Annotated in this window: 56 protein-coding genes and 1 tRNA gene (2 of these 57 cut by a window edge); 32 read left to right on the forward strand and 25 right to left on the reverse strand. The window is 39.6% G+C overall.

The genetic code is table 11. The features are described 5' to 3' along the window. Window positions 1-677, forward strand: the end of a protein-coding gene (gene hcp, locus TOL2_RS09700) for a hydroxylamine reductase (protein WP_014957313.1). The gene continues 994 nt to the left of window position 1, outside the view; only the last 677 of its 1,671 coding nucleotides appear in the window; the start codon falls outside the window, past its left edge; it ends in the stop codon at window positions 675-677. A gap of 132 nt (window positions 678-809) precedes the next feature. Here the strand turns inward: hcp and TOL2_RS09705 are convergent, their stop codons facing one another. Further along, window positions 810-1,463, reverse strand: coding sequence for a class I SAM-dependent methyltransferase (locus TOL2_RS09705; protein WP_014957314.1), 654 nt, complete (start codon window positions 1,461-1,463; stop codon window positions 810-812). A gap of 265 nt (window positions 1,464-1,728) precedes the next feature. On the opposite strand from TOL2_RS09705, the gene eno reads away from it, so the two are divergent. From eno to TOL2_RS09720, 3 genes are all read left to right on the forward strand, one after another. Next, window positions 1,729-3,000: a phosphopyruvate hydratase gene (eno, locus tag TOL2_RS09710; RefSeq protein ID WP_014957315.1), complete on the forward strand. Its 1,272-nt coding sequence runs from the start codon at window positions 1,729-1,731 to the stop codon at window positions 2,998-3,000. Between the two features lie 30 nt (window positions 3,001-3,030). Beyond that, complete coding sequence (locus tag TOL2_RS09715) at window positions 3,031-3,861, forward strand: hypothetical protein (RefSeq protein ID WP_014957316.1); 831 nt, start codon at window positions 3,031-3,033, stop codon at window positions 3,859-3,861. A 129-nt stretch (window positions 3,862-3,990) separates the two neighbouring features. Next, window positions 3,991-5,652, forward strand: coding sequence for a CTP synthase (locus TOL2_RS09720; RefSeq protein WP_014957317.1), 1,662 nt, complete (start codon window positions 3,991-3,993; stop codon window positions 5,650-5,652). 192 nt (window positions 5,653-5,844) lie between these two features. On the opposite strand, the gene TOL2_RS24845 is transcribed toward TOL2_RS09720, so the two are convergent. Then, a complete protein-coding gene (locus tag TOL2_RS24845; RefSeq protein WP_158406093.1) occupies window positions 5,845-6,012 on the reverse strand; it encodes a hypothetical protein in 168 nt (55 codons plus the stop codon). Between the two features lie 161 nt (window positions 6,013-6,173). Between TOL2_RS24845 and TOL2_RS09730 the strand changes: the two genes are divergently transcribed. The 10 genes from TOL2_RS09730 (at window position 6,174) to TOL2_RS09775 (ending at window position 18,012) form a co-directional block, all read left to right on the forward strand. Further along, a complete protein-coding gene (locus TOL2_RS09730; RefSeq protein WP_014957318.1) occupies window positions 6,174-6,785 on the forward strand; it encodes an alpha/beta hydrolase in 612 nt (203 codons plus the stop codon). Window positions 6,786-7,065: 280 nt separating this feature from the next. Next, window positions 7,066-7,350 (forward strand): MoaD/ThiS family protein, encoded by a 285-nt coding sequence (locus TOL2_RS09735; RefSeq protein WP_014957319.1) that lies wholly within the window; start codon window positions 7,066-7,068, stop codon window positions 7,348-7,350. 921 nt (window positions 7,351-8,271) lie between these two features. Next, window positions 8,272-9,894, forward strand: coding sequence for an aromatic amino acid lyase (locus tag TOL2_RS09740; RefSeq protein ID WP_014957320.1), 1,623 nt, complete (start codon window positions 8,272-8,274; stop codon window positions 9,892-9,894). A gap of 220 nt (window positions 9,895-10,114) precedes the next feature. Next, window positions 10,115-11,452, forward strand: coding sequence for an aspartate aminotransferase family protein (locus TOL2_RS09745; RefSeq protein ID WP_014957321.1), 1,338 nt, complete (start codon window positions 10,115-10,117; stop codon window positions 11,450-11,452). A 38-nt stretch (window positions 11,453-11,490) separates the two neighbouring features. After that, window positions 11,491-11,973, forward strand: a complete 483-nt coding sequence (locus tag TOL2_RS09750; RefSeq protein WP_014957322.1) for an Lrp/AsnC family transcriptional regulator — start codon at window positions 11,491-11,493, stop codon at window positions 11,971-11,973. 37 nt (window positions 11,974-12,010) lie between these two features. Continuing rightward, window positions 12,011-12,946, forward strand: a complete 936-nt coding sequence (locus TOL2_RS09755; RefSeq protein WP_014957323.1) for a BKACE family enzyme — start codon at window positions 12,011-12,013, stop codon at window positions 12,944-12,946. Window positions 12,947-13,131: 185 nt separating this feature from the next. Beyond that, the gene (locus TOL2_RS09760; RefSeq protein WP_014957324.1) at window positions 13,132-14,712 is read left to right on the forward strand and encodes a class I adenylate-forming enzyme family protein; all 1,581 of its coding nucleotides are present in this window, start codon (window positions 13,132-13,134) and stop codon (window positions 14,710-14,712) included. Between the two features lie 189 nt (window positions 14,713-14,901). Further along, a complete protein-coding gene (locus TOL2_RS09765; protein WP_014957325.1) occupies window positions 14,902-15,978 on the forward strand; it encodes a TRAP transporter substrate-binding protein in 1,077 nt (358 codons plus the stop codon). 42 nt (window positions 15,979-16,020) lie between these two features. Continuing rightward, window positions 16,021-16,503: a TRAP transporter small permease gene (locus tag TOL2_RS09770; RefSeq protein ID WP_014957326.1), complete on the forward strand. Its 483-nt coding sequence runs from the start codon at window positions 16,021-16,023 to the stop codon at window positions 16,501-16,503. Window positions 16,504-16,719: 216 nt separating this feature from the next. Then, a complete protein-coding gene (locus TOL2_RS09775) occupies window positions 16,720-18,012 on the forward strand; it encodes a TRAP transporter large permease (protein WP_014957327.1) in 1,293 nt (430 codons plus the stop codon). A 189-nt stretch (window positions 18,013-18,201) separates the two neighbouring features. On the opposite strand, the gene TOL2_RS09780 is transcribed toward TOL2_RS09775, so the two are convergent. Next, the gene (locus TOL2_RS09780) at window positions 18,202-18,759 is read right to left on the reverse strand and encodes a response regulator (protein WP_014957328.1); all 558 of its coding nucleotides are present in this window, start codon (window positions 18,757-18,759) and stop codon (window positions 18,202-18,204) included. A 196-nt stretch (window positions 18,760-18,955) separates the two neighbouring features. Then, the gene (locus TOL2_RS09785; protein WP_014957329.1) at window positions 18,956-20,035 is read right to left on the reverse strand and encodes a DNA-methyltransferase; all 1,080 of its coding nucleotides are present in this window, start codon (window positions 20,033-20,035) and stop codon (window positions 18,956-18,958) included. Window positions 20,036-20,755: 720 nt separating this feature from the next. Here TOL2_RS09785 and TOL2_RS09790 point away from each other — a divergent pair. The 11 genes from TOL2_RS09790 (at window position 20,756) to TOL2_RS09840 (ending at window position 28,063) form a co-directional block, all read left to right on the forward strand. After that, window positions 20,756-21,286: a hypothetical protein gene (locus tag TOL2_RS09790; protein ID WP_014957330.1), complete on the forward strand. Its 531-nt coding sequence runs from the start codon at window positions 20,756-20,758 to the stop codon at window positions 21,284-21,286. A 134-nt stretch (window positions 21,287-21,420) separates the two neighbouring features. Next, complete coding sequence (locus TOL2_RS09795) at window positions 21,421-22,206, forward strand: carbon-nitrogen family hydrolase (RefSeq protein ID WP_014957331.1); 786 nt, start codon at window positions 21,421-21,423, stop codon at window positions 22,204-22,206. Next, window positions 22,193-22,681, forward strand: a complete 489-nt coding sequence (gene rfaE2, locus TOL2_RS09800) for a D-glycero-beta-D-manno-heptose 1-phosphate adenylyltransferase (RefSeq protein ID WP_148278091.1) — start codon at window positions 22,193-22,195, stop codon at window positions 22,679-22,681. Before TOL2_RS09795 ends, rfaE2 begins: the two co-directional genes overlap by 14 nt. Next, the gene (gene pgeF, locus TOL2_RS09805; protein ID WP_014957333.1) at window positions 22,671-23,396 is read left to right on the forward strand and encodes a peptidoglycan editing factor PgeF; all 726 of its coding nucleotides are present in this window, start codon (window positions 22,671-22,673) and stop codon (window positions 23,394-23,396) included. Before rfaE2 ends, pgeF begins: the two co-directional genes overlap by 11 nt. Before the next feature lie 134 nt (window positions 23,397-23,530). Then, window positions 23,531-24,580, forward strand: coding sequence for a selenide, water dikinase SelD (gene selD / locus TOL2_RS09810; protein WP_014957334.1), 1,050 nt, complete (start codon window positions 23,531-23,533; stop codon window positions 24,578-24,580). A gap of 96 nt (window positions 24,581-24,676) precedes the next feature. Continuing rightward, the gene (locus TOL2_RS09815) at window positions 24,677-24,895 is read left to right on the forward strand and encodes an AtpZ/AtpI family protein (RefSeq protein WP_014957335.1); all 219 of its coding nucleotides are present in this window, start codon (window positions 24,677-24,679) and stop codon (window positions 24,893-24,895) included. Beyond that, window positions 24,895-25,296 carry an ATP synthase subunit I gene (locus tag TOL2_RS09820; RefSeq protein WP_014957336.1) on the forward strand — a complete coding sequence of 134 codons (402 nt, stop codon included), beginning with the start codon at window positions 24,895-24,897 and terminating at the stop codon, window positions 25,294-25,296. The genes TOL2_RS09815 and TOL2_RS09820 overlap by 1 nt, the downstream gene beginning before the upstream one ends. A 1-nt stretch (window position 25,297) precedes the next feature. Further along, entirely contained in the window at window positions 25,298-25,987 is a 690-nt protein-coding gene (atpB, locus tag TOL2_RS09825) for a F0F1 ATP synthase subunit A (protein WP_014957337.1), read from the forward strand. A gap of 74 nt (window positions 25,988-26,061) precedes the next feature. Then, window positions 26,062-26,331 carry an ATP synthase F0 subunit C gene (gene atpE / locus TOL2_RS09830; RefSeq protein WP_014957338.1) on the forward strand — a complete coding sequence of 90 codons (270 nt, stop codon included), beginning with the start codon at window positions 26,062-26,064 and terminating at the stop codon, window positions 26,329-26,331. Between the two features lie 218 nt (window positions 26,332-26,549). Continuing rightward, a complete protein-coding gene (locus tag TOL2_RS09835; RefSeq protein ID WP_041279398.1) occupies window positions 26,550-26,963 on the forward strand; it encodes a hypothetical protein in 414 nt (137 codons plus the stop codon). A gap of 164 nt (window positions 26,964-27,127) precedes the next feature. Then, a complete protein-coding gene (locus tag TOL2_RS09840) occupies window positions 27,128-28,063 on the forward strand; it encodes an AAA family ATPase (protein ID WP_014957340.1) in 936 nt (311 codons plus the stop codon). A 175-nt stretch (window positions 28,064-28,238) separates the two neighbouring features. Here the strand turns inward: TOL2_RS09840 and TOL2_RS09845 are convergent, their stop codons facing one another. From TOL2_RS09845 to hutU, 10 genes are all read right to left on the reverse strand, one after another. Then, the gene (locus TOL2_RS09845; protein ID WP_014957341.1) at window positions 28,239-28,670 is read right to left on the reverse strand and encodes an ACT domain-containing protein; all 432 of its coding nucleotides are present in this window, start codon (window positions 28,668-28,670) and stop codon (window positions 28,239-28,241) included. Between the two features lie 22 nt (window positions 28,671-28,692). Next, the gene (locus TOL2_RS09850) at window positions 28,693-29,997 is read right to left on the reverse strand and encodes a phenylacetate--CoA ligase family protein (protein ID WP_014957342.1); all 1,305 of its coding nucleotides are present in this window, start codon (window positions 29,995-29,997) and stop codon (window positions 28,693-28,695) included. Window positions 29,998-30,026: 29 nt separating this feature from the next. Next, window positions 30,027-30,815 carry an enoyl-CoA hydratase-related protein gene (locus tag TOL2_RS09855; RefSeq protein ID WP_014957343.1) on the reverse strand — a complete coding sequence of 263 codons (789 nt, stop codon included), beginning with the start codon at window positions 30,813-30,815 and terminating at the stop codon, window positions 30,027-30,029. A gap of 22 nt (window positions 30,816-30,837) precedes the next feature. Beyond that, entirely contained in the window at window positions 30,838-32,598 is a 1,761-nt protein-coding gene (locus tag TOL2_RS09860) for an N-acetylmuramoyl-L-alanine amidase (RefSeq protein WP_014957344.1), read from the reverse strand. Window positions 32,599-32,601: 3 nt separating this feature from the next. After that, a complete protein-coding gene (gene mutS, locus TOL2_RS09865; RefSeq protein WP_014957345.1) occupies window positions 32,602-35,265 on the reverse strand; it encodes a DNA mismatch repair protein MutS in 2,664 nt (887 codons plus the stop codon). A gap of 22 nt (window positions 35,266-35,287) precedes the next feature. After that, on the reverse strand, window positions 35,288-35,704 hold the full coding sequence (locus tag TOL2_RS09870; protein WP_014957346.1) for a DUF1049 domain-containing protein: 417 nt from the start codon (window positions 35,702-35,704) through the stop codon (window positions 35,288-35,290). Between the two features lie 421 nt (window positions 35,705-36,125). Continuing rightward, window positions 36,126-36,692, reverse strand: coding sequence for a M23 family metallopeptidase (locus TOL2_RS09875; protein WP_014957347.1), 567 nt, complete (start codon window positions 36,690-36,692; stop codon window positions 36,126-36,128). After that, on the reverse strand, window positions 36,692-36,883 hold the full coding sequence (locus tag TOL2_RS09880) for a CooT family nickel-binding protein (protein WP_041279400.1): 192 nt from the start codon (window positions 36,881-36,883) through the stop codon (window positions 36,692-36,694). The genes TOL2_RS09875 and TOL2_RS09880 overlap by 1 nt, the downstream gene beginning before the upstream one ends. 326 nt (window positions 36,884-37,209) lie before the next feature. Next, window positions 37,210-38,448, reverse strand: coding sequence for an imidazolonepropionase (hutI, locus tag TOL2_RS09885; RefSeq protein WP_014957348.1), 1,239 nt, complete (start codon window positions 38,446-38,448; stop codon window positions 37,210-37,212). 131 nt (window positions 38,449-38,579) lie between these two features. After that, entirely contained in the window at window positions 38,580-40,283 is a 1,704-nt protein-coding gene (gene hutU / locus TOL2_RS09890; protein ID WP_014957349.1) for a urocanate hydratase, read from the reverse strand. A 226-nt stretch (window positions 40,284-40,509) separates the two neighbouring features. On the opposite strand from hutU, the gene hutH reads away from it, so the two are divergent. Then, window positions 40,510-42,042, forward strand: coding sequence for a histidine ammonia-lyase (gene hutH, locus TOL2_RS09895; RefSeq protein ID WP_014957350.1), 1,533 nt, complete (start codon window positions 40,510-40,512; stop codon window positions 42,040-42,042). Window positions 42,043-42,084: 42 nt separating this feature from the next. Here hutH and TOL2_RS09900 read toward each other — a convergent pair whose 3' ends face one another. The 6 genes from TOL2_RS09900 to TOL2_RS09925 form a co-directional block, all read right to left on the reverse strand. Continuing rightward, entirely contained in the window at window positions 42,085-42,813 is a 729-nt protein-coding gene (locus TOL2_RS09900; protein ID WP_014957351.1) for a UPF0280 family protein, read from the reverse strand. After that, window positions 42,806-43,975 carry a deoxyguanosinetriphosphate triphosphohydrolase family protein gene (locus tag TOL2_RS09905; RefSeq protein WP_014957352.1) on the reverse strand — a complete coding sequence of 390 codons (1,170 nt, stop codon included), beginning with the start codon at window positions 43,973-43,975 and terminating at the stop codon, window positions 42,806-42,808. Before TOL2_RS09905 ends, TOL2_RS09900 begins: the two co-directional genes overlap by 8 nt. Window positions 43,976-43,993: 18 nt before the next feature. After that, window positions 43,994-44,866, reverse strand: a complete 873-nt coding sequence (locus TOL2_RS09910; RefSeq protein ID WP_014957353.1) for an Mrp/NBP35 family ATP-binding protein — start codon at window positions 44,864-44,866, stop codon at window positions 43,994-43,996. A 62-nt stretch (window positions 44,867-44,928) separates the two neighbouring features. Beyond that, window positions 44,929-45,690: a hypothetical protein gene (locus TOL2_RS09915; protein WP_014957354.1), complete on the reverse strand. Its 762-nt coding sequence runs from the start codon at window positions 45,688-45,690 to the stop codon at window positions 44,929-44,931. Further along, entirely contained in the window at window positions 45,683-47,449 is a 1,767-nt protein-coding gene (locus tag TOL2_RS09920; RefSeq protein WP_014957355.1) for a tetratricopeptide repeat protein, read from the reverse strand. Before TOL2_RS09920 ends, TOL2_RS09915 begins: the two co-directional genes overlap by 8 nt. Before the next feature lie 61 nt (window positions 47,450-47,510). Then, on the reverse strand, window positions 47,511-48,470 hold the full coding sequence (locus tag TOL2_RS09925) for a sigma-70 family RNA polymerase sigma factor (RefSeq protein ID WP_014957356.1): 960 nt from the start codon (window positions 48,468-48,470) through the stop codon (window positions 47,511-47,513). Between the two features lie 144 nt (window positions 48,471-48,614). Here TOL2_RS09925 and TOL2_RS09930 point away from each other — a divergent pair. The 5 genes from TOL2_RS09930 (at window position 48,615) to TOL2_RS09955 (ending at window position 53,643) form a co-directional block, all read left to right on the forward strand. After that, window positions 48,615-48,691, forward strand: a tRNA-Arg gene (locus tag TOL2_RS09930). A 1,342-nt stretch (window positions 48,692-50,033) separates the two neighbouring features. Further along, window positions 50,034-51,365 (forward strand): ISNCY family transposase, encoded by a 1,332-nt coding sequence (locus TOL2_RS09940; RefSeq protein ID WP_014957357.1) that lies wholly within the window; start codon window positions 50,034-50,036, stop codon window positions 51,363-51,365. A gap of 139 nt (window positions 51,366-51,504) precedes the next feature. Further along, on the forward strand, window positions 51,505-52,329 hold the full coding sequence (locus tag TOL2_RS09945; protein WP_014957358.1) for a hypothetical protein: 825 nt from the start codon (window positions 51,505-51,507) through the stop codon (window positions 52,327-52,329). Between the two features lie 172 nt (window positions 52,330-52,501). After that, on the forward strand, window positions 52,502-53,101 hold the full coding sequence (locus TOL2_RS09950) for a hypothetical protein (protein ID WP_148278092.1): 600 nt from the start codon (window positions 52,502-52,504) through the stop codon (window positions 53,099-53,101). A gap of 230 nt (window positions 53,102-53,331) precedes the next feature. Next, window positions 53,332-53,643 carry a hypothetical protein gene (locus tag TOL2_RS09955; RefSeq protein ID WP_148278093.1) on the forward strand — a complete coding sequence of 104 codons (312 nt, stop codon included), beginning with the start codon at window positions 53,332-53,334 and terminating at the stop codon, window positions 53,641-53,643. Between the two features lie 276 nt (window positions 53,644-53,919). Here TOL2_RS09955 and tnpC read toward each other — a convergent pair whose 3' ends face one another. The 3 genes from tnpC to tnpA are packed head-to-tail and all read right to left on the reverse strand — an operon-like array spanning window position 53,920 to window position 56,161. Continuing rightward, a complete protein-coding gene (tnpC, locus tag TOL2_RS09960) occupies window positions 53,920-55,452 on the reverse strand; it encodes an IS66 family transposase (RefSeq protein ID WP_014956144.1) in 1,533 nt (510 codons plus the stop codon). A 44-nt stretch (window positions 55,453-55,496) separates the two neighbouring features. Then, on the reverse strand, window positions 55,497-55,844 hold the full coding sequence (gene tnpB, locus TOL2_RS09965; protein ID WP_014956143.1) for an IS66 family insertion sequence element accessory protein TnpB: 348 nt from the start codon (window positions 55,842-55,844) through the stop codon (window positions 55,497-55,499). Beyond that, entirely contained in the window at window positions 55,841-56,161 is a 321-nt protein-coding gene (gene tnpA, locus TOL2_RS09970) for an IS66 family insertion sequence element accessory protein TnpA (protein ID WP_014956142.1), read from the reverse strand. Before tnpA ends, tnpB begins: the two co-directional genes overlap by 4 nt. A gap of 54 nt (window positions 56,162-56,215) precedes the next feature. On the opposite strand from tnpA, the gene TOL2_RS24850 reads away from it, so the two are divergent. Further along, window positions 56,216-56,533 carry a hypothetical protein gene (locus tag TOL2_RS24850; RefSeq protein WP_158406094.1) on the forward strand — a complete coding sequence of 106 codons (318 nt, stop codon included), beginning with the start codon at window positions 56,216-56,218 and terminating at the stop codon, window positions 56,531-56,533. Between the two features lie 178 nt (window positions 56,534-56,711). On the opposite strand, the gene TOL2_RS09980 is transcribed toward TOL2_RS24850, so the two are convergent. Together TOL2_RS09980 and istB are read right to left on the reverse strand one after the other, a co-directional pair. Continuing rightward, window positions 56,712-56,945: a hypothetical protein gene (locus TOL2_RS09980; protein WP_041279361.1), complete on the reverse strand. Its 234-nt coding sequence runs from the start codon at window positions 56,943-56,945 to the stop codon at window positions 56,712-56,714. Beyond that, window positions 56,945-57,671, reverse strand: partial view of an IS21-like element helper ATPase IstB gene (gene istB, locus TOL2_RS09985; RefSeq protein WP_014956934.1) — the 3' portion only. It continues 23 nt past the right edge of the window; only the last 727 of its 750 coding nucleotides appear in the window; its start codon lies off the right edge, out of view — the gene reads right to left on this strand; the stop codon is at window positions 56,945-56,947. Before istB ends, TOL2_RS09980 begins: the two co-directional genes overlap by 1 nt.

Consider the following 57,671-nt stretch of genomic DNA (forward strand, 5'->3'; position numbering starts at 1 on the left):
CTGGTGCTGTCGGATTTGACGGGGCTCCACATATTCCAGACAGAGAAGAAGGGGGAAAAAAAGATTTTTCCGCCATCATCAAGATGGCTAAAACCTGCGATCCTCCCGAGGAGCTTGAAACAGGTCAGATTACGGGCGGTTTCGGTCATAACCAGGTTATGGCCCTTGCGGATAAAATTATTGAAGCGGTTAAATCGGGTGCCATCAAGCGCTTTATTGTCATGGGCGGTTGCGATGGCAGACATAAAACCAGGGAGTATTACACACAAGTTGCAAAAGCATTGCCAAAAGATGCCGTTATCCTGACTGCAGGTTGTGCAAAATATAAATATATAAAGCTTGATCTGGGGGATATCGGCGGTATTCCACGGGTGTTGGATGCAGGGCAGTGCAATGATTGCTACTCTCTTGCCGTGATTGCCATGGAGCTTCAGAAGGCTTTTGGCCTTGAGGATATAAGTGATCTTCCCATTTCATTCGATATTGCCTGGTATGAACAAAAGGCTGTACTGGTTCTTTTGGCATTGCTGTCGTTAGGTGTTAAGGGTATTCGTCTGGGGCCCACACTTCCGGGTTTTTTGTCTTCGGGAATTGCCAATGCTCTTGTTGAAAAATTTGATATTAAACCCATAACGACCCCGGAGGAAGATGTGGCAGCAATGATGGCAGGAAATTGATACTGGCTTGGTTTTAAAACATTTGATTAAGAATTAAATTATTCACTTCAAAGGCCTTTTTATTGTTATACAAGGCCTTTGATTTTGCTTAAGCTTCTTTCCTTGATCAAAAACAATATTAAAGTCAAATACCTATTTTTTATTAAGCAATATCACATCCTTTGAGATAAAGTTGAGGTCGGCATTGAAGCGTTGCGCTATGTACTCAAAGGTACTCCGGCTATAAAAGCAGATATGTGTCATGTCGCGAATATAATGCCATTGACTGAAAGCGGTTTTATTGATCACAAGCTTGGTCATAATCCCCAGCCATCCGCCTTTTTTTAACATCTTGAACAAGGTGGTAAATTCCGTATATGGATCATGCAGATGTTCCACTACTTCCGTGGCAGTAATGAAATCATACTTTTTATAAAACACCGAAGGATCATTGTGGTAAAATGGATCATAAAGATTCGTCTGAATGCCTTGCTCTTCTAAAATGACCGACAGGGTTGGACCCGGACCGCAACCAAAATCCAATCCTTGTTGTTTTGAATTTACCTTTTCCAATAGCGGGGTGCTTAATCGAGACAGAAATTGTCGATAGCCTTGATCATTTGCATCGTTTTTATGCAAATCATAATTTTTTTTTTCATTTTCGGCATTAATCCAATATTGCTTTGGAACAAAGACCAGCTTGCAATAAAAACAGCGCAGGTAGATTCTTTTTTTGTCTTTGAAAAATGAATTCAAATTTTTACTTCTGCATAAGGGACAATGGATCTCATTGGATTTGATTATCATTTTTTTTGATTATCATAAAACGACAGAAGGTTAAATAACTTTCACTGGTTATCAAAAAAAGGAGGCTTGATAAGAATTTCGGCCACCCGTATAGGGATAGTTTAATCAGGTGACTTGAGAAGTTTTAGCAGTTAAAAATCATGGTAAAGAATTTGAGAATAGCCCTTGAATGTCAGAAGGGATATTGCTATTAATGGGTGCGGAAAAAATCATGAAATTTTTAAAACTCATAATAAAAAAATAAATTTTAGGATAGGGGAGCAAAATGACGGAATTAATTGATGTCAGGGCAAGGGAGATCCTTGATTCCAGAGGGAATCCAACAGTTGAAGTGGATGTTGTTTTAGCCTGCGGTGCAACTGGCAGGGCAGCGGTTCCATCCGGTGCCTCAACCGGCACAAGGGAAGCTTTGGAACTTCGGGACAACTCTGAAAGCCGGTTTTTAGGCAAGGGTGTTTTAAACGCGGTTGCCAATGTCAATGAGGTTATTGCACCTGAAATTATTGGGTATGATGCCATGGATCAGGCTGGCCTTGACAGAACCATGATTGATATTGACGGTACTGAAAACAAGTCAAGACTTGGTGCCAATGCCATTTTGGGCGTATCCATGGCAGCGGCAAGGGCTGCAGCCCAAGCCTGTGAGATTCCTTTGTATCAGCATCTGGGCGGTATTAATGCCAGAGTGCTGCCAGTTCCCATGATGAATGTTATCAATGGAGGGGCTCATGCCCCGAATAATTTGGATATACAAGAATTCATGATTCTTCCTTTTGGAGCTGATTCCATTACCGAAGCAGTCCGGATGGGAGCAGAAACCTTTCACCATCTGGCAAAAATTTTAAAGGGTGAAGGCCTTTCAACTGCTGTCGGGGACGAGGGCGGGTTTGCTCCGAATCTTAAATCCAATGAAGAAGCATTGGAATATATTATCAATGCCATAGAAGCTGCCGGGTACAGGCCGGGTAAGGATATAGGAATTGCCCTTGATGCAGCAGCTTCGGAATTTTATCGGGATGGCAAATATATTTTCCAGTCGGAAGACCGTGAACTTTCAGCTGTGGAGTTGATTGATTATTATGAAAAATTAATTGAAAAATATCCATTATACTCCATAGAAGACGGGCTTGCAGAAGGGGATTGGGATTCATGGGGACTTATGACCGAAAGGCTTGGAAATTCCATACAGATCGTTGGAGATGATATTTTTGTGACAAATCCGGATATCTTTAAAAAAGGAATTGAAAAGGGAATCGGCAATTCAATCCTGATAAAGTTGAACCAGATCGGAACCCTTACGGAAACCCTGGATACCATTCAGATGGCAAAAGAATCCGGTTATACAACGGTTGTTTCCCATAGATCAGGAGAAACCGAAGATTCTTTTATCGCAGATCTTGCAGTTGGTATAAATTCCGGGCAGATAAAAACAGGGTCCATGTCCAGAAGTGACAGGGTGGCCAAATACAACCAGCTAATCAGGATTGAAGAACAACTGGGAGATAGTGCATTGTTTCCTGAAAATCTTTTTGTCTGATTTTAATATATATATTGTGACCCTCAGGTTATGAAAAAAAGATTTTTTGTAGGCTTTTTTGTGCTGTTTTTAATCCTGCTGTCAGGTGTGGGTGAAGCGTTTGTGCCCCAAACGCCTCACCTGCTGAATCTGGTTGTAAAAAAGATCAAACAGCCGGTCGGCATTGAAGTTTATCAGAACAAAAAGGTTTTAAATTACAAAGATACGCAAAAAGGTGTTCAGCAATTAAAAGAAAGGCTGATTTATCGATATCCCAACCGGTTCAGATCTGAAATTATTTCAGATGCCATGAAAAGTTTCAGTGTTGAATCTGATTTCGAATGTATCAAAGTGATGAATGGAGTTATCATTTCCAATGATAAACCGCTGCTTGATATGTATACGGATATTCTGCTTTACCGGAACCATGAAACTCTTTTAAAGCAGCTTGTTCTGGCAGGAATTGATATAGATAAAGTATCTTTTCAAAGATTTAATGATACCGTTTGCTATGTCATTGGCAGACCCTTGACAAAAGATAGCCCCTTTGCCGGGCTCTGGATAGAAAAAGAATCTTTTTTGCCCGTAAAATATGTGGTTGAAAAAAACGGCTGGATTGTTGAATTTTTTTATATTAATTGGCAGCAGGTTAGCAAAACCTGGTATCCAAAGCAGGTTTATATTTTTTTGGACAATCAATTGTTTACAACGATTGAGGTGAACAAGATTGATTTGAAATCAAACTTTTCTCTTTCTTTGTTTGATATTGATCATATTAAGCGTTTATATCCAAAAAATGAGCCTGATTCGTTGGATGAGAATTCCAGACAGGTTGACGATCTTGACAGGCGCATAGAGAACTTTAAAAAACTATATGAATAACTGCCATAGGCAGGTTTGGCCTTTTTTTACAACAATCTGGTCATTCGGGTTTGACCACAAAAAAGCATGAAAGTCTATGTTTGGTTTGCAAAGACTTTTATATGAAATATTTTAAACAAGCGAGGAATAATGGCTAAGAACACCAAGTATATTTTTGTTACCGGAGGCGTATTGTCATCTTTAGGCAAAGGACTCGCATCCGCTGCCATAGGAATGCTGCTTGAAAGCCGCGGCCTGACGGTTACCATTCAAAAACTTGATCCCTATATAAATGTTGATCCCGGAACGATGAATCCGTTCCAGCATGGTGAAGTATTTGTAACTGATGATGGAGCGGAAACAGATCTTGATTTGGGCCATTATGAGCGGTTTACCAATGCAAAATTGGGTAAGAATAATAATTTTACCACCGGCAAAATTTATGACCAGGTAATTACCAAGGAGCGCAAGGGGGAATATCTTGGCGGAACGGTGCAGGTCATCCCCCATATTACCGATGAGATCAAGCAGAGCATCTGTCTGGTATCTGATGATGCAGATGTTGTGATTGTTGAGATCGGCGGCACCATTGGGGATATTGAATCTTTGCCTTTTCTGGAGGCTATCCGGCAGTTTAAGGCGGATGCAGGAGCATCCAATGTTATTTATATTCATCTGACCCTTGTCCCTTATATTAAAACTGCTTGCGAAGTGAAAACAAAACCCACGCAGCACAGCGTTAAAGAACTTCGAAGTATTGGCATTCAGCCGGATATTCTTCTTTGCAGAACCGAAAGCTATCTGTCCCGGGAAATTAAAGCCAAGATCGCACTTTTTTGTAATGTGGATACTGATGCGGTTTTTACGGCAAAGGATGTGGACTGTATTTATGAAGTCCCGCTGGTCTATAATAAGGAAGGGCTTGGTGATACAATATTAAAGAAACTGAACATCTGGGCCAGGGCACCGCAGTTGGATGAATGGCGGGAAATGGTTGAAAGACTTAAAAATCCGAGATTTTCAGTTAATATCGCTATTGTTGGCAAATATGTTGATTTGACGGAAAGTTATAAAAGTCTCAACGAAGCACTTGCCCACGGCGGAATATCAAATGATGCCAGGGTTAATCTTCAATATGTCGATTCTACAACACTTACGGAAGCCAACGTTGTTCAAATTCTTTCCGCAAGCGACGGGGTTCTTGTACCGGGCGGATTTGGCACAAGAGGGATTGAAGGCAAGATTTTAGCGGCAAAATACGCAAGAGAGAATAAGGTGCCCTATTTTGGGATTTGTCTGGGGATGCACATGGCAGTTATTGAAATCGCAAGGAATCTGCTGAATCTTGAAGATGCCAATGGTGAAGAGTTTGATCCTTATACTCCTTATCCTGTGATTTACCTTATGAAAGAATGGTATGACGAGCATACAAAGCAGATTGAAAAACGTGATGAAAAGTCTGATAAAGGCGGCACAATGCGTCTTGGAGCATATCCTTGTAAACTGGTTCCAGAGACGTTTGCAATGGCAGCCTATAAACAAGAGGAAATTTCAGAGCGTCACCGTCATCGTTATGAGTTTAACAATGAATATAAAGACCGACTGATAGATGAGGCAGGGCTTGTCATAAGCGGCACTTCGCCTGATCATGAATTGGTTGAGATTGTTGAACTTAAAGATCATCCGTGGTATCTTGGGTGTCAGTTTCATCCGGAATTCAAATCAAAACCCGGAAATCCGCATCCATTATTCAGGGATTTTATCAAAGCATCATTGAAAAATGCCAAAAAGCAAGTCATGATTAAAAAATAAACAATGATCAACAAGTAAATTATGATAAGAAGAGCAATACTTCATTCCAGTTTTGTTTTTCTTATCATTGTGGCGAACTGATTGGGCATTAATCAGAATAAATTCAGTGCAGGTTTGTTTCTGATATTATAATTTTTTTTGTTTGATTTGAAGCGGCTTCATGATGTCGGGAAATCAGATTGAATATGGTATCTATAACAAAATTAATCCGGCAATCACGATCAGCAGTAAAATAATTACAACAGCAATTCCTATTAAAGCGGGTGGGATGGATGTTTTCGGAATGATGCCACATTTTGGACATTTTTCTGTCAAGCTATTCAATTTTTCGCCACAATTATGGCAGATCTTTATTTTCATGAGTTGCCCCTTCATTTATAAATCTCTAAAAATAATTGATATTCTCAATAATACCCTCTATAAATAATCAAAGCTTGTATCAAGCAAGGTATAATTTATAAAAAAAAAGGCTTGGTTACAAGCAAAGAGATATTATTTTTTATAAAAACAGGATTTTTCAAATGAAATCACACGTCACGATTCACTGTAAAAATATTCAACTCGAGAGCATTTTGCAAGAAAAAGATAATCAAAGGGCTGTCATTATCTGTCATCCTCATCCGCTTTATGGCGGGAATATGGATAATCCTGTGGTGATGACCATTGCTGAATCTTTTTTTGAAAAAGGATTTACAACTCTTAGATTTAACTTCAGGGGAACCTGTAACAGCACAGGTATGTTTGATGATGGAAACGGGGAGCAGGAGGATGTAAAGGCTGTCATGTCCTGGCTGAATGAACAGGGTTACAAAAAGATTTCTCTTGCAGGATATTCTTTTGGAGCAAGAATGAATGCCCTGGTGGTTTCAAAAGGATGTGAAATTGAAGACCATGTTATGGTATCGCCGCCTGTTGGATTTATGAGCTTTGATGATATTGAAAAAATGCCTTCTACCGGCTTGATTGTGACCGGTAGCAATGATGAAATCGCGCCTTCAGACTTGGTTCAAGATCATATCCATCGTTGGCGGATTGCCCCGAGTTATCAGATTATTGAAGATTGTGACCATTTTTATTCGGGCTGCCTGGGTAAGCTTAAAAGCGTTTTAACAGATTATTTGTCTGAAAAGTAACTGTTATTTGTGATGGTTTTGTTTTTGTATAACTGCCACGGGCATACCTGGTCTTTCGCCTTGGTTTGCCCACAACAAAGATTGAAAATCGCTGTTTGGATTTTTGAAAACTTTCATATAAAACATACATGGCATATTTGTCTGCCACAACAAAAAAAGAAACTTTTATTATTACAGTATGTTGGGCGAAGTTTTGTATGAATTAAGCGCTAAAGGGCTCTTTTTGTCAAAGTTCATTTAGGGCTTATTATGTTCTGTATTTTAAGAAAGGAGTATATTAATGAAGGTAAATTTTAGAATTGAAGGGATACCGGCTCTTTATAAACTGATGAAAAAACGGAAAAAGCTGGATTTTGTTTTTAATGGGAATACATTGCAGGATCTGGTCAATGGTTTGATAAGTAAGTTTGGCCCTAGCGTCAAAACAATTTTATTAGACAAAAAGGATGAAATAGATATTGAATACCGGGTAGCTGTCAACATGATCAAACATCTTCCCTATGGCGAGAGGATGGATGAGGTATTAAATGAAGGTGATGTCGTTCATATTATGACCGTTGGCTGAGGATAGGAACCAGCAGTCGGTCTGACTGCAAAAATATCCATGCCGTTTGGCGTATGTTTCGGGGTGTAGATGAAATACGTTGCCGGAAAACGTCAAGCGGTAAATACCAGGCGATTAAAAATTTGAGCGGTTTTAATTTGTTTGGAGTACTCTCGAATATCTGCCTGACAATTTGTTATTAAAAAATTTTATAAGTCGTATCGGTATTTAAATCCCAGAAAGGGATGAATACCGGTTCGATACCAGCCATTTTCTATTTGTAATCAATGAATTCACAATCAATTTAAGCCTTTGTAAACAGATAATATAATAAAATTTTTTTTTGATTCCATGACGGTTTTTTTTTGTTGATTTTTTAGGGCCATTTGTCATGGATTGAACGATTTTTTATGACAGGTCGTTAAGCTGTGCAATTCTGCAGAGCAAAAAAAATTCAAACCAGTGAAAAATTAATCCCAATATATAAATCATTAACTATATATTGGATTGGTTGTTGTTTGTCTCAATAACATTGAAATTATTAAGATAAATAGATGGTTGTATGAAAAAATGGATAACGAGGACAGTTGTGGTAGTGATATGAAAATGATGGATTTGGAATGTTTGGAGTTTGTCAAGAAAGTGGTCTGATTTGTTTGGGTTAACAGCAGCAATATTAAAATTAAAATAAGGTAAACATCACAAAAAGGCTTACAAAATAAGTTAAAATTAGGATATATGCTTTCGATAGTTACAAGAAAATAAGAAATTTCCTTATAAAATTAAAATTAATGCTTGACAAAGATTTGTGGATTTGATTAATTGAAACAAAACGGAACATACAAATTGGTTTAGAGTCTGTTTTTTAAAATTTTAAGTTGAAGTGGTCATTTTTTTACAGAGTGTTATAAGTTATTAAACTAATATACAGAGGAGAACACCATGCCAATCAAAGAAAATACTTTAATTCTTGACGGTTACACATTAACACTTGAAGAACTTATGAAAGCCGGGACTGATCTGTCTATCAAAGTTGAGATTGATGATAAAAACTGGCCCAAGATTCGTGATTGCAGGGATTTGGTTGATAAATGGGCCAATGAAGAACGGTGTATCTATGGCGTAAATACAAGTTGTGGCGGTCTGGTTGACCATCTTCTGCCAAAAGAAAGAGATAACGATTTTCAGAAAAACCTTGTCAGGAGTGTCACCACACAGGTTGGCGAGCCCTTTGAGGATACGCTTGTCAGAAAGTTCATGATCGCCAGGGCAAACTCTCTTTGTCGCGGTTTCTCCGGTATTAAGGAAAAAAATCTGAGAATCTATCTGGATATGATTAACAATCACGTTTTCCCGGTTATCCCCAGAAAAGGATCTCTTGGAACCAGTGGTGATCTTGGTCCATTGGGTTGTATTGCAAGTGTTGCTTTTGGTGAATGGAAAGCAAAATATAATGGAAAAGTAATGCCGGGTAAGGAAGCAATGGAAGCGGCAGGTGTAGAGCTTATGTTCTTGAATGCCAAAGAAGGATTGTCTCTTATTAATGGTACTTCCGGGATGGTCGGTCTTGCCTGTACCGTTATTACTGAAGCCAAGAATACATTGAAAAACTCTGACATTATAGCCGCATTTGCCATTGAGACTCTAATGGGAAGAATCAATCCTTTTGATGTAAGAGTTCATGCACAAAAATATCATCCGGGTCAATATGCAACTGCCATGAATCTGACCAAGCTTTTGACCGGCAGTGATTTGGCCATTGATGAACAGGAACTCTCTTTGACACTTCAGGCTGTACTCAAAAAACATGAAGGCATTGCTGTTGCGGATATCCCTGTTGAAGATGCCTACTCTATTCGTTGTACTCCTCAGTTTGTAGGTCCTACAAAAGAAGCTGTAGCCCATGCTGAGGAAGTCCTTTTAAGAGAGCTGAATTCCAGTAATGACAATCCTTTGATATTTACGGAATGGGATACTTTTATTCATAACGGACATTTTCATGGTCAGCCCATTTCATTTGCAATGGATTGCCTGGGAATCGCCATGATAAATTTGGGTGTTGTCAGTGACCGGAGAATTGACCGGTTTATGGATGAACATCACAGTACAGGTCTGCCTCCCTTCTTGTGTAAAGGAGATACCGGGGTTCGCATGGGGCTTATGGGCGGTCAGTTTATGACAACCTCTCTTGTGGCGGAAAACAGAACTCTTGCCATTCCGGCTTCCATTCAGTCTATCACATCGACGGCAGACTTTCAGGATATCGTCAGCTTTGGCCTGATTGCCGGAAGAAAAGCCAGGAAGATTGTTGAGAATACCAACCATATACTCTCCTTTGAGTTGATGTGCGCTGCCCAGGCTGCGGATTTAAGAGGTATTGAAAAATTGAGTCCTGCCGGTAAAATAATGCATGCAGCAGTTCGTGAAACCCTTCCGTACCTGGATCATGATAAAGTTTATATTGATCATATGGAAGAACTCAAAGCCCGGATTGAATCAGGTGAGTTTGTAGAAAGAGTTGAAAAAGAAATTGGCGAACTATTGATTGTTCACGAAAAAGAATAATAAAAGAACCCCCATGCCTTGATGGTAAAATAAAATATAAAAGTGGCGAGTGGGGAGAACTAAATACTGACTACTCAACATTCGTTACTTTTATATAATTGCCACGGGCAGGCCTTGGAAATTTATACTAAGATTGATCTCCTTGGTTTGCCTACAACAAAACATGAAAATCGCTGTTTGGGTTTGAAGACTTCAATATAAAAATAACAAGGACAATGCTATGATTGAAGAGCAAATTGAAAAGAAAATTGAAGATGCATATAAGGAAAAATTTCCGGTTTCCAAGGAGCGTCATGAGCAACTTATCAATTATATTCCCGGTGGTGCGACCAGAAGCTTAAGTTATTTTAAACCTTATCCCATTCATATTGATTATGGACAGGGAGCGTATGTCTATACTCATGAAGGGCATAAATTACTTGATGTCACCAATGCTTATGGAGCTATTGTCCATGGGCATGGTGATCCGGATGTTGTTCGGGCTGTTCGGGACGGTATTGCAAAGGGTTCTCAGTACTCTACCCCTACGGATGGGCAGTATAAGCTGGCAAAGCTCTTATGTGAAAGGGTGCCTGGTTTTGATAAGGTAAGGTTTTTGAATTCAGGAACAGAAGCCACTTTGTTTGTTATGAGAACGGCAAGAGCTTATACCGGGAAAGACAAGATTCTGAAAATGATCGGCGGATTTCATGGAACCCATGACAGTGTGGCTGCATCAACAAAAAAGAATGTTATCACTGCCGGTATTCCAGAAGGAATGACCGAGGCTATTTTAGAAGTACCTTTTAATGACTTTGATGCCCTTGAAAAAACGGTTAAGGAAAATGCTTCTGAGCTGGCTGCCGTAATAATGGAACCTTTCCTTGGCGCCGGTGGCGTAGTCCTGCCAAAGCCCGGTTATCTTGAACATGTAAGAAAAGTTACTTCGGATAATAACGTCCTGTTGATTTTTGATGAGATTTTTTCTTACAGGGTAAATACAGGCGGTTGCCAGAAACTTTTTGGCGTGATTCCGGATCTGACAACGGTTGGAAAAGTTGTGGGAGGCGGGCTTCCCATTGGTGTGTTTGGTGGTAAAGAAGAGATAATGAATATCTTTTGCCATGAAAACACGGAAAAGCCATTGTATCATTCAGGAACATTTAACGGGTATGAAACAGTTATGCAGGCCGGATATGCGGCTTTGTCCAAATATGATGAAGCTGCAGTGGCCTATGTAAATAAACTGGGGGATCAATTTAAAAATGGTCTTTTGGAAAGCTTTAAAGCCAACAGATTAAATATTCAGGCTAACCAGATTGGGTCTTTGCTCAATATTCATTTTGTCAATGAACCCATAACAAATGCTGATCAGGTTTTGAAATCAGAAGAACAGCTCCATCGGCTGATGCATTTGTCTTTATTGAATAAAGGGATTTTTACAATTCCAAGGGGATTGTTTATTTTGTCCACTGCAATTACAGAAGAAGAAATCGATCTTCTGGTCAATAAAATAGATGAAACTCTGAAAGAATTGTTGCCTTTGATTGAAGAAAAATATAACCATTTACTTTTATAATGAATTTAATTTAAAAGGATTTCCAAAAAGAGGAATAAATGGTTCTGGATAAAATTGACAAACAGATTTTGAATACACTCCAGGAAAATGGAAAAACAACAAATTCTAAATTGTCTAAGATTGTCGGTATTTCTGCCCCTGCAACCCTTGAAAGGGTAAAGCGACTGGAGCTTGCAGGGGTAATCTCTCATTTTACAGCCATACTTGATCCTGAAAAAATCGGATTTTCAATCATGGCTATTGTGAATATCGGCTTAAGCTTGAGTAGCCTTTCTTCTGTGGCTGTTATAAAAGAAGAATTCACTGCTCTGGATGAAGTGATTGAGTGCTACCAGATTGCCGGTGCAAATGATTTTATCTTAAAGGTGATTGCAAAGGATATTAAATCCTATGGTGAATTTATGAATATGAAGCTCACACAGATAGAAGGGATTCAAGTTGTTAAATCTTCTTTTGTGATTGATAATGTCAAAGATAAGAAGTTGCTCGTGCTTGATCTGGATGAGGAATACGAAGTGTAAAAAAAATAATTTTTTTCAACGGGAGAATTAAAAAAAAATGAAGAATAAAATAATCATTAGTGCTGCTATTACAGGATCTATTCACGTTCCAACCATGAGTGATTACCTTCCAATAACTCCTGACGAGATTGTGGAGGATGCGGTAAAGGCCCATGAGGCCGGTGCTGCCATTGCTCATCTTCATGTACGAAATCCTGAAAACGGGTTTCCATCGTCTGATCCTGAACTTTTTAAGGAAGTCTTGTCAAAAATAAAAGCAAGATGTGATATGGTACTTCAGATCACAACCGGTGGTGGTATGAACCAGACTACACCGGAAAAATTGATTCCTGTCAAAGAATTTGAACCTGAAATGTGTTCGTTTGATCCCGCACCGTTTAATTTCGGTATATTTCAGATTGCGGGCCGTTATAAGGAATACAAATATGATTGGGAACCAGAATACTTAGAACTCTGCAAAAATATTTCTTTTAAACCCACATTCAGTGATGATGAGATTTATGGTAAAACCTTCATGGAAATAGGTACCAAGCCTGAATTTGAGATTTATGAATTGGGACATGTTTCATATGTTAAATGGCTTCTTGAAGAAAATTTGACAGAAGGACCTCCTCATCTCCAGTTTGTATTCGGTCCCATGGTAGGATGGATGACACCCTCGGTCAAACATTTGGTTTTAATTTATGATGAGGCAAAAGAAGTGCTTGGCGAAGGAAATTTTACCTGGTCGGTGGCAGCCGGTGGAAGATTTCAGATTCCCATCACCACGACTGCCATGGCAATGGGAGCACAAAATGTTCGAGTCGGACTTGAAGACTCTATCTATGCTGGCAAAGGGATACTGGCAAAAGCCAGTGCGGATCAGGTAAACATAGTTAAACGGATTGCAAAGGAATTGAGCCTTGAGCCTGCCACCCCTGAAGAGACAAGACAGATCCTTGGGTTGAAGGGGCTTGATAAAGTTAATTTCTAAATTTGTGACATACTATTTGAGTGATCCCCGGAAACCTTTGAATAACATCCTTTTTTTTTCTGAAATTCAGACTACAACTTATTTGTTTTATGGAAAAATATCATTATTCAAAGGTTTCTAAAGATTTAAACAAGGAGATATGAGGTTAGCAGGATACCATTAACTAAAAATTAAGGAGAGCACTGTTGAATTATTCAGGTTACGCTTCAATTCATGCCCGGCATAATCCGGAAAAAATTTGTCTGATTGAACGAACCCCGGAAACGGGTCAAAGACGATCTTTCACTTGGAAAGAATTTAACGATGAGATTAATCGAACAGCGAATTTTTTGGCAAATGAGATGGGGGTAAAGCATGGTGATTTTGTCATGCACCTTCAGAACAATTCCCTTGAATGGGTGTTGACGTATTATGCAATTATTCGGTTGGGTGCAGTTGTTGTTCCGCTCAATTTCCGTTTCGAAGGTACGGATGTCCTCTATGCAGCCGAAGTTTGCAATCCAGATGTTTTTATTCTTGGATCTGAATTTTTAAAGGTTGTTCAACCCATTCAAAAAGATCTTACTACCATTAAAAATTATATTTGCATCGGCGATGATGTACCGGATGACATGATTAATTTTAAAGCCGTGCAGAATTATGAAGATACTTCGGATGCATTGGTTGAAGTTGACAGGGATCATTCCCTGGCAATGATGTTTACATCTGGTACAACTGGCAAACCTAAACCTGTTTTACACACTCATTTTTCTTTGAATAGTATAGCTGTGAGCAATGGGATGACATATTCTGTTCAAAAAGATGATAATTACCTGATTTTTCTTCCGTTGTATCATTCCGGCACCATGTTTTTATGGGCCCCTTTTTATGCCACAGGCGCAACAGGAACCATTGTAAAAGATTTGAAAAATCCCAAATCAATCATTGAAGCAATTGCTGCAGAAAAATGTACAGACACTCTCTTTGTTGTCCCCATTGGTATTGCCATTCTTAATGCAATTGAAAATGGTGAGTTAAATCTGGATGACTATGATCTTTCATCATGGAAGTATATGGAAATAGGCGCACAGCCGGTACCTTATGATACCATGAAGCTGGTGGTGGAAAAACTGCCGTGTAGAGTATCCAATATCTATGGTATCACAGAGGGTGGCGGTGGAGGCAGCTTTAACCTCTATCCGGAAGATGTTCTGGAAAAACCGGGTTCCATTGGAAAACCAACCTTTGGTGTTGAAGCCAAAATTGTTGGTCCTACTGGAGAGGAACTTCCTGACGGATCTGTGGGTGAGCTGGTATTCAGGACACCCAGAATGATGCGGGAATATTATTCAAATCCTGAAAAAACGATAGAAACCCTGAAAGATGGTTGGCTTTATACAGGAGATCTATTAAGGAAAGACAAAGACGGTTATTTTTATATTGTTGATCGAATGAAAGATATGATTACCAGTGGTGGTGAAAATATTTTTCCGGTTGAAATTGAAGATGCGCTGATGGATCATCCTGATATAGATGATGTAGCATGTATAGGATATCCGGATGACCGGCTGGTGGAAATAGTTCTTGCTGTTGTTCAAACCAAAGAAGGCAAACATTTGACTGAAGAAGATGTGATTGAGTTTGCAAAATCAAAGATATCTCTTTACAAGGTGCCTCGTAAGGTTCTTTTTGATCATGTTCCTCGAAATCCAACAGGAAAACTCATGAAACCACAACTTAGGGAAAAATTTACAGGTCGTAAGGAGGCGTTTAAACAACTTGTTTAAATAATTTTTTTTTATTGGGCTTGACTTATTGTTGAAGTATGACGTAGAGTAAAACCCATTGACCATTCTAGTAAAATGAAAATTAGTTAAAGTAAAAATTAGTTGGATTCCAAAAGTTGAAACAGGTGCAAGACTTTTTAAGTCTTGCACCACAAATTATAAATTTAAATTTTTAGGAAAGGAACTAGTATGAAGCTTGGCAAATGTTTAGTATTACTGCTTGTTTTGTTTGTTGGATCATTTATCGTTACGTCTTCTGTTTTTGCAAAAAAAGAAAGTTCGCTTGATAAATGGAAACCGAATTTTGATCCCAAAGGAGCAAAATACAAATGCATTATTTCAAATGTTTCAACGCCAGCTCTGGTCGGGACATATGCCGGTTTTGAGATCAGGGATGAACTTTGGAAAAGAACAAATGGTCAGATCTATGTTGATTTTAAACCCCTATCAATTCTTGGTGGTGAAGTAGAGGTTTTAAACATGCTTCAGATGGGTGCTGTTCAAGGTATGGGGGTGAGTTCTGTTGCTTCTACCAACCTTGGGCCCCGTTTTGGAATAGTGAACCTTCCTTTTCTTATCGACTCGTTTGAAAAATTAGATAATTTCATTGCCAACAAGAAATTGTTTGATCACTTCTTGAATGCCATGGATCATCAAGGAATTACAGGTCTTGATATCACGGGTTATGGAAATTACGGATGGGCAACCACTGAGCCGGTTCAAACCATTGCAGACGCAAAAAAGATTAAATTCAGAACTGCCGAGGCTGCCGTGAACCAGTTAAGTTATCGAAACTGGGGGTTTAATCCTGTTTCCATGCCTTGGCCTGATGTTCAGATTGCTTTAAAACAAGGTGTTATAACAGGTTTGGATCATACACCAGCTGTGTGCAACCTGACAAAAAAATTTGAAGTGGCAAAGAATTTTACGCAATTAAATTATGCCCAGGGACTGTTTATCTGGATTTTTAACAAAGCCTGGCTTGCAAGGCTTCCCAAGGATTTGAGAGAAACATTTGTTTCCACTGTTCATGATGTGTGTGCTGAAAACAGGAGAAGAACAGCAACATGGGAAATGGAAAATATTGAATCTGCAAAAGCAAACGGGGTTGAATTTTTCAAGTTGTCTGAAGAGGAAATGAGAATCCTTAAAGATCAAAGCAAAGGGGCTTATGACAGGTATGCACAGGAAATTAACCAGATCTATCCCGGCGATACCTATAAACCTTTGAATTTCTTAAAAGAAGTTCAGGATTTCTTGCAATAAATAACACTGGATTTTCATTCTAATTATACAGGAATTAGGTTTATGCTTGGGAAAACTTTAAAAAAATTAGACACTATTTTTACAAATGTTGAAGAGTGGACACTTTTTATTATTGTTATGGCGGCATTAATGTCACTTTTTGCCAATGTTGTTTTGAGATACGGATTTAATTATACCCTTGCCTGGAGTGAGGAACTGGTTCGTATCGTGATGATTTATTCAACCTTTGTCGGGGCCAGTGTGGCTGTTAAACAGCGGGCAATGATCCGGATAGATGCTGTTGTCCAGATTTTCCCAAAGCTTAAACCGGGCCTGACACTTTATACCAACCTGTTGATGCTTGTTTTTGCATGGATGATGGTATTCTATGGTTATAGAATGACTCATTTGCAGTTATTAACCCATCAGAAAACCATCATTATGCAGATTCCTCTTGTCATTGTTTATGCCATAATGCCTGTAATGGGCGTTATGATATTTATCCGGACGATTCAGGTAATTATTCAAGATATAAGATCTAAATAACGCTACGGGCAGACCGGACCATTTTATGCTATGATTTGGTCTTCTTAGGTTTGCCCATAACAAAATATGAAAGTCGCTGTTTGGATTTTTGAAAACTTTCATATAAACTGCCATGGCAGATTGATCTGCCACAATAAAAAAATGAAAGAGATCTGATTCCAAGAGGTTAGAAGTTCTTTCATATAAAAAATCAGATCTAAACAGAAAAGGACCATCATGCAGATCAGTGATTTGATTATTTTATGTATTCTTCTAGGTTGTATGACAACCTATGTACCGGTTTTTTTATGCCTGTTTTTTACGGCAACCATAGGTTTTGTTGTTTTTCTGGATATGCCCCTGGCTCTTTTAGCACAAACGCTTTTCAGAAGTCTTGATAATTTCTCATTGGTGGTTGTGCTGTTTTTTATTCTTTGCGGTAACATCATGAGTAAGGGAAAGACCGTTGAAAAATTGATCAATCTGGCCAATGCACTGGTCAGCTGGTTGCCGGGAGGACTGGGAATGGCGGGTGTTATTGGCTGTGGTCTGTTTGGTGCCATTTCGGGCTCTACAGTTGCCACGGTGGTGGCACTGGGTGGGTTCATGATTCCGGCCCTTATCAGAAACGGCTATGATGAGGATTATACACTGGGGCTTATGACTACCTCACCGAATTTAGGGGTTATTATTCCTCCGAGTATCAGTATGATCTTTTATTCAATGATCAGTAACGTATCCTTAGAGGGACTCTTTATTACAGGATTTGTTCCCGGTGTTCTCATCATTGGCTGTGTATGTCTTTATACCTGGCTAAAGTATAGAAATAGAACAGATATCAACAGATTGCCCGCTCCGGATTTTATGCAGCTTTTTTCTATTTTTAAGGAAGGCTTCTGGGCATTCATGCTGATTGTCATTATTTTCGGCGGCATTTTTTCCGGTATGTTCACTGCCAATGAAGCTGCTGTCGTTGCCAGTGTATATGCATTTTTTGTTGAACTGTTTATTTACAAGTCTATAGATTTTAAAGATGTAAAAGAGATAACAGTCAGCTCTGCTGTAACAAGTGCAACTTTGTTGTTGATTGTTGCATCTGCAACCTGTTTTGGAAGATATCTGACGTTTGAGAATATTCCCAACAGGGTTGCGGAAGTTGTGGTGGCAAGCATTCAGTCGCCATTTGTCTTTTTGATGGCCATGAACATCTTGTTGCTTGTGATCGGCATGTTTATGGATATTATTTCCGCCACGTTGATCTTGGGTCCGGTCTTTCTTCCCCTGCTTGGGCCGTTTAATGTGGATCCCATGCATTTCGGGCTTATTATGACCGTAAACCTTGCCATTGGATACTGTACGCCGCCTATGGGGGTGAGTTTGTTTATTACGGGTTCGCTGGCGAAAAGGGATATTATTTATGTTTCAAGGGCGGTAATGCCTTTTCTGGCTATCCAGATTGGGGTTCTTTTCTTTCTAACGTATTTTCCTGAAGTTGTTCTTTTTCTGCCCAGGTTCTTTGGATATTTATAAAAACAGCTAAAACGTCAGGTACTTTACCTGACAAATAAAAAAGCCGGTATTCATTAAGAAGTTTTCTTATGAATACCGGCTTTTGCTTGTTCTGTAATATTTATGTTGATGTATGATGTCCCTGACCTTGGATTTAGTGAACCCTTTCCTTAAACTGAATTAAATCCTGGGCCTATTTTTTATCCGGGGTTATATCCCTTTATCGATGATGTTTTTGTCGTGTAAGAGTCTTTCCTGAATGCCCCTTGAGACTTCCCAGTTTTTTTCAAAATCATTCCAGAAATCTTTGTTATCATCTTTCCAGCCTTTCCCAAAACGCTGGTTAAAATGATTCCCAAGCTTTTCAAACAAAAGTTTCCACACTGGTTTGCCCTGGTTTTTTTCTCCCAAAAGTTCATTGAGCAATGAATCAAGCTCGCTTAAATGTTCTTTTGAAAGATAGGAAATAGCTCCTTTTTTAATTGACTGCATCAAGGATTCCGGATTCAGAGAGTTGGCCGTTAACATAACAGCCGGAATATCTCTTTTTACGCATTCTTCCAACAGTTTGATTCCGTTAACGCCCATAATGTCAAGAATGGCAAGATCATATTGTGTCTGGTGAATTTTTTCAGAAGCGGTTTCGTAGTCCTGTGCAATGTCCACTTTTGCTTCATCCAGAATTTCCTGTATGGTTTCAATTACATCCCATTCATCGTCAACAGCCAATATATGTTTGTCTTTGAGAAAAGAACCGGTTTGTGTCATTTTTTTTCTCCTTGTTAGAAAATATATAAGTCAAAAAATATATAAGTTAAAAGATATATAAAGGGATAAATGATATTTAGCTTAAAATAAAGTTGTCAGTATCCTTGATTTGAATATTAGATACTAGTTTTTTAAATTTTTTATTAATACAAATAAGGTAATAAAAGCATCATGAAAAGTCAAGCTATTACAGGCGCTAAGATAAAAAATCCTTTCGGCAGAATGCGGTTTGGGGATGATCTGAATAGGTTACCTCCATTGAGTGATCCTGCATCATTTCTACAGTGAGTAATTCATTCAAGATCAGTTCCTTTTCCTGATTGGTTGTGACTGGAAAACCATAAGGTATATTTTTATGTTTCAAGAGTTTGTCCGATGCTATCCGTTCATCAACAAAAACAAGGTGTTTTTTTAATCTGTTTTCCATATGTTGGTTGGACAGATCTATAATATTTTCTTTGATCCGGGGTATGGATTCGTTAAAATCATTATCAATTTCAAATCCGATTGTATTTCTGGCTGAAGCCATGGATGCGGCCATGGTGGTTCCTGTGCCGACAAAAGGATCAAGTACATTATCCCCTTTAACAGAATACATATTGATCAGCCGGTAGGCCAGTTCAAATGGAAAGGCAGCACTTTTGTCTCTGGAAGCTTTGTCAATAAGTCCTTGACGAGTTCCTTTGATATCAAACCAGATGTCTGAGAAAAAAGTATTTCTTTCTTCCCAGAATATTGCGCTTTGTCTTCTGTTGAGTTTTTCAGGATTGCTCTTAAATTCGCGTTTTCCGCCTTTTCTGACAATCAGGATATATTCGTGTTCCAAGGTGACATAAGCGCCTGCCGGCAACATACCTGATCCCATGAATTTATTGGGCGCGTTGGTCTGTTTTCTCCATATTATTTCAGGCAGAATTGAGAACCCAAGCTTGACAAGATATTGAAGAATCCTTGAATGGTTTGAGTAAACTGCAAAATTTGAGTTGATTGTTCGTGTGGCATCTGCGATATTGATACAGGCAAATCCGCCGGTTTTTAAGACCCTGAAAATTTCATCCCATACCGAATCAAGTATTTTGTGCATAAGTTCAAATGCTTTGTGGCCGTCTTTTTTATTAAGGGCTTTTGCAATTGCATTATTCTGAGAAGAAAAGATATCATCCCACATCTCAATCATGGGATAGGGAGGCGATGTAACAATAAGGTCAATAGTTTTTGATGGTATCAAGTCAAGATTGCTTGAATCCTGAAAAAAAATTGTATGGGTTGTTTTCATAAGTGTTATTCTCAGTAATAAAATTTGGGTCAAACCATAACAAGTTTATGATTTTTTGTATAGCCTCTTCAGATTCAGTGTTTAATAACCCTCAAGACTGATTTGTCCAAAATCCAATTGCCCAAAATTTGTCTGCCGAAAAGTTGTCCGGTTGATACTTGTAGTAAAGGCACTTAGGCGCAATATCATAAATAAATAGCCCGCAAGAAAATTCTGTAACTGCTGTCTGAAATTTGGAAATAGTGGGCTGTGACCAAACCGTTTATAGATAAACTGAGCCTATGGAACATTTTAATTTGATATTGCGCCTTAAATATTTAAATGTATGGATTAATTGTGTCTGTCTTTTAACCATTCCAAATATAGTTTGAAAAATAATTTTAGTTTTTTTAAAGTTCAGTCTTAGGTTGAACGATATCATAGATATCTGGACAGGTATTGTTAGTATTAATTCAATTTGATTGTGTCCGGCTTATATTCTTGAGCTTTTTTTTGTACTGCAGGTTTATTTTCTTGGCAAGAACCATTTAATGGGTGACCTGTATGCTATAACTGCCACGGGCAGACTTGGTCTTTCACCTTGGTTTGCTCACAACAAAGATTGAAAGTCACTGTTTGGATTTTTGAAGACTTTCATATAAACATAACTTAAGTTCGAAAATTGAGGTATCAAATTAAAGAGTCTCAAACAAATGAAGTTTGGAAGGGAAATATAAAAACATGAAAACATCAATTATTTCAGGACATTCGTTGGATTATAAACTGAATCAATTTTCAGCTTCTGTTAAAAGTGATCGCAGTATTCAGGCAAGCAAAAAATCCATGGAATTGAACATGATATCCAGTCAATTCAGTATCAGCGTCAAATCCCAAGCCTTTGAAAATTTTAACAAACAGGGCATCTTGCTGAAGGAAAATTTTTCTTTAGAATCCATGGATTTGAAACTTGACGCTCCTGGTTCTGATTTAAATCAAATTTCAGATCCTCAGTCGCTTTTTGGCGAAAATGATTATTGGGGAGTCAAAAAGACATCTGAACGTATCTCCGATTTCGTTCTTCAGGGGGCGGGTGATGATCTTGAGCGTTTGAAATCAGGAAGAGAAGGTGTTTTGCGGGGATTTCAGGAAGCTGAAAAAGCATGGGGCGGCAAATTACCGGATATTTCATATGGAACCATGGAGAAGAGTCTTGAGGCCATTGATGAAAAAATTCGAGAGCTTGGAGGATCTGTGATAGATCTTTCTACTTAGAAATTTTTATCTGTACAAAATAGCCTTAGGATAAAAAGATTGACGATGTAAGGGTGAAATTATATGGTGAGGAGGTGTTGATTCATAGTAAGGCTTTGAAAGGTAAAGCTTGAAAAAAAGGAAGATTGAGAAAGTTGAAAAAAAAGATTAAAGCTGGTGTTGTACAGTTTGATATAAAAAACGGGCAAATTGAAACCAATTTGAATAAAGCTTTTGAATATTTGGAGAAGCTGGTATCTCAAGGTGTCTCTCTTGCAGTCCTGCCGGAAATGTTTCCCTGTTCTTTTGACAATGAAAATTTAAGTCTGCATTCAGAAAAAACAGATAAGGTAGTTGAAAAACTTTCTTTTTTTGCCGGAGAAAATAAGATCGCCATAGTAGGAACGCTTCCTGAAAAGAAAGCAAATAAAATTTACAATACCATGGTGTTCATTGATGTGGATGGAAAAGTAAACGGGGTATATAGAAAACTGCACCTTTTTCGGTTGACCGGTGAACATCTGTATTATACTGCCGGAGATAAAATTGTTACAATCGATTCAAGTTTTGGAAAAATAGGACTGATGACTTGTTATGATTTGAGGTTTCCGGAGCTTGCCAGATCACTGTTTTTGCAGGGCGCTCAAATGATTGTTGTTTCGGCGCAGTGGCCGGAATCCAGAAAATGTCATTGGAAAACCCTGGTCACGGCAAGGTCGGTTGAAAATCAATTGTTCATGGTCTGTTCAAACCGGACAGGCAGTGATGATTTATTGCATTTTCCAGGGATGTCCATGATTGTGGATCCCATGGGTAATGTCATTGCAGATGCCGGATGTGATGAAACAAGTGTTTTTGCGAAGATTGATTATGGCCTTGTGAAAACGGCCAGAGCGTTAATTCCCTGCATGACGGACAGGAGACCTGATGTCTATGGATAAAATTTCCACTTTTTCTGAGATTAAAATATTATCCAGGCAATATAAGAATGCTTACAAGACCATTGTATTTACCAATGGATGTTTCGATATCCTTCATGCCGGCCATGTAAAATACTTAACCCATGCGGCAGAATTTGGAGATGTATTGATTTTAGGGCTCAATTCCGACAATTCTGTGAAACGTATCAAAGGAGAAAAACGTCCTGTTTTGTCTCAGGATCATAGATCTTATGTTATTGCATCCCTTGCTTGCATTGATCATGTAGTATTGTTTGATGAACCTGATCCTGAAAAATTGATTGAAGCCATCTGTCCTGATGTACTTGTTAAAGGGGCGGATTGGTCCGAAGATCAGATCATTGGAGCAGATTTTGTAAAACGCAATGGGGGGCGCGTAGAAAGGGTCATTTTGGAACCTGATATTTCCACAACAAAGATTATAGAACGAATCGGCACTCTTTATTATGGAAGATAATGATATCAACGTCTATGAATTTGAGCTTTTTAAAGCCTGTCCTAATATCGTTCACGGCATATTTACCAGGATGAACAAAATTCTTGTAGCTCCCTTTGATTCTTTGAAAATTGGTATTGATTCTAAAATTGGGCGAAAACCCCTTGTTCTTTTAAATCAGGTTCATGGGGATACGATCAAGGTGTTAAAAAAATATGACACTGAATTAACTGAAAATTTTGATTTGAGAAAAGAGACCAGCACAGCTGACGGTGTCATTACCAATATAAAGGACGTGGCGCTTGTGATACGGGTGGCTGATTGTCAGTCGGTCATGATGTATGATCCGGTGAAAAAAGTTATTGCAAACATTCATTCCGGCTGGCGTGGAAGCGTTAAAAATATTATTGGAAATTGCCTGGACAAAATGATTTTAGAGTTTGGCTGTCAGCCTGAAGATATTATTGCAGGTATTTCTCCATCCCTTGGCCCATGTTGTTCTGAATTTATTAATTATAAGGATGAAATCCCAAAAAGATTATGGAAGTATAAAATTGAAGATAAAAATTATTTTAATTTTTGGGAAATGAGTTCGGATCAGCTTATGGATAAAGGGGTTAAAAAAGAACATATTGAAAATATGGAAATTTGTACAAAATGTCATACAGATCTGTTTTATTCTTTTCGGGGTGAAAAGACTGCCGGTAGATTTGCTTGTGTGATATCAATGTGTTGATATGTGCTGGGCTTTTTTATATGAAAGTCTTCAAAAATTCAAACAGCAACTTTTGATTTTTGTTGTGGCGGTTTGATCTGCCATGGTCGTTATATGGGAAATTGAAACGAAAAAAAGTAAATGGAAAAAAGTAAATGGAAAAAAGTAATACCGTATTTTTGACACAGAAAGTAAAAGCATCCGGTTGAGCTGCCAAACTTGATCCAGGGACGCTGGATCGAATTGTTCAAGGACTTGAAATAAAATCGCATCCAAACCTGATTGTCGGACTTGATTCGCCGGATGATGCGGGTGTATATAAGCTGGATTCACAGACAGCCCTTATCCAGACTCTTGATTTTTTAACACCGGTTACTGATTCACCTTATGAATTTGGTCAGATTGCTGCTGCTAATTCTTTGAGTGATGTCTATGCCATGGGGGGCAGACCCATAACAGTTATGAATATCGTCTGTTTTCCCAGCTGTGATCTTGCTGAGGATATTCTGGCCAAAACCTTAAAGGGTGGCATGGATAAGATTAATGAGTCTGGTGCCGTTCTTGTCGGCGGTCATTCAGTGGAGGATGATGAGTTTAAGTACGGGCTTTCCGTTACCGGTATTGTTCACCCAGATAAGGTATTGACCAATGCTGCAGCTGCCACAGGGGATGCTGTTGTTTTAACAAAACCTGTGGGAACCGGAATCATGTCAACGGCCATAAAGGCAAAGCTTGCCACAAAAGAGAATATAAATGAATCCGTGTCGGTCATGTCCCTGTTAAACAAAGCTGCAGCCATGGTAATGACACAATTTAAGGTCAATGCCTGTACAGATGTTACAGGATTCGGACTGGCAGGGCATTTGCTGGAAATGGCAAAAGGATCAAAAAAAGAGATTACTCTCCATACCTCAAAGGTGCCTTTTTTAAACAGTGTGCTTGATTTTGCAAATATGGGAATGGTGCCGGCGGGGGCTCATAAAAACCGGAAGTTTTTTGAAGCATCGACTCATATTGATCCGGCTGTTGACAGGGCCGTGGTTGACCTGATGTTTGACCCACAAACATCAGGTGGTCTGTTGATCAGCCTGAACAAAGACATTGCCGGGGCCTGCGTTGAGAAAATGAAAATCAATGGTCAAAACGCCTGGATAGTTGGTGAAATTACCCGTGACAGCAATGCTGGATTTTTGAGAATGATTTAATGCGTTTTCACATTGACTTGAGATTCAGCATATGTTATTTGCTCTCAAGATAAATTGATCTTTGAAGGCTAAAAGAGAGGATTTGGAAGGTATAAGATGAAAAAGGAAACCGGCAAAACCGTCAGAGAACTTGGATATTTTGCCAGCCTTGGATTGTCCGTGGCAATTTCAATTTTTATCGGTCTTTTCATTGGAATCTGGCTGGATAAGAAATTTGATACAGACCCTGTCCTGATGTTTATCGGGCTTGCATTTGGTATTGCGGCCGGATTCAGCAATATTATCAGAGCAGGTAAAAAGGGAAGAAAGTTTTAATGCAGGATCTTCATAAGATAGTTAATTTTGTTACAACTTCCAACTGGCTTTTATTGCTGTTCGGAGGAATGATCGGCCTGATGATGACCCCGGTAAAATTTGCTTTGGGAATCATTCTTGGTGGATTGATTGTGGCAATTAATTTTCATCTTTTGAAAAACACGCTTAAAAACATGTTTCACCCCGAAGTCGTATCAGAGCAAGGACGTTCGATTGTGAGCAATGTCCTGGTAAAATACTATATCCGATTTGCGATAAGCGGGACAGTGATTTTCCTGCTTATATCAAACCATATTGTGCATCCGCTGGGTCTTTTGGCGGGTCTGTCTGTGGTTGTGGCAAGCATGTTTATGGCTACGGTGCTTGAGTTAACAAGATTATTATTCAAGGAGGCGGTATAAGGTGGAACATCCGTATTTGATTCTTACGTCATTTTTTGGAATGATAGGTTTGGAAGAGTGGGCAGCAGCATATCCACATGTTACATATATGTGGCTGTGTATGATTGTTTTAATATTTTTCGGCTGGCTTGCAGGAAAGAGTATTACAATGGTGCCCAAAGCTGCACAGAATGTATTTGAAGTTCTGATCTCGGGGCTTGAAGAGTTTATGGTTACGGTTACAGGGGATGAGGGAAGAAAATCTTATCCACTTGTATTGACAATATTTTTGTTTGTTCTGCTGGGAAATCTCATGGGATTGGTTCCTGCATTTTTTCCCCCAACGGCAAATATCAATACAACCCTGGGTTTAGCTATTATTGCGGTTTTATGGAGTCATGTAATTGGTGTTCAGCAGCATGGTTTCAAGTATATTAAACATTTTTTAGGGCCTGTTCCTGCAATGATTCCCTTGTTTTTACCCATTGAACTTATAGGTCATTCCGCAAGAGTTCTGTCTCTTACTTTCCGTCTTTTTGGAAACATGGCAGGTCATGAGCTGGTTGTCGGTATTCTTCTGGGACTTGGGGGAATGTTCCTTGCACCTTTGCCGGTCATGGCTTTGGGAGCATTTGTTGCTCTGGTACAGGCGTTTGTATTCTTTTTGTTGTCAACCATGTATATTGCGGGTGCAATAGAAGAAGCACATTAATAAGGCGTTTTACGGGAACTGGGAAGAAGCCCGTTATTTTATATTATTTATTAAATTATATTAAGGAGTAAAACATGGAATTTCTAGTTGGTAGTGTATGGGCAGCAGGTCTTGCAATTGGTATTGCCGCTTTTGGTTGCGGTATTGGTCAGGGCCTGGGTTTGAGTGGTGCTATGAGTGGTATTTCAAGAAATCCTGAAGCAGCCGGTAAAATTCAGGTTAACATGCTGATCGGTCTTGCAATGATTGAATCTCTTTGTATCTATGCACTTGTTGTTGCCTTGATCCTTATGTATGCTCATCCTGCTCTTAAGGGTGCTATTGCTGCTTTGGGCGGACATTAAGCCATACTGCATAAATTAAACAGAGTATCGTTTTAAAATTAAAAAGGGTATAAGATATTTTTATCTTATACCCTTTTTCCATTTTATCCTGTTTTAACGATTTTTCTTGCCTGGGTCTGTCATTATTGCTATATTTTCAGGCGATGTTAGAACTTAGGACTATCTGATATGAAATCAGATGAAAATTTAATGTTTTCGTGCAATTTAGAAGGTGGTATATGAATGATCAATCCATTGAATTTGGGAAGATAAAAGACGATTCAACTTTACCTGAAATCGTTCGTAAATCATTTCGTGTCCCTGTTAAAGACAGTCAGAATGTCTGGGTTAAAATTCATAATAAAAAATATCCTGTACTGGATATTTGCCTGGATAGTATCGGCATTGTCCTTGAAGATAAATCAGCGTTTACCATTGACCAGATTTTAAAAAGTTGTGAACTTAATATCTTTGATTTAAAAATTAAAGATTTGAACGGTCGGATTGTTCATTTTTCTTTGAGTCCTTCTAAACATTGGCACTGTGGTATTAAGTGGATGGATATTAAACAAAAAATTGCTGATCAAATTTCAAAGATAGTTGCAAAAATGAAAGAACAAGTGTTAAAAGATGATACTATTTTGTTTGATTAAGAAAAAAATATTTCATGCTTTAGAGAAATGATATTATGGACAATATCCTTGTTGATTTTTATATGAAAGAATTTTCAATTGCTGAAATTAAATAACTTTCATTATTTGTTGTGGCAGATTGATCTGCCATTGCCGCGTTATAGGGAACTTAAGAAGGAGGATTAGTGGCTATTATCGTCTGTCCTAAATGTGCAAAAAAACACAAAGTCAATTTAGATAGTCTTAAAGAAAATGCGCCTTTAGGAAAAAAAATTGCTGCAAGATGTAAAGCCTGCGGTCATAAATTTCCTGTGCAACTTGACCAGATCATTAACAAAGAAAAATTTCAAGAATCAAAAACTAATGCCAGAAAAATTTGTGTTACCTTGAGTAAAGGAGGTGTCGGTAAAACCACGACTTCAGTCAACTTGAGTGCAGGATTGGCCCTTGCCGGATATAAAGTCCTGCTTGTTGATACAGATACTCAGGGTCAGTCCTCCTATATCCTTGGAAAAAAAACAAGAGCAGGTTTAACGGAATTGCTGACAAAAGAGCTTGCGCCTGAAGAGTGTATTGTCAGGGCCAGAAAAAATCTTTGGCTCCTTTCCGGAGGAAAATCACTGGCAGGTGTTAAAAGAATTATTGATCGCAAAAGTTTCGGTGCTGAATGGACATTATCTGAAGCTATGAAAGAATTGGATCAACGATATGATTTTATCATTATTGATACGGCTCCAGGATGGGATCAGCTAATAGTCAATGTCCTTTTTTATGCCACAGAACTTCTCGTGCCGGTCGCATTGGAAGTAATGCCACTTCAGGGGTTGTCGGAATTTATGAAAAGTTTGGGATCAATTCAAAAATATAGAAAGGAAATTGTCCTGAAATATATTGTTCCAACTTTTATGGATACCCGGATAAAGGGACCTGAAACAATCTATTCACAGCTTAAAAAATTATATTCGGAATATATGTGTACTCCCATAAGATACTGTGAAAGCCTTTCCGAGGCACCATCTTATGGAAAATCAATTTTTGAGTTTGCTCCCGGTTGTACTGCATCCGCTGACTACAAGGAATTGGTAAGAACAGTGACAAAGGATGAGTCCGCACTTCTGTAGTCTTTTTGTCCAGAATCACCGTCTGCTGAAACCTATGCAGAGTTTGCCGGGATTTTTTTATTCCCATTGCATTGCCCTCCACAAGTTATTTCAAATCGAAAATTTCCTATAATCTATGATAAAAAATAGGGTGCTGCCGTCTTTGCATTCCGGCAGCACCCTGATTTGTTTTTTTTTATAGATTACAGATTTCCTGGCTGTTAATCACTTTAATATTTTGTTCGGCCAGGATTTTTAATGCTTTGTCATGATCATCAAACCGGAAAATCATGATGGCATTTTTGCATTGCGGATTTGCAAATGCATACATATATTCCACATTAACCTCATTTTCAGAAAGTGGATCTAAAATATTATTCAATCCACCGGGCTCATCTCTCACTTCAACCGCTATAACCTTTGTTATGCCCACGGTAAACCCTTCTTTTTTCAATGCAGTTTTTGCGCCTTCATTGTTATTTACAATTAAGCGCAATACACCGAAATCAGTTGTATCTGCAAGGGATAAAGCCCTGATATTAACATTGGCATCCCTTAAGATTGCAGTAACTTCTGCAAGTCTGCCTTCCTTGTTTTCAATAAATACGGAAATTTGTTCAGCACACATTGTGTTTACCCCTTAAAGTAATTTAAATTTTTCGATTATCAATGACACGTACTGCTTTTCCTTCGCTTCTTTCAATAGTCTTTGGCTCAACAAGCATAACTTTTGCCGAAACTCCCAGATACTCTTTGATATCATTGGAGATTTTTTGTTCCATGGTCTGAAGAGTCTTTATTTCATCACTGAAAAGTTCTTCATCAATTTCAACTTTTACGGTAAGGCTGTCAAGATTTCCTTTTCTGTCAACCAACAGCTGATAATGGGGAAGAATTTGTTTTGTCTCCATTAAAACACTTTCAATCTGGGACGGAAAGACGTTAACGCCTCTAATAATAAGCATGTCATCGGTACGGCCCGAGGGTTTGTTCATCCTTATATGGGTTCTTCCGCAGATGCAGGGTTCAGGATTTAAAGAAGTAATGTCTTTGGTCCGATACCGGATTACAGGAAAAGCTTCTTTGGTGATGGATGTGAACACCAGTTCCCCGGTTTCACCATATGGAAGAACTTCTTGTGTTTCCGGATCAATAATTTCAACAATAAAGTGATCTTCAAAAATATGCAGGCCCTTTTGTTCTTCGTAACATTCAATTGCGACGCCGGGGCCGATGACTTCACTTAGTCCGTAAATATCCATGGCTTTCAGGTGAAGTTTTGATTCAAGTTCTTCTCTCATATTTTCAGACCATGGTTCTGCACCGAAAATTCCGGATTTAAAATAAAGGTTTTTGAAATCAACGCCCATTTCATCGGCAACCTCTGCAAGATGAAGAACATAAGAAGGGGTACCGGTGAGTATGGTCGGTTTGAAATCCTGCATAATGGTAATCTGACGTTTGGTATTGCCGCCTGAAACCGGTATGATGGACGCACCAAGTTTTTCCGCACCATAATGAACCCCCAAGCCACCTGTAAACAGCCCATATCCAAAGGCATTGTGGATAATATCACCACTTGTTCCGCCAGCAGCAGCAAAGCATCTTGCCATAAGCCTGGCCCAAGTATCAATATCCCTTTTTGTATAACCCACAACTGTAGGTTTTCCTGTAGTGCCTGAAGATGCATGGATACGAACAATGTTTTCCATGGGTACGGCAAACATATCATAGGGATAGTTGTCCCTTAAATCCAGTTTGGTTGTAAAGGGCAGCCGTTTGAGATCATCAAGGCTCTTGATATCCGAGGGCTTAATCCCGGCTTTGTCAAATGTTTTTTTGTAAAAAGGAACAGTGACGTAAATCCGTTCAATGGTTGTTTGGAGTCTTTTTAGCTGAATCGCTTCAATGCCTTCCCTTGGCATTGTTTCGGAATCAATATTATAAATGGGCATTTTTTATTCCTTATAAAAGAGGAGAACTTTTAATAAAGTTCTCCTTTGAACACGGGTTTTCTTTTTTCAAGAAAGGCACTTGTCCCTTCTTTTGCATCTTCGCTGGCCATGTTGAGGCCAAACACATCATTTTCAATTTTACATCCGGTTTCAAGGTCTGTATTCAGGCCGCTTTGAATGACTTCTTTTGCAGACCTTAAGGCTACTTTTCCCCTTGCGGCAATGAGATTTGCGGTTTTCAAGACCTCTTCCATGAGTTTATCGGGTTCGCAGATTTTGTTGACCATACCGTATTCCATAGCCTCTTGTGCCTTGATGGGTTTCCCGATAAAGATCAGTTCTTTTGCACGGTTTATACCAACAACTCTTGCCAGTCTCTGTGTTCCGCCAAAGCCTGGAATCAATCCCAGGGTGATTTCAGGCAACCCGAAAAGCGCTTTTTCCGATGCATAGATAAAATCACAGGCAAGAGCTGCTTCAGAACCGCCTCCCAGGGCAAATCCATTTACTGCTGCAATGACCGGAATGGGAAGGTCTTCAATTTTGGAAAAAATTTTCTGTCCTCTGCGTGAAAAAAATTTTCCTTGTAGGGGACTCATTTGAGAGAGTTCTGCAATGTCTGCTCCTGCGACAAATGATTTGTCTCCTGCACCGGTCAGGACAAGAACCCTGATATCCTTGTTTTCCCTTATCTGGTCAAGGGCAATGTCCAATTCATCAAACAGGGCATTATTCAGTGCATTTAAAGCTTTGGGTCTGTTAAAAAATATGGTTGCAACAGGGTCGGCAACCTCAAGAATAATGTTTTCAAAAGACATGATGTTCTCCTTATAATATGGGTTATAATTGTTTGGGGTTTGTTGCATCTATATATTTTGTAACCCCATCAGCGATGGCGTTACAAATTGATGTTTGGTATGAATCACTCATGAGCCTTTTGCATTCTGTTTTGTTGCTCAGAAAGGATGCTTCCACCAGGATGGATGGCATTCGGGCACCTAATAAGACATAAAAGGGGGCCTGTTTAACGCCTAAATCCGTAATGCCTGAATATCTTTTTTTCATTCCGTTTACAAAAGAATTATGCACCACATTGGCAAGCCGTGTGGATTCCTCAATTTTGGCATGCTTCATTAAATCACTTAAAATATATTCCAGATCCGAGATATTTTTTTCAGATGTTGCATTTTCCCTGGCTGCCACTGCAATGGCCTGCTCATCAGTGGCAAGGTTTAAGATATAAGTTTCAATACCCTTGGCGCGCCTGTTTTTTGCTGCATTGCAATGAAGCGAGATAAACAGATCCGCTTTTTTTGTGTTGGCAATGGCGGTTCTTTCCTCAAGGGTCAGTTTCTTGTCGGTTGACCGTGTCAGCAGCACAGTGCAGTTTAAGCGTTCCCTTAAAATGCCGGCTAATTTTTTGGCCAGTTTTAAAACAATATCTTTTTCCCAGACATTTTTAAAATATCCCGGAGCTCCCGGATCTGCGCCGCCATGACCCGGATCAATAACTATTTTGTTTACCCCCAATGCCAGCTGCCGTGCGATATCGGAGGATTTTAAATTGTCTGTTGTGATCCTGGAAAATTTTTCAGGTTTTTCAGGTTTGCCCAGACTTGCGATGCGCTGACCCGACGGAGGAACAGTTCCACCATTAGAACCCTTTCCCCAGACATCAATAACAATCCTGAACGGATCTTTTAAAGAGAAAATTTTATAATTTTCAAATGATTTGATATCAATCACAACTCTGACTGTATGGGGCAGATACTGCCCGGCCCTGGCCTGTTTTAACAGATTGTCATTGATAGGGGTATATTCGGCAACCCCGTTGCCAAGTTTTGATTGCTCAATATCAATATATAGTCGCTGAAAAGGCTTATCAATGCCCGGATCTTTTTTTAAAAGCCTGTGGGAATAATCGCTTTCTTTATCAGCATTGACGACAATCCTGGTATATTCAGGGTTGGACCAGAACCGCAGATCTGCAATAGTTGTGTCTCTTGAAAAAATTTCTTTTACCGGCACAGGTTTTATGGCAGACGGTTTTTGATAGTGGGGCTTATTAAGGCTTGATTTTTTTTCAATGGCTTGTTTTTGAGCCTGATTAAATTTTTTGATAAGGCTGTCGTTTTTGGTCAGATTTTTTTTTGATTTAAGGTGTCTGATTTCTTTTGTATAGAGCTTCGGGTTGGCATCTATCGACTTGAGAAGTGATTTAGCCCTTTTGCCATAAGCGCTTTCAGGGTATTTGTTATTGATTCGTGCAAGAAGGTCTTCGGCCTGGCTTTTGTGGCTTTTTTTGCCGGATAATTTGGAGAGGGTTAAATAAAGCTGGGCTGCCTTGTACATTCCTGCGGGTGCCCAGGAACTTCTCGGATGAAGTTTATATATGCTTTCATACCGGCTGATACAGTTGAGCCATTCTGATTCAAGCCTCTTTTTGACAGGAGAATTTCGAAGCTTTTTATAGCAGGAGTCTGCTATAAGATACTTTCCTTTGGCAGTATCGGCTGGTCCGTTTGCCGGGAAAATAAAAACACCTGAAAAGAGCATCATAAAAAAAGAGATTGACCGTATTAATGGTTTAAACCTGCGCATATCTTAATTTGATGCTTTCTGTTTTAGATCGTTTAACAAGTTAATTGCTTCAAGGGGAGTAATACTTGAAATATCAATCTTTTCCAACATTTTTTTGATGGATTGTTCATTGTTGCCAAATAAGTCCAATTGATCGTCATCTTTTTTGTTTTTCTTTTTACCCTTTGTTTTTGTCTCTTTGGGAGGCTGTTTGAGGGCATCTGTTTCATTTTTTTTCTCAATACCTGATAATATCTGTTTTGCATTATTGATCACAATGTCAGGCACACCGGCAAGCTTTGCCACCTGGATGCCATAGCTTTTATTAGTCCCGCCTTGAACAAGCCGTCGTAAAAACACAATATTGTCATTGAATTCTTTGACTGCGATATTAAAATTTTTTATTCTGGGTTTGATCTGTTCTAATTTTATCAATTCATGGTAGTGGGTTGCAAACAGGGTTTTTACGCCTTTATTGTTCAGGTCATGGAGATATTCTGCAACGGCCCAGGCAATACTCATTCCGTCATAGGTACTGGTGCCCCTTCCTATTTCATCCAGAATGACAAGGCTGTTGTTCGTGGCGTTATTGATAATATTGGCGGTTTCTTCCATTTCCACCATAAATGTACTTTGACCGGAAGACAGATTGTCCAGAGCCCCGACCCGCGTAAATATCCTGTCCACAATGCATACAGATGCTTTCTGGGCAGGCACAAATGATCCCATTTGTGCCATTAAAATTGTCAGGGCAACCTGTCGTAATACAGTGGATTTTCCCGCCATATTGGGGCCGGTGATTAGCAGGGTCTGGTTTTCAATATCATCTATTTCAATGGAATTGGGAACATACCGCTCCCCTTTTATCAGTTTTTCAACTACCGGATGCCGCCCGTCTTCAATACAAATAAGGTTTTTTTCATTGATGAAAGGCTTGGTATATGAGTTTTCCGATGCCACCAGAGCAAGCCCCTGGAGTACGTCAACGGTTGCAATAAAATCGGCTGTTTTCAGGATAAGGGTCGCCTTTGAAACAATTTTGTCCCTGATAGTGCAAAAAATTTTGTATTCCATTGCGTTGCGCTTATCCTGGGCATTCAGGATGGTGGATTCAACCTGCTTCATTTCATCTGTGATATATCGTTCCGCATTGACCAGGGTCTGTTTTCGGATATAATGATCCGGAACTGAAACAGCCTGGGCTTTTGACACTTCTATAAAATAACCAAATACTCTATTGTATTTGATTTTAAGTGAACTCAGTTTTGTTTTTTCTTTTTCCGTGGCCTCGGCTTTTGCAATCCAGGATTTTCCATCCCTTGAAATCAGCAGAAGTTCATCCAGTTCAGGGCTGTATCCATCATTGATTAATCCGCCTTCATTCAGCACATGAGTGGCATCATCACGGATGGCTTTTTCTATCAAAGCCGCAAGGGCATTAAGTTCAGATAAAATTGTTTCCCTTTCTTCAAAATTTTTTCCATTGAGCAAAGGGCTTTGAAACAGGGACAGTTCCTTAAAAAGAATGGGAAGCTTTTTTAGCGAATTTTTCAGGGCAATCAAATCCCTGGCATTGCCCTGGCCCATTGAAATTTTGCCGCCAAGACGCTCAAGGTCATAAACTGATTTCAGGTGATTGATGATCAATTGATGAATATGGGCAGCCCGGGTGAGTTCTTCAATACAATCCAGGCGCTGTTGGATCTTGTTTTTATCAATCAGCGGATATCTGACCCAGTTCTTGATCAGGCGTGAGCCCATGGCAGTAACCGTCCGGTCAAGCACATGGATCAATGTGCCTTTTTTATTCAATGTTTGTATATTTGTAAGGATTTCAAGATTTTTACAGGACCGGTCATCAATCACCAGAAAATTTTTCAGGTCATATGGGATGATTTGAAAGATGTGTTTTGTATCCTGCATCTGGGTGTTCTGGACATAGGATAAAATAGCGCCGGCAGCACAAATGGATGCATGAAGATTTTCCGCACCAAACCCTTCAAGACTCCGGGTTTTAAATTTGTCTAAAAGCCTTTCTTTTGCTTCTTCAAGCGAAAAATCAGTTTTATCAAGATAAGTGATTTGTCTTCCGTAAAATGCCTGCCGTATATGTTTATACACAGGGTCTGTTTTAAAATTGGAGGGCAGAAGTATTTCTTTGGGATCAACTTTTAATGCCTCGTCAATCAATTGTTCCGGTATTTTTGACTGCCGGCTTTCAACCTGGGTGGTTTTAAAGGTTCCGGTTGATATGTCAAGATACGCAATACCGCAAACATCCCTTGTCTTTGACAGGGCTAAAAGAAAGTTATTGGATTTTTTATCCAGTAATTCTTCAGTTAAAATCATGCCCGGAGTAATGACCCTGACAACTTCTCTTTTCACAAGTCCTTTGGTTGCAGAAGCATCTTCCATTTGCTCACACACGGCAACTTTGCAGCCGTTTTCAATGAGTTTGGCAATATAATTGTCAGCAGCCCGAAATGGAACCCCGCACATGGGAATAGGATCGGTATCATTTTTGTTTCTGGAGGTTAAGGAAATTTCCAGAATAGATGCCGCCTTTTGTGCATCTTCAAGGAACATTTCATAAAAATCCCCCATCCGGTAAAATAATATGGCATCTTGATGAGATTTTTTGATGGACAGGTATTGCTCCATCATGGGAGTGTTTTTTTTTTTGCTCATGGGCAGGTTTATTTAAGCAGAATCAATCCGCAGTACCGGATTTGTCGCCTTTTTTGTTGTCATTTTCAGGTGGATCGACAACTGTTTTTTCTTTCATTTCTTTTTTGATATACGGATCATGCTGAAACACGCCCAGATCGGCTTTCAGTTTATGTACCTGTTCGTTAAGCAATGCAATATCAGCGTCCTTTGATTTGATCTGTTTTTTTAATCGAAGTTTCACAGCAAACCCTTTGATGCCGGCAATTATAAGACCCAGAAGAAAGCAAATTCCAAAGTAGGCAATGTTTTGAAGTTCCGGTATTGTCCAGTTCCAGGAAGCAACTTTAAGATCAAATTTTAAGGAAACAGTTGTCATGAAATACTCTAAATTTTGATAAATCAAGATTCCAAGCGTTGCTATGATAATAAACCACAAAATATATTTAATTGTTTTCATTGGTCTGCTCCATATTCAATTCAAAATTATTAAGTTTTTGTGATCATAGATCAATTCTTCTTTTTTTTCAATTCTTCTTTTTATATATGAAAGAACTTCTAACTTGTTGGAATTAGCTCTCTTTTATTTTATGCTTTGGCAGTTTGGTCTGCGATGTTCGTTTTATTTGAAAGAAATTCTAACCTCTTGAAATAAGTTGTTTTTTATTGCTTGTTTTGACAGGTCAATCTGCCATAGCCGTTTTATATGAAAGTCTTCAAAAATCCCAAAAGTAACTTTCAATCTTTGTTATGGGTAAACTAAAGTTATAACACTATGTCTGCATTTGGCAGTTATATAAAACAGGCTTAAATACTTAATTTAAGAACAGTATTTGGTTATTGGGGAACAAAATTCAAATTTTTTCCCCAATAATTATTTGTTAAAGAAAAACAGGGTGAATCAAATTGACGTCACGGCCTCCTGAAAAAAAGTTCCAGTTAAGATGCTTGGGCAAAACCTGCCGCGATGCTTCAAAACAGGAAAAATGCAGATGTGGAGGTAATTGCGGATTTTTACAGGTATTACATACCTTTGCAATAACCTCACTTTTTTCGATAGTCTGACCGATTTTTAACCTTTTTTCAGGGATGATATGAGCATATACAAAAAGGATTCGTCGATTAAAAACAAATGAATTCTCATGTTCAATCACAAGGGTCTGACCCAGAAAATCATCACAGATATTTACAATAATCCCGTTATCCATTGCCGGAACTTTTATGGAATCATCAAAGACCTGTAGATTATCCGGGTCTGTTCTGAAGTAGGTAATGTCTATCCCTTCATGGACGGCATGCCGGAATTTGAAATCCCCCCACCATTTATCCTTGGTGGAAAAGAGCATGCCGCAATGGAAAAGCCATTGAACGGATTGGTCGTTTCCCAGGCCGCTGGCCAGATCATTGACTTGGGAAATGACTTGAAGATAGTCTGAAAACTTGCTCATTACAGGGCTTTCAGGATGATTTTATGTCCCATGAGATTAATATCTTCAATAATAGCCTTGACCTCCATGCTTTCTCCCAAAAGTCCTTTTAAAATAAATGTGTCTTCACCAATCGGAGAGATGGCTGCAACATTTTCCATAATCAATTCTTCGTTATTGTCTTTTTTTAAGTATACATTGGATTCACACATTGTTTTGTTCCTTTGTCTGTTTTATTTTATATTTAGGAATAAAAATTAAATAAGTTAATCATAATTTACCATGAAGGACTTGAAGAGCATGAAAGGCCTTTGGCCGGAAACAACTCTTTGTCATTTGATTTTCCATGTTATTTAATTTGCGTTCCTTAGCCTGTTTAAATTTTTTAAATGCATTGTCTATATACAATTTATATGGATGGTTTTCAAATGTTAACTATATTCTGTTATCAGGGCCAAAATGAATGTGACTTGAAAAGCTTTTCTTTTAATTGCTTTTATTTTGTTTGATATGATTGAATCATAGGTTAATTACGCGGTTAGTCGTGGTGTATGAGACCTTTTATCATGACAATGTTACTGGGACTCAGCCCGGCAAGATAACAGAGATCTGCAGGGGTATCAATATCCCAGACCACAAGATCGGCATCCTTGCCGGTTTCAAGGCTGCCCTTTGAACAGTCAAGACCCAGGGCTTTTGCGCCGTTTATGGTGGCTCCAAGCAAAGCTTCTTCACAGGTCAGGCCAAACAGCATACAGCCCATATTCAAGATGAGTGTCATGGAGTGAACCGGGCTGGAACCGGGATTCAGATCCGTGGCCAGGGCCATGGGAATTTTAAGATCCCTGAAGATATTCACGGGTGGCTTTTGTGTTTGCTTTAAAAAGTAGAAGGCACCGGGTAAAAGAACTGCAGTCACATTCTGAAGGGCCATTTTTTGTGCCCCGGACAAAGACAGATACTCCAGGTGATCACATGACAGGGCATTGAATTGTGCGGCAAGAGCAGCACCATTGGAATCGGATAATTGTTCTGCATGAAGTTTGATATTCAATCCAAGATCCTTTGCCGTTTCAAACACTTTTTGGGTCTGATCCAGGGAAAAGGCGATATGTTCGCAAAATACATCAACTGTTGTTGCAATGGCCTGGGATTTAACTTTCGGCAGCATGGTTCGGGTTACAAGATCAATATAACCGTCCGGGTTGTTGACAAATTCTTGGGGCAGGGCATGTGCCCCTAAAAACGTTGCCTCTATGTGCAGAGGGAAGTGGTTGTCCAGGCGCTGGATGACTTTGAGTATTTTCAATTCGGTTTCAAGGTTAAGCCCGTAGCCGGATTTGATTTCAATTGTTGTGATACCATTTTTCAACAAAGCGTTTACACGTTTTGCGGCCAGGCCGAATAAGTGTTCTGTTGAGGCGTTGCGCGTGGCTTTGACTGTAGAAAAGATGCCGCCGCCTTTTTTTGAAATCTCTTCATATGTGGCTCCTGCAAGTCGCATTTCAAACTCATTGGACCTGGAGCCTGCCCAGACCAGGTGGGTATGGCAGTCCACAAAGCCCGGCAGAATCCAGCCGTTTTTGCAGTCGATAATTTTTTGGCATCTGCCTTTAAAATTTTTTGGCAGCTCTTTTTCTTTACCCACCCATGAAATGGTTTTACCGGTGACAGCCAGGGCACCCTTTTTAATCGCGCAAAGGGAAGTGTTGGCCATGGTGGCCAGGTGACAATTGATAAAAAGAGTATCGATTTTATCCGGCAGCAGGTTTTTCAATGGTTTTCAGGCTCCATGTTAGTTTTTTTTGGGGTCTTGTTTCTGATTTTAATCATTTACTCAACTTTCGGAGTTGGCAAAAAATAATAATTCCTTCATTTTTTTCATGACCTTCATGGTAAAAAATGTTTTTAATGCATATTGATCATGGGCAGTTTGACACCTTTTGTATTGGCCACATCAATGGCGGTTTCATATCCTGCATCGGCATGGCGGATAATACCGGTGGCCGGATCATTTCTAAGAACCATTGTCACTCTTTTTTCTGCTGCCAAGGTGCCGTCAGCCACTGTGACCTGGCCTGCATGGAGGGCATATCCGATCCCCACGCCTCCTCCGTCATGAAAGGAAACCCATGTGGCACCGGATGCCACATTGCTCATGCAGTTTAATAAAGCCCAGTCCGCCACCACATCAGACCCGTCTTTCATGGCTTCGGTTTCTCTATAGGGGGATGCCACAGATCCGCAGTCCAGATGGTCCCTGCCAATAACAATGGGGGCTTTGACCTTTTTGTCCCTGACCAGATCATTGAACAATTTACCGGCTTTTTCCCGTTCACCATATCCCAGCCAGCAGATTCTTGTGGGAAGTCCCATATGTTCCACTTTTTCCCCGGCCATTTTCAGCCAGTTGATCATTTTTGTTTTTTCAGGAAACAGTTTGACAAGCTCCCGGTCAGTTACCTTTATGTCTTCAGGATCTCCGGACAGGGCTGCCCATCTGAAAGGCCCTTCTCCTTGACAAAAAAGCTCCCGGATATAGGCCGGAACAAATCCCGGGTAATCCATGGCATTGTCAACTCCCCGTTTCATGGCCTGGGCCCTTAAATTATTTCCATAATCAAAGGCAACAGCTCCTTTTTTCTGTATTGCTAAAATGGCCCTAACATGATCGGCCATGGAGTTAAGAGCCATGTCCTTGTATCTTTCAGGGTCGGTTTTTCGAAGTTGTAAAGCGGCTTTAAAGGACAGACCTTGGGGGAAATATCCGTTTAGTTCATCATGGGCACTTGTCTGATCGGTGATTACATCCGGGACAAAGCCTTTTTGTATCATGGCAGGCAGGATATCTCCGATATTGGCGCACAGGCCGATGGAAAGCGGTTTGCCGATTCTTGCCGCCTCTTTTGCTTTAAAAATAGCTTTGTCAAGATGTGATACTTCAATGTCCAGGTAGTGTTTTTCAAGCCTTTTTTTGATGCGGTCAGGGTCAATCTCAACACAGATGGCCACCCCGTTTGCCATGGTAATGGAAAGGGGCTGTGCCCCGCCCATTCCGCCAAGTCCTGCTGTAACGACGATTTTACCGGTCAAATCGGAATTGTAATGTTTTAATCCCAGGGAGGCAAAGGTCTCATAGGTGCCTTGAAGGATGCCCTGGGTGCCGATATAAATCCATGAACCCGCTGTCATCTGTCCATACATGATCAGCCCTTTTTTGTCCAGCTCATGGAATGTGTCCCAATTGGCCCATTGGGGAACGATGTTTGAATTGGCAATCAGTACCCGTGGTGCATTTTCATGGGTTTTTAATACACCCACTGGTTTTCCCGACTGTACCAGCAGGGTTTCATCATTTTCAAGATCCAGCAGGGTTCTGACAATGGCATCAAAGCAGGTCCAGTTTCTTGCAGCTTTGCCAAGACCGCCGTAGACGATTAATTCATCCGGGTTTTCACCGTTATCAGGGTCGAGATTGTTGCACAGCATGCGCAGGGCTGCTTCCTGTTGCCAGCCCTTGCAGTGCAGTTGTGTGCCCCGGGGCGCTCGGACAGGACGGGCAACCCCGCATCCGATCTTCAGGTCTGTTAAAAGTTTTTCCCTGTTATTCATTGTTTTCCCTCTCAAGATGGTTGACATTTGAGTTTGAAATGGATACTGCTCGTTTTTACAAGTATAAATATGATATCAAGTGGTTTTTAAAGTCAACAACTATCGCTATGATTGGACAGATGAATTAATGGTTGTATCAAGCATATTTGTATCAAATATACTTGATACAAGAATGCTTGGGTCAAAATATGAACCGGTTTCTTAAATTCATGCGGGGGCAGGAACAATGAAAAATCAAATTGTTTTAAACGGAAAAGATTTTTTTCTCAAAGATCTGGTCCGGATCGCCAGAAACAATGTAGGCATAACCATATCTGTTGAGTCTGAATCAAGGATCAATAAGGCAAGAGATCTGGTTGACCAGTGGGTAGGGCAGGGGAAAAGGATCTATGGTGTCACCACAGGATTTGGCGCTTTGTCGGATGTGGCGATTTGTCGTGAAGATACAAAAAGACTTCAAAAAAATATATTGTTCAGTCATGCAGCCGGGATGGGTCAACCCATGGAAGATGATGTGGTCCGGGCCATGATCGCATTGAGGGTAAATGATTTTTGTCGCGGGAATTCAGGGTTGAGGCTTAAAACCATTGAAAAACTTGCTCAAATTTTAAATGAAGGCATTATACCTGTTGTACCTGAAAAGGGTTCTGTGGGTGCAAGCGGAGACCTTGTTCCCATGGCCCATCTTTCCCTTGTATTGATTGGTGAGGGAGAAGCCTTTGTGGATGGAAAAAGGATGTCGGGTGCCGGGGCGTTAAGGGAAAAATTGATCAAACCAATTGTGCTTGAGGCGGGAGAGGGACTTGCCCTGATCAATGGAACACAGTTCATGATTGCACTTGGGTGCCTTGCCCTCCATGATGCCTTGAATCTTTGCAAACATGCAGATATCGCCGCTGGCATGAGCCTTGAAACCCTCATGGGTACAAGATCTGCCTTTGACCCGAGAATTCATCGTGCAAGACCCCATACAGGTCAGATCAAGGCTGCCGATAATATGCTCAGGATTACGGAAAGTTCAGAGATCATCTCTTCTCATCACGATTGTTCAAGGATTCAGGATGCCTATACCTTGAGATGTTCTCCTCAGGTCCACGGGGCTTCCTGGGATGCCTTTGCTTATGTGGAAAAGGTTATCAGGGTTGAAATGAATTCATCCACGGAAAATCCCCTGATTTTCCCGGAATCAAATGATTTTCTGTCCGGCGGTAATTTCCATGGTCAGCCTTTGGCACTTGCTTGTGATTTTCTGGGTATTGCCATTGCAGAGCTTGCCAATATTTCGGAACGGCGGATAGAACGGCTTGTAAATCCTCAGCTTTCAGGTCTTCCGGCATTCCTTGTTGAAGACGGCGGCTTGAATTCAGGATTCATGATTGCCCAGTATGCGGCAGCTTCCCTTGTGTCGGAAAATAAAGTGCTTGCCCATCCGGCATCGGTTGATTCCATTCCCACTTCCGCAAACAAGGAAGACCATGTTTCCATGGGTTCTATTGCCGCGCGAAAGTGCAGGGATATTGTGGCCAACACTGAAGAAGTTATTGCCATTGAACTTTTATGTGCTGCCCAGGGAATTGATCTGTTCACCAATATGAAAGCCGGAAAAGGTACTCTGGCAGCATATGAAGTTATTCGAAGCAAGGTTGACTACATGACCGAAGACCGGATTCTTGCATCAGATATTGCCAGGGTAAAAGAATTGCTCCAAGACGGCAGTATTGTCAAGGCTGTTGAGGATAAAGTCGGCGGGTTGTATTGATACTGATCTGGGTGTTGGGTCCTGTGGGCGTTATCAATCATATTAATCGGGCAGTCGAACGATCTTGAGATCTCCCCATAACCCAATATTGTCGCCTTTAATGATAACAATTCCCTGGACACCCGGTATGGTTTTTCCGGTATCAATGGCATCTTTAATATCTGTTGCCTTTTTGATCCGGTTGCCCAGTGCTGTGGCCACAGCATCCGCCAACGGGCATGAATCTGCCAGCACTGTAACTGCATCAGCTTTGCCAAAGCTTTTTGAATGCCCCAGTGTGCCCGAAGAAGTACACAGTCCATATGGCGTATCTCTTTTTTCTACCTGGATACCCGTGGTCATGCTGAACACAGAGTTCTCAGCATAAATACTGAAAATGGTTTTTGAATCGGATTTAATGAAAATGTCTCCCCCGTTTTCCACAACAATTTCATTTGAGTACGGCAATAATGATGTTCCAGCAGCGGCTGCCACAGCGCCTGCTACAGCTGCCATGGGGCCGACATTTGCAAGTTCTGCAGCTTTTATCATATCCCGTATTATTTGTGGTGCAGGACTTGAGTTCTGTAAAGGGGTCATGGATGTTGCAAATTCAGGATGCAGATTTATATAGGTTTCAATATAATTTCTACAGGTTAATACGGATTTTATGGTTTTGTCGGTCAGGTCGGTCTCAGCCTGGATGTTCAAATTGGTTTCTTTTACCGTGATATCAAAAGATATCAATCCTTTTTTTTGATGCTGTCTGCGATAAATACGATTTTCAAACATGTTCAATGGAATCCGGTTTTAAATGATCGGGTGCCTGACGGATTAAACAGGAGTCAGTCATTCCCGATATATAGTCTCTTACAATTTCAGGGTTTGAATGGGTTTGTCTGTATTCGGGTGACATGCCGTGTAAAAAATCCGTAAAAATGGCAGATTTTTTGGTCCCGTTTTCCAGATCTGCCAGATAGGTTTTAAAGAGAAAACAAAAAATATCCTCAATGGAAGACAAATGTTTCTTGATCACGGGGTTTGTATAAATATGCCGGTAATTAAATTCCTTCAGTTGTTTTAAAGCAGCGGAAATTGTTTCGGAAAATCCGATGAAAGGCTGATCCAGGCTGTTTGAGATCAGGTCGGTCACAAGGGTATAAACAATTGTGCCGTTTGTCCGGCCCAGTATCTGTTTGCAACTTTTTGGCATGTCGTTTCTTTTTACCAGGCCCAACCGGATTGCATCTTCCAGGTCCCGGCCGATATAAGCGATGGTATCGGCCATTCTGACCACACAACCTTCCATGGTCATTGGGATGGCTTCAAAGGAAGCCTTTGTTTTCATGGTGTTCACCATTTGATCAAATTCTTTAAACGACCTGTTTTTTTGAGGAACAAGTTGTCGTGAGTGGGTTTCCCCGTCATGGCAGAGGATGGCGTCCAGGGTCTGAAGGCTTAAATTCCAGCCCTTGCCTTTTTTTTCAATCCTGTCGAGAAATTGAATACTTTGAATATTATGATGAAAAAAACCGGCACCATGTTTATGGGTCAGTTTTGAAAGGAAACGCTCGCCGTCATGCCCGAATGGTGTGTGGCCGATGTCGTGGCCCAGGCTTGCCGCTTCAATGAGGTCTTCGTTTAATCCCAGATACCTGCCAATGGTTCTTGCAATTCTTGAGACCAGCTGAACATGGATCACCCGGTGGGTGAGATGATCGTTATTGATCAGGGAAAAGACCTGGGTTTTATCAATATACCGTGTAAATGCAAGGGAATTTAAAATACGGTCGGCATCTGAGGAAAATTGCTGGCGGTATTCGTTTTCAGTGAATTTTTCTTTGCGTCGTCTGATGGCATTATGACTGAAACAGGCCAGGGAACAAAGATTTTCCTTTTCTCTGAGATTAAGAAGATCTTTTAGTTCCCCGGCTTTTTTAAAATTATCATCCAATAGCGTAACTACACTTGACTACAATTGTTTGGTAATGTTTTCCACTATGGTTTCAAATGCTTTTGTAAATTCAGTTTCTTCGTCCTGGAACATCACGGGAATACCCTTGTCTCCTGAGACGACCACCTGATTGTCAAAAGGTATGGAGCCTAAAAATGTAAGACCCTGGGCTTTTGCTGTTTTTTCACCACCGCCTGAACTGAACAGGTCAATGGGTTCGTTGCAGTGCGGGCATTTGAAACTAGCCATATTTTCTACAATTCCAAGGGTTTTTAAACGAACCGTCTTGCAAAAGGAGATGGATTTTCTGATATCTGCCAATGCCACTTCCTGGGGGGTGGTCACAATGACGCCCAAAGCATCGGGAATGGTCTGCACAACGGTCAAGGGTTCATCACCGGTTCCCGGAGGCGCATCAATAATTAAAAAATCAAGCTCTCCCCAGTCCACTGAACTGACAAATTGTTTGATCATACCTGTTTTGGCAGGGCCTCTCCAGATAATGGCCTGGTCCTGGTCCTGCATCAATGACTGGACGGAAACAACCTTAAGGTTTCCATTGACCTGTTTGGGAATCAAAAGCTGGTTTTCAGAAATATCCATAATTCCTGTCAGTCCCAGCATCTGGGCAATGGATGGGCCGTGGACATCAACATCCATCAGGCCTGTTTTATACCCTTTTTTTGAAAGGCTGGCTGCAAGGTTGGCAGATACACTGCTTTTCCCAACTCCGCCTTTACCGCTTAAGACAAAAATTTTGTGTTTTATTTTTGAAAGAGAAGCCTTAATTGCTATTTCTTCTTGTTGCTGTCTGGCATCCATATTCTGGCCACCGCTTTGTGACGGGCAGCTGCTTCCCTTTTTGGCTTTGTCAACACTTTCATGAATCATTTTATAACATCTCCTTTGAGAAATATCGTTAGCATATCACTCCGTAATAATGATCATTATCCTTATTCTGTCAACAGGAATACAGATTCTTTTATGGGAGGGTTGGCAATAAAGTCTGTAATTCCCAGTGTCAGTTTTCTTTCATTTGTGTCTTGAATCTCAATTTTTATGGGAATATCACCAAAATCATATGCTTTATATTTTGTGGGGGTTATTTGATATAATAACTTTCCGCCAGGATCTGTGAATATCAGCTCATCAACATTTCCATTGTTATTAAAATGGAGGTGCTGTGCTGTTCTTTTCCATTTTTGTTTTAATATAAGTGTGGATAAGGAAGAATCCGCTACTGAAAAATATGCATCATCAAATGGTTTTAGTGGTAACCGTCCCAATAAAAGCAATATCAGTTCAGACATTTTGACCGGAACATGGATATATTTTTCCATATCAGGATTTTTTGAATTATATGAGTATTTGGAATGTTCCCCTGTATGTGAAAAAAAAGTTATTTTTTCTCCATTGGTAATAATGGTTTCTATGGGCAGGCCGGATAAAAGAAAGGTGATCCTGACTTTATCGGGAAATACTGCAGCCCATGCAATTCTGAATTTTTCTACGCGGGTTTTGGTTTCAAGTTTTGCCCAGCCGCTTCCCTTGCTTGCCAGAATGTGTCGATTTAACGATTTTGCCTGTTTGGAGAATCTTAATGCTTTTTTGTCGAGTAACGGATCTGTTTCAGGCCGAATGGATGCACAACCTGAGATCGTAAGGATCACCGCAATGATACAAACTGTTCTTGATAAAAGGGTTTGGTTATTCATCTATTTTCTTCCGGGCAGCGTTGATTTTTTCTTTGAGTTCAAGGATTTTGTTTTTGTCCTCATCTTTGGCATTGGACAAAGCTTTTTTATAGGTTTCAAGAGCTTTTTTAAATTGATCGGTTTTTTGATAAGCATCCCCTAAATGATCGGATATAATGGTTTCAAAGGACGTTAATTGTGCTGCTTTTTCAAGGTGTTCCACAGCTTTTTGGTATTGGCCAAGCTTATAATAAACCCAGCCCAGGCTGTCTGTGATATACCCGTCATCAGGCCTTAGTTCATATGCCCTTTTAAGAAGCAAAAGGGCTTCATCAAGCTTGATACCCCGATCCGCATATGAATATCCCAGGTAGTTTAATGCGCTGGCATCCTTTGGATCAATCTCAATGATTTTTTTCATGGTGACCATGCTTTCTTCTGCAAAACCCGCCTTGTCCTGTAATGCGCCAAGCCTGAATAATAAAGATGTGTTTTCAGGAGAATCTTCCAGTCCTTTTTTAAAGAGGGCAATGGCTTGATCATAGTTGTTGTCCTTTTCATAAAAAGAGGCCAGATAGATGATGATGTCAATATCTTTTGGAAAGAGCTTGTATTTGTCTTCAAGATAGTTTCTGGCAGACAGTTCTTCTCCGAGACGTTTGTAAAGCATGGCAATATTTAAAATGGTTTTCTTATATTGGGAGTGGTCTGGTTTTATTTTTAAATAGTAAGAAATAGCTTTTTTGAAGTCCCCGACAGCTTCATAGGACATGCCCGTGAAAAAGTTCAAAGTAGAGTTGTCAGGGTCTGCTTTCAGCATTTGGGAAAAGACAATGACGGCATCTTCATATTTTTGACCGGAAAGATATTCGTCCACTGCAACCATGACAAGCCTGGAATTGGTTTCAATGTCCCGGCCAAGGTCTAAAAAAAGGTTTTCAGCTTGTTTTTTTCTGTTGTTTTTAAAGTAGTGCAGGGCCATCCCTAATTGTGCCCGATTATTATCCGGTTCTATTTCAAGTATTTCCTTGTAGGTCTCAATGATTTTTTGTCTATTATCCGTTCTATTCTCGTTCGGGATATTTTCAGTGTTGTAGATTTCTATCAATTGAAATCTTGGCTCTAAAAGATCAGGTTCAAGTTCAATTGTTTTTAAAAACTGGATTTTCGCAAGATCATAATGCTTTTGAATCATATTGACCTGGCCCAGATAAAACCTTGCTACATAATAGTCAGGGAACTGGTCCACCATTTTTTTGAACAATATCAGGGCTTCTGTGTAGTTTTCCTTGTCCATATGTATTTTGCCAAGACGAAGAAATATTTCTTTGTTTTTAGGGTCAAGCTCTATAACTTGGTTTAAAATTTCCACCAGTTTTTTTTCATCAAGTGAATCCTTTTTTAACTGTACAAGCAGCAGAAGCGCATCTACATTATCAGGATTTTCCAGTACCAGTTTTTCCGAGAGTTCAAATGCTTTGTCGTTATTGTTTTGTCTCAGGTATAACCAGATCAGATCCTGGGTTAAAATAAATGAACCAGGATCTTGGGTCAGTGCCTTTTCCAGAGAAACAATGGCTTTTTGAAAGTTTTTGTTTTGAATGTGTAACCTTGATTCAAGGTAGTAATAATTTGAAGACAGATAGTTTTCTTCGTTTGAATTGTTTGTCTTAACGGTTTGAAATTCAGAATGCTGCCGGCTTGTTTTTAATTGTGTGCAGCCGGCAAGAAAAAAAACCGGTATAAAAATGAGAAGGATAAAAACAAGACTTTTTTTCATAATTCGTATTACCTTATTTTAATGATAGCAAATTGCAGTATGAATGATGGCAAGTTATCTTTTACGTGCTGTGGTCATACATATCGAAGTCAGGCATGTCTTTTTTGAAAAAGGCTTTCATTTTTTTTATGATATTGTTTTCAATCTGTCTTACCCGTTCGCGCGATATGGAGTATTGTTCACCTATTTCCTGAAGGGTTTCAGGGCTGTCTGAGAAAATTCTTCTGTCAAATATATCCAGTTCTCTATTGTTAAGGGACTTTTTGAATTCATTGACCTTGGTATGCAGAATATCTTCAATTTCTTTTTTGGCAACCTGTTCTTCTGATGAATCAGACTCAACATTTATGAATTCAATTCTTTCCGTATTTGAATCATTTTTTAGCGGTTCATCAAGGCTCAAATCCCAGTTGGCCAATCTCTGATCCATATCAACCACTTCTTTTTCCGACACCCCGAGCCGTTCTGACAAAAGCTTGGGTTTTGGATCAAATCCCTGTTCAATCAGTCGTTGTTTTTCTTTTTTCAGTCTGAAAAACAATTTGCGCTGCCCCTGAGTTGTTCCTATTTTTACCATTCGCCAATTATCCATGATAAATTTGAGAATATAGGCTTTTATCCAGAATGATGCATAATATGAAAATTTAACATTTTTATACGGGTTAAATTTTTTGACGGCTTTCACAAGTCCGATATTGCCTTCCTGGATCAAATCCAGAAGGTTCTGAACCCATATTCTATGGAATTCAAGGGCAATTTTAACCACCAGCCGCAGATTGGATGTGGTCATGATATATGCCGCTTCCTGATCTTCTTCTTCCTGGATTCTTTTTCCAAGCTCAATTTCCTGCTCTCTTGTAAGCAGCTTGTATCTGCTTATTTCGTTAAGATAGCTTTGAATAGGATCTGACTTTACAAGTGCTTTTGAGTTTGAAGTTTTTGCCTTTTGTATGGGAATCAGAAAATCTTTTTTTGTCAATCTTTCTTTGTTTTTGTTCTCCTGGTCGATCTTTTTTGTCATTCAATATACCTTAAGATGTTTTGATAAAAATTAATACACCATACCATAATATTGATAAAAGCAATATGTTTTGCATAAAAAAAATAAATGCGGCATTTTTTTGTGGACAATTTAAAATGAATTTGATAGAAGTTCTTTTTGTTTGCGCCTGTAGCTCAGCTGGATAGAGCAACGGACTTCTAATCCGTAGGTCGCAGGTTCGAATCCTGCCAGGCGTACCATTTAAAATCAAGGGTCTTCAACTAAAAGCTGAAGACCTTTTTTGTTTGACTGTTGTTCCAGTCCCCACCCTGTCCCCATTATTGTTGTTAAACTAAATGAAATATCTAATTCATTTTACTGAAATAAAACTTAAAATATGCAGAATGTTCCAGGCTCCCAGCATGTTTTATAGATGATATTTGATTTTATTTTTCAGGACTGGATTTATTTTATTATGATCGAAGGCCGCTGATGATTGTTTGGATGTTAAATATTAATGGCTTTATTGAACATTAAAATAATGACATGTGCTGAGAAAATCAAAGAGGGGAGATTCCATTTTTTTTTGTCGTAAGGGGCACCCTTTACATTTTTTCTGAACCTTTTTGGAATTGAGCCATAATTATTCTCGATGCTTATTATTTATTAAGATACAAACCGCAGACTTCGAATCCATAGGTCGGGGGTTCGAATCATAGTCACCCAGCCACTGATAATAAAGGCTTTCAGGGTTATTTTAATGTGGTTTTCTATTTCTAAACCACAAGTTACACTACTCAGACAGAGGGGCTGAAAATCCCCGTGTCGGCAGTTCAATTGTGTCCCTGGGCACCACAACAGCAGAGGGTTTTGGCGATTCAGTCAAAACCTTTTTTTATTTTTTGGAGTGTTTTGTACAACTCCTGTACAACTTTTTTTATTCGCTATATCATTCTCGGTTTTAAATGCAATAATTTTTTCCTACAATCGGTTCCTGCTTTTCCAGGGTGCCATGTCCAATCTCAAAATGACCCAGACCCCCCCATCGATCCCAGGCCCACCCCCCGGATCGAATTTGGACGGCTCCCTTTCTACTCAAAGGTAAAAATTTAACAATCCGCTGAGGAGAGTGCTAAGAATGGGTACATTTTGTACCAATTCTTGGAATTGCCCCACAGAACTTATATTGATCCTTCTGAGAAAATATTGATACAAGTTTCCAGTTTTAAAATCTCCCACTCCCAGATTCTTAATAATAGTCCAGGGTTTTAAATTCCACATTGGGAACATTTCAATATTGATGTAGTCCACAGTGAGAATGTGGAATAATCTCCCTCCACAATACTTCTGTTATTGAATACTTTTTTGAAATATGCTTGGGCGACTGATAATACCATTATTCAACACCTGAGCAGAATTAAGGTTAATGGAAGTTATCTTGAGTGTCAGACAGCAATTTTAAATTTGAAGCAAAATCAATAAGATCTTGATTTTTAACTTATAATCAACTATTCGGACACAGTGTGTTTAAATTAAAGCAATTGATCAATACCTAAGATTGAGATCAAACCATGATATTAAACAAAAAATAATGGGATATCAATGAACTGTAGCTCCAATTTTGACTGGTTTATAGACAAACTTCATAATACATTTGACCGGTTACCCGATTATAGATCTTTTAGTCCTGCGTTAACCTATGAGGTGAAAGATGCCGTATTAGGAGCCTTTTCAATGTTTTTCAGTCAATCCGCATCCTTTTTGTCATATCAGAATTCCATGAAACAAGCGAAGGGCAAAAGCAACGCTGAAAGTTTGTTCAAAATTGAAAAGATACCATCAGATAATCAAATCCGTAATATTTTAGATGGGGTCTCGCCCGATAATTTCTATTCTGTATTTTCAGATTGTTATTCAAAAATTGAAGAGTCCGGTCACTTGGGTGGATACAGGTTCTTTCAGGATTGCCTGTTGGTCGTAATTGATGGTACGGAGTACTTCAGATCTTCCAAAATACATTGTAAAAATTGTACGGTTACACATCATAAGAACGGTAAAGTGTCATATTCTCATAAAGTGCTGACACCTGTTATAACACAGCCTGGCAGCACAACAGTGATACCGCTTGAGCCTGAATTTGTTATTCCCCAAGATGGTTCAAAAAAACAAGATTGTGAACTTAATGCTGCCAAAAGATGGATTGAGAGAAATGCCCATATGGCGGATGAAAAATCTATTATTTTAGGGGATGATCTTTTTTCAAGAGAGCCGTTTTGCAAACAATTGCTTCTTAAAGGGTTCCATTTCATATTAGTTTGTAAGCCGGATTCACACAAGACTCTCTATGAATATTTAGATGGTTTTATCAAAAGCAATGATGTCTCATCTATTTCCAGCAGGCGTTGGAATGGGAAATACCATGAAAAAATAATTCTTCGTTACTTTAATAACTTACCTGTTAAAGATGGAGAAAATGTTCTCCATGTTAATTGGGCAGACATTACCATAACCAACACAAAGACGCAGGAAACCTGTTATTATAATTCATTCATTACAGATTTCATTATAGACGACTCAAACGTTGAACAAATAATTCAAGCGGGAAGAGCGCGTTGGAAAGTTGAAAATGAAAATAATAACGTTCTTAAAACCAAAGGATATCATCTTGAACATAATTATGGTCATGGGAAAAAATTTTTATCTTCTACATTATTAACTCTGAATCTTTTGGCATTTTTAAGCCATATTTTCCTGGAATTTATGGATAAAACATATTTTTCAGTCCGAAAAGCACTTTCCGTAAGAAAAATTTTTTTTCATGATTTTAAAGCATTAACAAAGTACTTGTATTTTGATAACTGGAAGCATTTGATAAACTTTATGGCAGAACAGCTTGAATTGAATATAACTGATATTAAAATGAATTCCGGTTAATCGTCAAATTTAGAATTGCTGGAGTGTCAGATATAATTAAATACTTCTTTACATCAACAACCCCACTTGATACTGAATTGTTTATTATAGATGCGAAAAAATAATACTTATACCTTGGATATATTGGGGATAATAGAGTTTGAACTGGTCTGTTTTTTCTATCACGGTGTTAACAAGCATTGCATGTGGGATAATTGTTGTCTTTCTTCTCCCGTTAGACCTTTTTACAATGCTATCTATAGCCATAATATTATTTTTAATTTCTATTTGGATTATCATTAGAAAAAATAAAAATTCAAAGGCAAATAAAAATATACCTCCATTAGAAGAATTTGTTTTTGTTGATCCCCCTGGATACTATACACACCCCAAATATCCAAATCAAAAAATTTGTCCCAGTTGTTTAAATCAATCTAAATTAGTTTCTCCAATATCACAAATTGATAAAAATTTTTGGCGCTGCAATGTTTGCGACAAACCATTATCTGGTAGTAAGGGGGATGCCTTTAATATTGATATATTCAACATTTATCATGAAACGCAAGTGTTGAAATTTCTTCAAGTGGCTGATCTGTGGGCAAAAGAGATTGATGCCAATATTTGGACCGTAGCCAGAAAAATGGCGGAAGGCACCAAAAATGATCCCGAAGGTTTGAGGTGTCCGTTAATAATCAACCACACTTCAATGATTGATAGCTATGGACAGCATAAGCCGACAGGTGGTTTTAGAAATCGATTTTTCCCAGAAGCCATTAATTCATTAATTAATGATGCACCTGACCGCAGAAATGATACAATCACCCGAGGTCTTCATGATATGTGCATCACTAAGCAGAATTTCAGGATGTGGTGCATTGGTCGCTATCCTCTACCAAGATTTTGGTTCACAGAGAAGGAGATTAACAATTTAACTGAAGCAGAACAAGTAACAATTAAAAGAATTGCTGCGGTTTCTATGAATTAAAAAACACAAAAAAGGCGACTGTTCCCCTTTTATATTTTATGTGAGGCAAAAAATCCTTAAATTAATAGAAGACAACCATTACCATATTTGGACTGATGCCCTTCACGCCCGAGCCCTTGCCCATGAGACAAAAAATAGATGGGACCGAGGAACATATGTTCGATGGACGCTTATGACATCTTGGATTGCTCTTGAAATTGCCTGTCAAGAAGCTCTCGAAGAACCACAAATTTCATATAGTTTCAAGAATAATCTGAATCATGCGATAGAGAAAAAGTCCTTTTCAAAATTGGATTGGGGTAAGGGAATATGGCAGCAAGTTTTAAATTTGCAGGGACTTAGAAAGAATTGTGTTCACAGGTTTTCTCAGGAGTCTGATTTATTTCCTGATGCAAGTGTTGCCGACGAAGCTATTATTACTGCACGGAAGGCTATAATTGAAATTTATAATCATGTTGGAAAACGCGCACCTCATTGGGTTAAAGATAATGAGGATCAAGGCTGGTGTGTTAAAGGTATGTCTATTTTTGCCAATGCATATTCAATACCTCCAGGCGTTGATGAGAATGCTTCAGACACAATTAAAATCATGTACATTTACAAAGATAACGAATGTATCCGTGATGTATTACCAGCCAACACAGATCCAGCACCTTATGTTGCGAAGCTGATTGCCACAATCGGTTTGCCAATAAGTGGCATTAGGGTGTATAGAGGCCAAGAAGTAATTAATGAAATTCAATTCCCCATGGACAAAATAAGATGTATATAATGTCTCTTGTGCGAACGCGAAAATCCGCGCTGCACAGTTCATAGGTTGCTTAATAAGGATTTTAAATCATGCGAATTCATTTTGGAATATTTCATGATAAAGTAATAAAATGGCCCACAAGGTGTGCATGGTGCGGGGCCGAAACTTTATATCGCCATAATTATAAGAAGAAAACAATATATGACTTTCAATATAAAATATTGTGGTTTGAAATATTGTCGAGAACTAAAATGATTTCATACCCTGTCTGCCGACTGCACAATTTTTTAGCCCACTTACTAAAACCCGTTCGATTGGCAATTGTATTCGTCATTATGAATCTGATTATTTTTCCTGATTTCGGTATGAAATCTTCTGTTGTATATTTACTCAACGCACTTATTGTTGTTGGATATATCTATTACAGAAGGAAAGCTGTCATTATTCACCGTGTCCATGAACGGTATTTTGAATTGTCTATTCCAGATGGGAAATATGCAGAAGAATTTGCAATGCTTAATGAATGCAACAAACTTGAGCGACACATTTTAATGCAGGATTAGCTAACCTCATACTTTACACGGCCTGTGAACTACGGAGTTAAAAGGATGGTGTGTGAAGTGTCCAATATTGATCAACGACAAATATTTTTTTCCTTCAACGACAATTAAAATTCCCGTTTCTCATTCCTTTATAACCTGCTGATTTTATATTTTTTTTCATTATTGACTTGATATTTTTTGTAACATTGATAATATCCCTCACGCCGGTCTGGAGGATAGGGCAACTGCTGGGAAGCAACGTAAGCGATGTTTTAACCCCACTCAGGGGGCGGAAGGTCAAGCCAACTGTTTTTTATCGACATTGTATGGAAGCAACGCCTTAAAATCATCTTCCGTCATAGCCTCAGGCAAGTGTTCAAACAGATATTTGAGATACCAATATGGCTCCAGCCCATTTGATTTGGCTGTTTCAATCAAGCTGTAAATCAGTGCACTGGCCCGGGCACCCTTAACGGTGTCCGAGAAAAGCCAATTCTTTCGTCCGACCACAAAAGGTCGGATGGCATTTTCAACCAGATTGTTATCAGGCCTGATGATTCCGTCGGTCGTGTATTGGATGAGCCTGTGCCATTGGTTGAGAGTATAATGGATCGCCTTGCCAAGCAGACTTTTGGGAGGAACTTTTTCCACTCTTGCATCAAGCCATTTCTTGAACTCTTCTAAAATTGGAACCGCTTCTTTTTGCCTCCGAGCATATAATTGGTCAGGCGTTAATTCCTGCACCCGGGCTTCTTTTTCAATTTTATAAAGCAGACTGATATACTTTAAAGCGGTGCCGGCATTGCCCGATGAACTCTTTTTATTCCCTGCAGCTTTTGTTACATTTTTAAATCCCCTGCGGGCGTGAGTCCAGCATGCCACATGAATGATATCTGTTATTTTGTCCAGAAAATCATATCCTTTATAGCCATCCGTCTGAACAATGCCTTTGTATCCATTCAAAAATGATGCGGCAACATCTCCGGATCGTGTCGGATGATATTGGAATTGAATAATTGGCATATCAGGCGGACCACCTCTAAAAATCCACATATATGATTTTGATTTCCGGGGGCCCTTTAAGACCAGAAGAGGTGTTTCATCAGCACCAATCATCGGGCTTGCCAGTATGTCCTTTTGCATCATGTCGATTAGAATATCACAGGCGTCAGCGACTTTCATGGCCCATGTACACATGGTCGACCGGCCAAGTTCAATACCGATCCTGGTAAATTGCTTTTCCTGACGGTAAAACGGCAGGGCATCTGCAAATTTTGCGGTCAGAATATGTGCCAGAAGGCCCGGGGTAGCAATGCTTTTGGGGATAATCTGTTCAGGCATCCTGGCAATTGACACGGTGGGGCCGTCGTCTTCCACACCTTCACAATTTTTGCAGGCGTATTTATACCGGATGTTTCGAAGTACCCTTACTTTGGCAGGGATATAGTCCAGTTGTTCTGACTCTTCCTGGCCGATGCGTTCCTTAAGGCAACCGCAGTTGCACTGTCTTTCATCCTCGCTGAGTTCATGTATAACATCTATACGGGGAAGATCGGCGGGTAAAGGCTTGCGGCCACGTTTTTTACGGGTATGTTCACCAATCGTTACGTCTTCCTCCTCTTTTTCCAGGATAGGAAGTTCGGGTTCAGGCATATCGAACAGAGACATTTGCCCGTCATCTTTAGGCGTTTTCTCTGATTTGCGACCAAAGATCATATTCTGAAGTGATTTAACCTGCTCTTTAAGGATTTGATTCTCATCAATCAAATCACAAGCAATTTTCTTCACTTCATCCAGATTCCGATTACCTTTTACCTTGCCTTTAGTCATGGACTGTATATACCATAACCACGGGCTTTTTCATAGTTTTAACATCAATAAATCATGGAATATTTCAAGGGTTTATGTGCCTGATTTATATTCAGGCCGTCAACTAACCAGGACAACTCTCGACTGGTAATATTCATGACATCGTCAGATGTTTTCGGCCACTTGAAACGGTCTTTTTCAAGACGTTTCTGCCACATACAGAAGCCATTTTTATCCCAGTATAAAATTTTTAAAATGGTCTGCGTCCGGTTGCAGAATACAAACAAGTTGGAGGAAAATATGTCAAGTTGCATCTGTTCACTGACAATGACGGACAATCCGTTAATAGCTTTGCGCATATCCGTTGCGCCTAAGAATAGATAGACCTTGGTGTCTGACGGAAAATTCATCATTGGACAGCCTTCAATACAGAAAGCACCTGCTCAAGGGTTTCTTTCTTAAAACCGTCGGGGATTTCCACTTGCAGTTCCCGGCCTATATTCAGTTTTAGCCCTGCTTGACAAAAGTGAGTCGGCACAGGAACCTGAACCAGTCCTGTGGGCTGATTTGGTTTACCGAATTTAATCTTCCAATAGGTGAACCTGTTCGGCCTCAGGCCATTCTGGCGGCAGTACTCTATTTGGGACAGGCGGGATTCAGTCCATTGATCGATATGTGTTTTCCAGAATATTGCCTTTTCTTCGTTTATTTTCTTCCACGATTTGCTCAATACACACCTCCTTTTTGAGAAGAAATATTAAGCGAAATCTGGAGGCCTTAGTAGATGGGGTTTAATTACCGCTTACGAAGCAACCCGAGCGCCGTGACTGGTGACGAAGACATGGGGGGCAGTATGCTGTCCAATGTATTCTGCCCTTCCCCCCATGTTTTTGTCCTTCATGCGTTAAATCCCCGCGCCTTAGCGCGGAACAAATACCCCGTAGGGCCGCCGGAGGCATATTGTTTTTCTTCATTTTTCTGCTTGATACTTGAAACCCGCTTTAATCAATATATCCTCCAAAATTATCCCAACCTCACCTCTTTTTTTGAGCTCATCAAGCATCCACCGCTGGATGCGGGCATTCACATGAACACGCTTTAGATGTGACGGCAATTTCGGTTTTGGTTTTCCTCTATATCCTCCACGCATACCATCTCCTTTTTAAATAAAAAAACCCGAAAGCCTTGCCATTCAAAGATTATAGATAACCGTACAACGCTTTACAAAAAAAATATGTGATTTTCGCATAAAAAAATGGCCGTTTATTATTCATCTGTTTTTAAACAGGATTATTATAAAAACCGGTTCTGCCATGTGTTAGGCCATGTCGTGATAATATACGCCCAATAGTTCTCACAGAAGGTATTGGCTGGATATTCTCATTCTCCATTTCCTCCCTTATAACCCTGGCGCCACAGTGCAGGCCTCTATTGTATAAATGCAGCCGTATCATTTTGACAATTTCTACGAGTTCTTCCCTGGTATATGCTGTTTCCATATCGTGTTCGAACATTATCTTGCCTCCTTTTTGGCCTGCTCCATGCGATAGCTCTCAACATTCAATTCAAAGATAATGCTGTGATGAACAAGCCTGTCGATAGCCGCAGCCGTCGTCATCGGATCTTTAAAAATCTGTTCCCACTTGGAAAAGGGAAGATTGCTGGTGATCATCAGACTGCCTTGCTCATACCGGTCTGCCAGGAAGGTGAACAGCACCTCCATCTCTTCCCGGCTTTGCTGGACATATCCGATATCATCGATAATCACGGCATCAAACCTGGAGAGGCTTTTGAGCTTTTTTGTCAACTCAAGCTCCCTTTTGGCGATCAGCAGCTCCTGAACAAGCTGGCTGCATGAGATGAAAAGGACCTGCTTTCCTTTTGCAATCAATTCATGGCCAATGGCACACAACAGATGGGTTTTCCCGCTTCCCGGATTCCCAAAGGCCAAAATATTTTCAGATCGGCTTAAAAAAGAGCCGTCGATCAGTACATTCAAATGATTAGCGACCTTTATGGGAAGGCGTTTTTTATCAAAATTTTCAAAGGTCTTTGACGGTGGCAGCTTGGATGCCCTCAGGTTCCGTGCTATCCGGTTTTGCCACCGCACTTCACATTCAAGATTCAGCAGCTGTAAAAGATACTGTTCATACCCCCATGACTCCGCCCGGGCCTGATCTGCCATTTCTTCATAGCTGCGGCGCATGGTCGGCATGTGGAGACTCTTGAGATGGTTCATG

This window comes from Desulfobacula toluolica Tol2, assembly GCF_000307105.1.
GTDB classification, from domain to species: Bacteria; Desulfobacterota; Desulfobacteria; order Desulfobacterales; family Desulfobacteraceae; genus Desulfobacula; species Desulfobacula toluolica.

Bases quoted from the DNA above. Each gene is read 5' to 3' on its own strand.
- TOL2_RS09925 (WP_014957356.1), bottom strand. From the start codon at position 48,470: ATGACAAAAAAGATCGACCAGGAGAACAAAAACAAAGAAAGATTGACA.
- TOL2_RS09705 (WP_014957314.1), bottom strand. From the start codon at position 1,463: ATGATAATCAAATCCAATGAGATCCATTGTCCCTTATGCAGAAGTAAA.
- TOL2_RS09745 (WP_014957321.1), top strand. From the start codon at position 10,115: ATGATTGAAGAGCAAATTGAAAAGAAAATTGAAGATGCATATAAGGAA.
- TOL2_RS24845 (WP_158406093.1), bottom strand. From the start codon at position 6,012: ATGAAAATAAAGATCTGCCATAATTGTGGCGAAAAATTGAATAGCTTG.
- TOL2_RS09790 (WP_014957330.1), top strand. From the start codon at position 20,756: ATGAAAACATCAATTATTTCAGGACATTCGTTGGATTATAAACTGAAT.
- TOL2_RS09720 (WP_014957317.1), top strand. From the start codon at position 3,991: ATGGCTAAGAACACCAAGTATATTTTTGTTACCGGAGGCGTATTGTCA.
- TOL2_RS09915 (WP_014957354.1), bottom strand. From the start codon at position 45,690: ATGAATAACCAAACCCTTTTATCAAGAACAGTTTGTATCATTGCGGTG.
- TOL2_RS09940 (WP_014957357.1), top strand. From the start codon at position 50,034: ATGAACTGTAGCTCCAATTTTGACTGGTTTATAGACAAACTTCATAAT.
- TOL2_RS09740 (WP_014957320.1), top strand. From the start codon at position 8,272: ATGCCAATCAAAGAAAATACTTTAATTCTTGACGGTTACACATTAACA.
- TOL2_RS09770 (WP_014957326.1), top strand. From the start codon at position 16,021: ATGCTTGGGAAAACTTTAAAAAAATTAGACACTATTTTTACAAATGTT.
- TOL2_RS09880 (WP_041279400.1), bottom strand. From the start codon at position 36,883: ATGTGTGAATCCAATGTATACTTAAAAAAAGACAATAACGAAGAATTG.
- TOL2_RS09950 (WP_148278092.1), top strand. From the start codon at position 52,502: ATGACATCTTGGATTGCTCTTGAAATTGCCTGTCAAGAAGCTCTCGAA.
- eno (WP_014957315.1), top strand. From the start codon at position 1,729: ATGACGGAATTAATTGATGTCAGGGCAAGGGAGATCCTTGATTCCAGA.
- TOL2_RS09900 (WP_014957351.1), bottom strand. From the start codon at position 42,813: ATGTTTGAAAATCGTATTTATCGCAGACAGCATCAAAAAAAAGGATTG.
- TOL2_RS09955 (WP_148278093.1), top strand. From the start codon at position 53,332: ATGATTTCATACCCTGTCTGCCGACTGCACAATTTTTTAGCCCACTTA.
- atpE (WP_014957338.1), top strand. From the start codon at position 26,062: ATGGAATTTCTAGTTGGTAGTGTATGGGCAGCAGGTCTTGCAATTGGT.
- TOL2_RS09980 (WP_041279361.1), bottom strand. From the start codon at position 56,945: ATGTTCGAACACGATATGGAAACAGCATATACCAGGGAAGAACTCGTA.
- TOL2_RS09775 (WP_014957327.1), top strand. From the start codon at position 16,720: ATGCAGATCAGTGATTTGATTATTTTATGTATTCTTCTAGGTTGTATG.
- TOL2_RS09845 (WP_014957341.1), bottom strand. From the start codon at position 28,670: ATGTGTGCTGAACAAATTTCCGTATTTATTGAAAACAAGGAAGGCAGA.
- TOL2_RS09780 (WP_014957328.1), bottom strand. From the start codon at position 18,759: ATGACACAAACCGGTTCTTTTCTCAAAGACAAACATATATTGGCTGTT.
- TOL2_RS09920 (WP_014957355.1), bottom strand. From the start codon at position 47,449: ATGAAAAAAAGTCTTGTTTTTATCCTTCTCATTTTTATACCGGTTTTT.
- hutU (WP_014957349.1), bottom strand. From the start codon at position 40,283: ATGAATAACAGGGAAAAACTTTTAACAGACCTGAAGATCGGATGCGGG.
- TOL2_RS09765 (WP_014957325.1), top strand. From the start codon at position 14,902: ATGAAGCTTGGCAAATGTTTAGTATTACTGCTTGTTTTGTTTGTTGGA.
- TOL2_RS09855 (WP_014957343.1), bottom strand. From the start codon at position 30,815: ATGTCTTTTGAAAACATTATTCTTGAGGTTGCCGACCCTGTTGCAACC.
- TOL2_RS09750 (WP_014957322.1), top strand. From the start codon at position 11,491: ATGGTTCTGGATAAAATTGACAAACAGATTTTGAATACACTCCAGGAA.
- mutS (WP_014957345.1), bottom strand. From the start codon at position 35,265: ATGAGCAAAAAAAAAAACACTCCCATGATGGAGCAATACCTGTCCATC.
- TOL2_RS09875 (WP_014957347.1), bottom strand. From the start codon at position 36,692: ATGAGCAAGTTTTCAGACTATCTTCAAGTCATTTCCCAAGTCAATGAT.
- TOL2_RS09910 (WP_014957353.1), bottom strand. From the start codon at position 44,866: ATGATTCATGAAAGTGTTGACAAAGCCAAAAAGGGAAGCAGCTGCCCG.
- pgeF (WP_014957333.1), top strand. From the start codon at position 22,671: ATGGAAGATAATGATATCAACGTCTATGAATTTGAGCTTTTTAAAGCC.
- tnpC (WP_014956144.1), bottom strand. From the start codon at position 55,452: ATGACTAAAGGCAAGGTAAAAGGTAATCGGAATCTGGATGAAGTGAAG.
- TOL2_RS09735 (WP_014957319.1), top strand. From the start codon at position 7,066: ATGAAGGTAAATTTTAGAATTGAAGGGATACCGGCTCTTTATAAACTG.
- rfaE2 (WP_148278091.1), top strand. From the start codon at position 22,193: ATGTCTATGGATAAAATTTCCACTTTTTCTGAGATTAAAATATTATCC.
- TOL2_RS09820 (WP_014957336.1), top strand. From the start codon at position 24,895: ATGCAGGATCTTCATAAGATAGTTAATTTTGTTACAACTTCCAACTGG.
- TOL2_RS09850 (WP_014957342.1), bottom strand. From the start codon at position 29,997: ATGCCCATTTATAATATTGATTCCGAAACAATGCCAAGGGAAGGCATT.
- TOL2_RS09785 (WP_014957329.1), bottom strand. From the start codon at position 20,035: ATGAAAACAACCCATACAATTTTTTTTCAGGATTCAAGCAATCTTGAC.
- TOL2_RS09755 (WP_014957323.1), top strand. From the start codon at position 12,011: ATGAAGAATAAAATAATCATTAGTGCTGCTATTACAGGATCTATTCAC.
- hutH (WP_014957350.1), top strand. From the start codon at position 40,510: ATGAAAAATCAAATTGTTTTAAACGGAAAAGATTTTTTTCTCAAAGAT.
- TOL2_RS09835 (WP_041279398.1), top strand. From the start codon at position 26,550: ATGAATGATCAATCCATTGAATTTGGGAAGATAAAAGACGATTCAACT.
- TOL2_RS09870 (WP_014957346.1), bottom strand. From the start codon at position 35,704: ATGAAAACAATTAAATATATTTTGTGGTTTATTATCATAGCAACGCTT.
- TOL2_RS09730 (WP_014957318.1), top strand. From the start codon at position 6,174: ATGAAATCACACGTCACGATTCACTGTAAAAATATTCAACTCGAGAGC.
- TOL2_RS09860 (WP_014957344.1), bottom strand. From the start codon at position 32,598: ATGCGCAGGTTTAAACCATTAATACGGTCAATCTCTTTTTTTATGATG.
- tnpB (WP_014956143.1), bottom strand. From the start codon at position 55,844: ATGATGAATTTTCCGTCAGACACCAAGGTCTATCTATTCTTAGGCGCA.
- TOL2_RS09715 (WP_014957316.1), top strand. From the start codon at position 3,031: ATGAAAAAAAGATTTTTTGTAGGCTTTTTTGTGCTGTTTTTAATCCTG.
- TOL2_RS24850 (WP_158406094.1), top strand. From the start codon at position 56,216: ATGGGGTTTAATTACCGCTTACGAAGCAACCCGAGCGCCGTGACTGGT.
- TOL2_RS09815 (WP_014957335.1), top strand. From the start codon at position 24,677: ATGAAAAAGGAAACCGGCAAAACCGTCAGAGAACTTGGATATTTTGCC.